The 57671-nt window shown below is 69.9% G+C and carries 51 protein-coding genes (2 of these 51 cut by a window edge); 19 read left to right on the top strand and 32 right to left on the bottom strand.

What is annotated here, in order from left to right:
- The 15 genes from hpf to cofD form a co-directional block, all read right to left on the bottom strand.
- Positions 1–342, bottom strand: partial view of a ribosome hibernation-promoting factor, HPF/YfiA family gene (gene hpf, locus ACWEO7_RS08850; protein ID WP_452422029.1) — the 5' portion only. Its footprint begins 339 nt before the window's first position; the window shows 342 of its 681 coding nt (coding positions 1–342); its start codon is at positions 340–342; the stop codon falls past the left edge of the window.
- Positions 343–570: 228 nt separating this feature from the next.
- Entirely contained in the window at positions 571–1215 is a 645-nt protein-coding gene (locus tag ACWEO7_RS08845; RefSeq protein WP_452422027.1) for a ComF family protein, read from the bottom strand.
- Between the two features lie 219 nt (positions 1216–1434).
- Positions 1435–3258, bottom strand: a complete 1824-nt coding sequence (gene lpqB / locus ACWEO7_RS08840) for an MtrAB system accessory lipoprotein LpqB (RefSeq protein WP_452422025.1) — start codon at positions 3256–3258, stop codon at positions 1435–1437.
- Positions 3255–5255, bottom strand: a complete 2001-nt coding sequence (gene mtrB, locus ACWEO7_RS08835; RefSeq protein WP_452422023.1) for an MtrAB system histidine kinase MtrB — start codon at positions 5253–5255, stop codon at positions 3255–3257. The genes lpqB and mtrB overlap by 4 nt, the downstream gene beginning before the upstream one ends.
- Positions 5252–5929, bottom strand: a complete 678-nt coding sequence (gene mtrA / locus ACWEO7_RS08830; protein WP_039800350.1) for an MtrAB system response regulator MtrA — start codon at positions 5927–5929, stop codon at positions 5252–5254. The genes mtrB and mtrA overlap by 4 nt, the downstream gene beginning before the upstream one ends.
- A gap of 78 nt (positions 5930–6007) precedes the next feature.
- Complete coding sequence (locus ACWEO7_RS08825) at positions 6008–6655, bottom strand: dTMP kinase (RefSeq protein ID WP_452422021.1); 648 nt, start codon at positions 6653–6655, stop codon at positions 6008–6010.
- 134 nt (positions 6656–6789) lie between these two features.
- A complete protein-coding gene (gene ahcY, locus ACWEO7_RS08820) occupies positions 6790–8268 on the bottom strand; it encodes an adenosylhomocysteinase (RefSeq protein WP_452422019.1) in 1479 nt (492 codons plus the stop codon).
- Between the two features lie 105 nt (positions 8269–8373).
- Positions 8374–9429, bottom strand: a complete 1056-nt coding sequence (locus ACWEO7_RS08815) for an alkane 1-monooxygenase (RefSeq protein ID WP_452422017.1) — start codon at positions 9427–9429, stop codon at positions 8374–8376.
- Positions 9430–9700: 271 nt separating this feature from the next.
- Positions 9701–10321, bottom strand: a complete 621-nt coding sequence (locus tag ACWEO7_RS08810; RefSeq protein WP_452422015.1) for a TetR family transcriptional regulator — start codon at positions 10319–10321, stop codon at positions 9701–9703.
- Between the two features lie 40 nt (positions 10322–10361).
- The gene (locus ACWEO7_RS08805; protein WP_355077147.1) at positions 10362–10544 is read right to left on the bottom strand and encodes a rubredoxin; all 183 of its coding nucleotides are present in this window, start codon (positions 10542–10544) and stop codon (positions 10362–10364) included.
- On the bottom strand, positions 10541–10714 hold the full coding sequence (locus ACWEO7_RS08800) for a rubredoxin (protein WP_452422013.1): 174 nt from the start codon (positions 10712–10714) through the stop codon (positions 10541–10543). Before ACWEO7_RS08800 ends, ACWEO7_RS08805 begins: the two co-directional genes overlap by 4 nt.
- Entirely contained in the window at positions 10711–11970 is a 1260-nt protein-coding gene (locus tag ACWEO7_RS08795; RefSeq protein ID WP_452422011.1) for an alkane 1-monooxygenase, read from the bottom strand. The genes ACWEO7_RS08800 and ACWEO7_RS08795 overlap by 4 nt, the downstream gene beginning before the upstream one ends.
- A gap of 187 nt (positions 11971–12157) precedes the next feature.
- Positions 12158–12676 (bottom strand): NUDIX hydrolase, encoded by a 519-nt coding sequence (locus tag ACWEO7_RS08790; protein WP_450020813.1) that lies wholly within the window; start codon positions 12674–12676, stop codon positions 12158–12160.
- 34 nt (positions 12677–12710) lie between these two features.
- On the bottom strand, positions 12711–14057 hold the full coding sequence (locus tag ACWEO7_RS08785) for a coenzyme F420-0:L-glutamate ligase (protein WP_452422009.1): 1347 nt from the start codon (positions 14055–14057) through the stop codon (positions 12711–12713).
- Entirely contained in the window at positions 14054–15052 is a 999-nt protein-coding gene (gene cofD, locus ACWEO7_RS08780) for a 2-phospho-L-lactate transferase (protein WP_452422007.1), read from the bottom strand. Before cofD ends, ACWEO7_RS08785 begins: the two co-directional genes overlap by 4 nt.
- Positions 15053–15544: 492 nt before the next feature.
- On the opposite strand from cofD, the gene ACWEO7_RS08775 reads away from it, so the two are divergent.
- The 7 genes from ACWEO7_RS08775 (at position 15545) to ACWEO7_RS08745 (ending at position 22032) form a co-directional block, all read left to right on the top strand.
- Positions 15545–15778: a WhiB family transcriptional regulator gene (locus ACWEO7_RS08775; RefSeq protein ID WP_029901515.1), complete on the top strand. Its 234-nt coding sequence runs from the start codon at positions 15545–15547 to the stop codon at positions 15776–15778.
- Positions 15779–15901: 123 nt separating this feature from the next.
- Positions 15902–16381: a metallopeptidase family protein gene (locus ACWEO7_RS08770; protein ID WP_168434228.1), complete on the top strand. Its 480-nt coding sequence runs from the start codon at positions 15902–15904 to the stop codon at positions 16379–16381.
- A 299-nt stretch (positions 16382–16680) separates the two neighbouring features.
- Complete coding sequence (locus ACWEO7_RS08765; protein WP_039800382.1) at positions 16681–17061, top strand: DUF3499 domain-containing protein; 381 nt, start codon at positions 16681–16683, stop codon at positions 17059–17061.
- 52 nt (positions 17062–17113) lie between these two features.
- Positions 17114–18490, top strand: coding sequence for a phosphomannomutase/phosphoglucomutase (locus ACWEO7_RS08760; RefSeq protein WP_452422006.1), 1377 nt, complete (start codon positions 17114–17116; stop codon positions 18488–18490).
- Between the two features lie 118 nt (positions 18491–18608).
- Entirely contained in the window at positions 18609–19811 is a 1203-nt protein-coding gene (locus ACWEO7_RS08755) for a tobH protein (RefSeq protein WP_450020821.1), read from the top strand.
- On the top strand, positions 19811–21031 hold the full coding sequence (gene manA, locus ACWEO7_RS08750) for a mannose-6-phosphate isomerase, class I (RefSeq protein WP_452422004.1): 1221 nt from the start codon (positions 19811–19813) through the stop codon (positions 21029–21031). Before ACWEO7_RS08755 ends, manA begins: the two co-directional genes overlap by 1 nt.
- Before the next feature lie 74 nt (positions 21032–21105).
- Entirely contained in the window at positions 21106–22032 is a 927-nt protein-coding gene (locus ACWEO7_RS08745; protein WP_452422002.1) for a cation diffusion facilitator family transporter, read from the top strand.
- A gap of 23 nt (positions 22033–22055) precedes the next feature.
- Here the strand turns inward: ACWEO7_RS08745 and ACWEO7_RS08740 are convergent, their stop codons facing one another.
- On the bottom strand, positions 22056–23525 hold the full coding sequence (locus ACWEO7_RS08740) for a phytoene desaturase family protein (protein WP_452422000.1): 1470 nt from the start codon (positions 23523–23525) through the stop codon (positions 22056–22058).
- Positions 23518–23667 (bottom strand): hypothetical protein, encoded by a 150-nt coding sequence (locus ACWEO7_RS08735; protein WP_452421998.1) that lies wholly within the window; start codon positions 23665–23667, stop codon positions 23518–23520. Before ACWEO7_RS08735 ends, ACWEO7_RS08740 begins: the two co-directional genes overlap by 8 nt.
- Positions 23668–23905: 238 nt before the next feature.
- On the opposite strand from ACWEO7_RS08735, the gene ACWEO7_RS08730 reads away from it, so the two are divergent.
- A complete protein-coding gene (locus ACWEO7_RS08730; RefSeq protein WP_452421996.1) occupies positions 23906–24121 on the top strand; it encodes a DUF4287 domain-containing protein in 216 nt (71 codons plus the stop codon).
- Positions 24122–24176: 55 nt separating this feature from the next.
- Here ACWEO7_RS08730 and ACWEO7_RS08725 read toward each other — a convergent pair whose 3' ends face one another.
- Positions 24177–25535, bottom strand: coding sequence for a cation:dicarboxylate symporter family transporter (locus ACWEO7_RS08725; protein ID WP_452421995.1), 1359 nt, complete (start codon positions 25533–25535; stop codon positions 24177–24179).
- A gap of 122 nt (positions 25536–25657) precedes the next feature.
- Here ACWEO7_RS08725 and ACWEO7_RS08720 point away from each other — a divergent pair, with 122 nt between their 5' ends.
- Both ACWEO7_RS08720 and ACWEO7_RS08715 read left to right on the top strand, forming a co-directional pair.
- Positions 25658–27229: an ATP-binding protein gene (locus ACWEO7_RS08720; RefSeq protein WP_452421993.1), complete on the top strand. Its 1572-nt coding sequence runs from the start codon at positions 25658–25660 to the stop codon at positions 27227–27229.
- Entirely contained in the window at positions 27226–27927 is a 702-nt protein-coding gene (locus tag ACWEO7_RS08715) for a response regulator (RefSeq protein ID WP_452421991.1), read from the top strand. Before ACWEO7_RS08720 ends, ACWEO7_RS08715 begins: the two co-directional genes overlap by 4 nt.
- On the opposite strand, the gene ACWEO7_RS08710 is transcribed toward ACWEO7_RS08715, so the two are convergent.
- From ACWEO7_RS08710 to ACWEO7_RS08700, 3 genes are all read right to left on the bottom strand, one after another.
- Positions 27928–29232 (bottom strand): cytochrome P450, encoded by a 1305-nt coding sequence (locus ACWEO7_RS08710; RefSeq protein WP_452421989.1) that lies wholly within the window; start codon positions 29230–29232, stop codon positions 27928–27930.
- Positions 29233–29337: 105 nt separating this feature from the next.
- Positions 29338–30060, bottom strand: a complete 723-nt coding sequence (locus tag ACWEO7_RS08705; RefSeq protein WP_452421988.1) for a TIGR03089 family protein — start codon at positions 30058–30060, stop codon at positions 29338–29340.
- 3 nt (positions 30061–30063) lie between these two features.
- Positions 30064–31620, bottom strand: a complete 1557-nt coding sequence (locus ACWEO7_RS08700; protein WP_452421987.1) for an LCP family protein — start codon at positions 31618–31620, stop codon at positions 30064–30066.
- A gap of 111 nt (positions 31621–31731) precedes the next feature.
- Here ACWEO7_RS08700 and rfbD point away from each other — a divergent pair, with 111 nt between their 5' ends.
- From rfbD to ACWEO7_RS08685, 3 genes are all read left to right on the top strand, one after another.
- Complete coding sequence (gene rfbD / locus ACWEO7_RS08695) at positions 31732–32601, top strand: dTDP-4-dehydrorhamnose reductase (protein ID WP_452421986.1); 870 nt, start codon at positions 31732–31734, stop codon at positions 32599–32601.
- 387 nt (positions 32602–32988) lie between these two features.
- A complete protein-coding gene (locus ACWEO7_RS08690; RefSeq protein ID WP_452421984.1) occupies positions 32989–33885 on the top strand; it encodes a glycosyltransferase family 2 protein in 897 nt (298 codons plus the stop codon).
- 44 nt (positions 33886–33929) lie between these two features.
- Entirely contained in the window at positions 33930–35009 is a 1080-nt protein-coding gene (locus ACWEO7_RS08685) for a sugar phosphate nucleotidyltransferase (RefSeq protein WP_452421982.1), read from the top strand.
- A 136-nt stretch (positions 35010–35145) separates the two neighbouring features.
- Here the strand turns inward: ACWEO7_RS08685 and ACWEO7_RS08680 are convergent, their stop codons facing one another.
- From ACWEO7_RS08680 to ACWEO7_RS08655, 6 genes are all read right to left on the bottom strand, one after another.
- The gene (locus ACWEO7_RS08680; protein ID WP_452421980.1) at positions 35146–36741 is read right to left on the bottom strand and encodes a carboxylesterase/lipase family protein; all 1596 of its coding nucleotides are present in this window, start codon (positions 36739–36741) and stop codon (positions 35146–35148) included.
- A 211-nt stretch (positions 36742–36952) separates the two neighbouring features.
- Entirely contained in the window at positions 36953–40726 is a 3774-nt protein-coding gene (locus ACWEO7_RS08675) for an ABC transporter ATP-binding protein (protein ID WP_452421978.1), read from the bottom strand.
- Positions 40723–42069, bottom strand: a complete 1347-nt coding sequence (locus tag ACWEO7_RS08670) for an LLM class flavin-dependent oxidoreductase (RefSeq protein WP_452421976.1) — start codon at positions 42067–42069, stop codon at positions 40723–40725. The genes ACWEO7_RS08675 and ACWEO7_RS08670 overlap by 4 nt, the downstream gene beginning before the upstream one ends.
- Before the next feature lie 12 nt (positions 42070–42081).
- The gene (locus ACWEO7_RS08665; RefSeq protein WP_355077187.1) at positions 42082–42804 is read right to left on the bottom strand and encodes an ABC transporter ATP-binding protein; all 723 of its coding nucleotides are present in this window, start codon (positions 42802–42804) and stop codon (positions 42082–42084) included.
- Positions 42780–43628 (bottom strand): ABC transporter permease, encoded by an 849-nt coding sequence (locus tag ACWEO7_RS08660; RefSeq protein ID WP_452421974.1) that lies wholly within the window; start codon positions 43626–43628, stop codon positions 42780–42782. The genes ACWEO7_RS08665 and ACWEO7_RS08660 overlap by 25 nt, the downstream gene beginning before the upstream one ends.
- 34 nt (positions 43629–43662) lie before the next feature.
- Complete coding sequence (locus ACWEO7_RS08655) at positions 43663–44499, bottom strand: ABC transporter substrate-binding protein (RefSeq protein WP_452421972.1); 837 nt, start codon at positions 44497–44499, stop codon at positions 43663–43665.
- A 33-nt stretch (positions 44500–44532) separates the two neighbouring features.
- On the opposite strand from ACWEO7_RS08655, the gene ACWEO7_RS08650 reads away from it, so the two are divergent.
- Positions 44533–44811: a hypothetical protein gene (locus ACWEO7_RS08650; protein ID WP_452421970.1), complete on the top strand. Its 279-nt coding sequence runs from the start codon at positions 44533–44535 to the stop codon at positions 44809–44811.
- 62 nt (positions 44812–44873) lie between these two features.
- On the opposite strand, the gene ACWEO7_RS08645 is transcribed toward ACWEO7_RS08650, so the two are convergent.
- Positions 44874–46010, bottom strand: a complete 1137-nt coding sequence (locus tag ACWEO7_RS08645) for an ROK family protein (RefSeq protein WP_452421968.1) — start codon at positions 46008–46010, stop codon at positions 44874–44876.
- 119 nt (positions 46011–46129) lie between these two features.
- Here ACWEO7_RS08645 and ACWEO7_RS08640 point away from each other — a divergent pair, with 119 nt between their 5' ends.
- Complete coding sequence (locus ACWEO7_RS08640) at positions 46130–46357, top strand: FmdB family zinc ribbon protein (protein ID WP_452421966.1); 228 nt, start codon at positions 46130–46132, stop codon at positions 46355–46357.
- Between the two features lie 13 nt (positions 46358–46370).
- Here the strand turns inward: ACWEO7_RS08640 and ACWEO7_RS08635 are convergent, their stop codons facing one another.
- The 4 genes from ACWEO7_RS08635 to ACWEO7_RS08620 are packed head-to-tail and all read right to left on the bottom strand — an operon-like array spanning position 46371 to position 50019.
- Positions 46371–46646, bottom strand: coding sequence for a SelT/SelW/SelH family protein (locus tag ACWEO7_RS08635; protein ID WP_355077196.1), 276 nt, complete (start codon positions 46644–46646; stop codon positions 46371–46373).
- Positions 46647–46664: 18 nt separating this feature from the next.
- Positions 46665–47054: a YchJ family protein gene (locus ACWEO7_RS08630; protein WP_452421964.1), complete on the bottom strand. Its 390-nt coding sequence runs from the start codon at positions 47052–47054 to the stop codon at positions 46665–46667.
- Positions 47055–47075: 21 nt separating this feature from the next.
- Complete coding sequence (locus tag ACWEO7_RS08625) at positions 47076–47567, bottom strand: hypothetical protein (RefSeq protein ID WP_452421962.1); 492 nt, start codon at positions 47565–47567, stop codon at positions 47076–47078.
- Between the two features lie 7 nt (positions 47568–47574).
- A complete protein-coding gene (locus ACWEO7_RS08620) occupies positions 47575–50019 on the bottom strand; it encodes an AAA family ATPase (protein WP_452421960.1) in 2445 nt (814 codons plus the stop codon).
- Between the two features lie 438 nt (positions 50020–50457).
- Here ACWEO7_RS08620 and ACWEO7_RS08615 point away from each other — a divergent pair, with 438 nt between their 5' ends.
- The 4 genes from ACWEO7_RS08615 to ACWEO7_RS08600 form a co-directional block, all read left to right on the top strand.
- Positions 50458–53316 (top strand): DUF5691 domain-containing protein, encoded by a 2859-nt coding sequence (locus ACWEO7_RS08615; RefSeq protein WP_452421958.1) that lies wholly within the window; start codon positions 50458–50460, stop codon positions 53314–53316.
- On the top strand, positions 53313–54413 hold the full coding sequence (locus ACWEO7_RS08610; protein ID WP_452421956.1) for an ATP-binding protein: 1101 nt from the start codon (positions 53313–53315) through the stop codon (positions 54411–54413). Before ACWEO7_RS08615 ends, ACWEO7_RS08610 begins: the two co-directional genes overlap by 4 nt.
- A complete protein-coding gene (locus ACWEO7_RS08605) occupies positions 54392–56881 on the top strand; it encodes a DUF5682 family protein (RefSeq protein ID WP_452422054.1) in 2490 nt (829 codons plus the stop codon). Before ACWEO7_RS08610 ends, ACWEO7_RS08605 begins: the two co-directional genes overlap by 22 nt.
- A 355-nt stretch (positions 56882–57236) precedes the next feature.
- Positions 57237–57671, top strand: the beginning of a protein-coding gene (locus tag ACWEO7_RS08600; RefSeq protein WP_452421954.1) for a VWA domain-containing protein. It continues 723 nt past the right edge of the window; the window shows 435 of its 1158 coding nt (coding positions 1–435); the start codon lies at positions 57237–57239; the stop codon falls past the right edge of the window.

Below are 57671 nucleotides of genomic sequence, written 5' to 3'. Positions count from 1 at the left end.
GCGCAGCCTGCTCTCCATCTTCGCGGTCACCGACTCGAATGCGGCGTAGAAGCTGTCCGCACAGGCCTCGGCCCGCACGACGGGCCCCTTTCCGCGCGCGGTGATTTCGACGCGCTGACAGTTCTTGCGCTGACGACGATTGCGCTCGTGGAACAGCTCGACGTCGAAGAGGAAGATCGACGGGTCGAAGCGTTCTAATCGGGAGAGTTTTTCCGCGACGTAAATACGAAAATGATCGGGCACCTCGACGTTGCGGCCCTTCACCACGATGTCGCTGCGCGGCCCCCGTGGTGGTTCCGCAGTGGGTTGCTCGAGTGCTTCCTGTGTGCTGGGCTCCAGCATCGAAGCAGCGGGATCTTTCACTGAAGGTCGTGAAGAAGTCGTCACGCGTACCTCCCGGATCTGGCCGCACCGACCGATTCCAGTGCGGCGGGATTGAACCGTGCCGAACGACGATTGCTCGGCACTAGACGTCCGAGGCGCCACCTCCAAACTTGCGGTTCGGGTGTGTGTCCGCGACGCTAGTCCGCCGACGGGCTGATCGCCAGTGTTCACGCAAATTTCCCGGAGTCAAGCAGCACAAGTAACCAGAACGCCACGTGTCGGCAACCCCGCGCGCTGTAGCGCGCGCACCGACTCGAAGGCCGTCGCACCGGTGGTCAGCACGTCGTCGAGCAGCACTACCTCGGCATTCGCCGGTACTCCCCAGTCCGCGGCGGGGCCGGGCGTCGTGGTCACCCGCCCCTTCAGGTTGCGAGCGCGCTCGGCGGGTGTCAAGCCCACCGAATCGCGCACCCCTTGCCCCACTCGCAACACCGGCACCACTCGGCAGTTGGGCAGCCATCGGGTAGCTACCGACGCCGAGCGAAGCACCGGATCGCCGCCCCGGCGCCGGGCCGCCACGCGTCGGCTCGGCGCGGGCACCAGTACCAACGGCACACCCGGCGAACGCAGTTCGGCGAGCGCGCCCGCGAACGCCTTTCCCAGTGGCAGCGCCAGATCCCGCCGCCCCCGTTCCTTGGCGGCGAGCACCGCCCGCCGTGCGGGCCCTGCGTACGGCCCCAGCGCCCAGCACGGAATGCCCGGGTCGTTGCGCGGCCACACCCGCACCGGCGGACCGGCCAACGTGACGGCGCAGTCGGCGCACCAATCGGCTCCGGAACGTCCGCAGCCCGCACAGGAGGCGGGCAACACCAGATCGAGCAGGGTTCGCATCGACCGAGTGTGCGCCCGCCCCCTGACAGAAGCGCGTCGATCATGTCGACAGCGATGCACCTGGCAGAACGTTATGCCCTTGCGGCGAAGACTTTTACGGCTGCGCTCGCCACCCTGCTCGAACCGCCATGCGCGCCCGCGCCGGATTCTTCCGAGTGTGAGCGAGTCTTCCGCAGTGCGACGTGCGGCCAACATCGCGTACTCGTGACAGGTCGCCGCTCAGCCGGGCAGGACGGGCGTGGCGTTCGCGCCCAGACCCGGCACCTCACGCCAGTAGGGCTGTCCTTGGTCCGGGGCGGAGGTCAGCTCCAGCACCGCGCGTGAGTCGGCGACGTACTGGTGGTCGGGGCTCGCGCTCACGGAGCGCACCGGTGCGGTGAGATTTTGCGACGTCAGCGGGGTCGGCTCCGAGCCGTCCACCGACACCGTGCTCACGGGGTCCACATTCCCCTCGCGCGCGATGATGATCGTGTCCGCGTCCAGCCAGTCCACCGACACCGCGGCCGTGCTGAGTCCGACACCGACGGGTACCGCCGAGGTCAGCGCCAGCTTCCCGTCCGGTTGGGGCGCGACGACCGCGACGTACACCCGGCCGTCGGCGATCATCGCCGCCCGCGCCCCGGTCCGGGAGATCCGGAGTTCGGTGATCGGTAGCCGGGGCGCCGTGGCCGAGGATGCCGCCGTCAACCTCGAGATGTCGACGTTCTGAATCGAGACGTTTCCGGTGCCGCGGTCGTTGACCGCGCGGATGACCCGGTCACCGTCGACCACCGCCCATGCCGCGCTGCCGTCCGCCGTCCACGAGGGCCGGGTGATGGTGAAGCCATCGGCCACCGGAAAAGCGTTGCCGCCGTAGGTGCCGACCATCAAGATCCGCGACGGCGCGCCCGGCGGTCGTCCGGCTTCCGCCACCGCGGCGACGAGCTGACCGTCCGCGGACAGCGTCGCCGACTGCAGGTTGTTCACTCCGCCGAAGTAGCCGGGAGCGGGAGTGATACCGCCGTTGTCGGCGATCTGCACCAGCCCGCCGCCGCGCAGCGCGTGCAGCCCGACCTGGTTGCGCGCGGCGGTCGCCGGATTGAACTGCTGCACGTCCGCCACGCTCCAGCCGTTCGCGGCGAAGCGCTCGTCCAGCGGCTTGCCGTCGGCAAACAGCATGTACGGCCCGAGGATGTCGGCGCTGGACAAGGTGAGTACCACCTGCGCGGCCAGCAGTTCGCGCTCGCGCGGATTCAGCGCCGACGCGCCCGCGAAGTCGATCCGGACACCGCCGAGCCCGATGCCGACGCCGTCGGGATCACCGTTGGCCTTGGTGATCGCCCCGCGCAGCGCGATCGGCGGCGTCAGCTCACTGTGCAGCACCGACGCCAGCGCGGGCTGCGGCCCCTCCAGCAGCGAGCTGATCAATCGCTGGGTCAGCTGTGCTTTCGGCACCGCGAGCCAGCGCAGGTCCGGCACGACCATATTGCCGCCCGGATCGATGAAGTACAGCGCGTAGCGGCGGTAGGACTTGAAGAACGCGGTGGAGTCCATGACCACGCCGTCGGGCAACTCGTCGATGCGCCACTCACCGTTGATCTTGGTCAGCTCGATCTTGTTCTCGACGAACGGAATGTCGTCGTTGGGCCGATACCCGCCGTCTGCGGACAGCTCGCCGACCTTGCGCGCGCGGATCAGATAGTTGGCCTTGTCCCCGGAACGCGACTCCCGCAGGGTGTCCGGTTTCTCGACGATGACCGTGCCCGCCGCGTCGTCCCACTGGGTGGAGGCCGCAGGGGTCATGTATTGCCTTGCGGCCAGATGCCGGTTGGCCGGATCGGCGGTGGCCTGAAGGAAATCGCGCAGCAGCAGATCCGGATCGCGGTTGGCCAGCGGGGCCGGCGGGCCCTCGGAGGTGGGCTCACGATTGATGGTGCCCAGTGCCTCCGGCGCGGAGGACTCGGGGAGGCTGGCACAGGCGGTGAGCGGCACCACGACCGCGAGGACCGCCGCTGTCAATACGGTCAGCCGCCGCATCCGCGCAGATCCGACACGCATTCTCATGACTGTACGTCCCCCGGTTCGCGCGCCGCGCCGCCCCCGGTCTGCGCCGACTCCGAGGCGGGCGATCCGTTCAACCCGGACGCGGGCGGCTCTTCGGCCGCGGCGCTGTCGGTGGGCGTCGCCGTACCGTCGGCCGCTCCTGACGACTCGCTCACGCTCGGCTCCGCGGCCGCGCCGCCTTCGACGTCCGCGCCGTCCAGCTCATCGCTATCGGTCTCGGCCGCCTCGCTCGCGCGCTCCGCACGCACGCCGACCGGATCGGAGGTGCCCGCGTGCGCGCCCTGTGGCGCGGCGTCGGTCACCTGCGCGGCGCCCGGCTCGGCGGCGACCGGCCGCGCCGTATCCGTCGTGTCGCGATCGGCGGGCGGTTCCGGCTCCACCACGTGCATCGTCTTGCGCGCGGGCTCCAGCGGAAGCGGGCTCGGACCGAGCTTCTTACCGCGCACCAGCGGCAGCGTCAGGCGGAAGCTGGCGCCGATCCCGACCTCACCCCAGGCTTCGAGTCTGCCTTCGTGCAGGTTCGCGTCCTCCACGCTGATCGACAGACCGAGGCCGGTGCCGCCGGAGCGGCGCATGCGAGACGGGTCCGAACGCCAGAACCGGTTGAAGACCAGCTTCTCCTCGCCGGGGCGCAGGCCGACGCCCTGGTCCCGCACGACGACGGCGACCGCGTTGCTCTCGACGTCGCCCCGCATCCGGATCAGCACCGGCTTGCCCTCGCTGTGGTCGATCGCGTTGGCGAGCAGATTGCGCAGCACCCGCTCCACCCGGCGCGGATCGACCTCGGCGACGAGCGGATCCTCCGGCATGTCGCTGATGATCTCCACCCCGGCGTCCTTGGCGAGGTGGCGCACGGTCGAGATCGCGGCCCGCGCGCACATCCGCACGTCCAGCGATTCGACCTGGAGTTCGGCGACGCCCGCGTCGTGCCTGCTGATCTCCAGCAGGTCGTTGAGCAGGCCCTCGAACCGGTCCAGCTCGTTGACCAGCAACTCGGCGCTGCGGGCCAGGGCGGGGTCGAGGTCGTCGCTGCTGCCGTGGATCAGGTCGGCGGCCATGCGCACGGTGGTGAGCGGTGTGCGCAACTCGTGGCTGACGTCGGAGGTGAACCGGCGCTGCAGATTGCCGAATTCCTCCAGCTGGGTGATCTGGTTGGACAGGCTCTCGGCCATCTCGTTGAACGCCTGGGCCAGCCGAGCCATGTCGTCCTCGCCGCGTACCAGCATGCGTTCCTTGAGCCTGCCGTCGGCGAACCGGCCGGCGATCCTGGCCGCGGAGCGGATCGGAAGCACCACCTGCCTGGTGACCAGCGCGGTGATCGCGGCCAGCAGGACCAGCAGCACGATGCCGCCGACCAGCATGGTGCCGCGCATCAGCGACAGGCTGCGTTCCTCGTTGGCCAGCGGGAAGATCAGGTAGATCTCCAGGGTCGGGACCTCGGCGCTCGGGCTGCCGATGATCAGCGCGCGACCGCTGTAGCCATCCGCGTCCTCGACGGTGGCGAACTGGTAGCTGACCTGGTTGCGCTGCACGAACCGGCGCAGCTCGTCGGGCACCTCCTGGATCGGGCCGCGAGGGATCTGCTGCGGCGGCATCCCGCCGATGACGCTCAGCGCCGAGACGAAGCTGCCCGCGGCGCCGGTGGACTGGCCGCTGCCGCCGCGGTTGGACAGTGCGTTGCGAGCCTCTTCCAGCCGCTGCGGTTGAGCACCGATGTCGTGCACACCGGCCAGCTGGCTCTCCACCGTGTTACGCGCACGGTCCATCTCCTCGACCGCCGCGTTGATCTTGGCGTCCAGCAGCCGGTCGGTGATCTGGCTGGTCAGCACCACACCGAGGATCGTGATGACGATCAGCGAGAGCGTCAGCGTGGACACGATGACGCGCAACTGCAGCGAACGACGCCACAGGTGGCCTAGGGCAATGCCGACCGCTTGGAACCAGGCCACCACCGGAGCCAGCGATCGTTCCAGACGCGCGAAGACGCCATGGATCACGGCGGTCCGGCCTTGTAACCGACACCGCGGACGGTCAGCACGATCTCCGGGTTCTCGGGATCCTTCTCCACCTTCGCCCGCAACCGCTGCACATGGACGTTCACCAGGCGGGTGTCGGCGGCGTGCCGGTAGCCCCAGACCTGCTCGAGCAGGACCTCACGGGTGAACACCTGGCGCGGCTTGCGGGCCAGGGCGACGAGCAGGTCGAACTCGAGCGGCGTCAGGGAGATCTGCGCGCCACCACGGCTGACCTTGTGCGCGGGCACATCGATCACGATATCGGCGATCGACAGCAGCTCGGCGGGCTCCTCCTCGGTGCGGCGCAGACGAGCCCGCACCCGGGCGACCAACTCCTTCGGCTTGAAGGGCTTGACGATGTAATCGTCGGCACCGGACTCCAGACCGAGCACGACGTCGACCGTGTCGGTCTTCGCCGTGAGCATCACGATCGGAACTCCGGAATCGGCCCGCAGCACACGGCACACGTCGATGCCGTTCATGCCGGGCAGCATCAGGTCCAGCAGCACCAAATCGGGGCGGATCTCGCGAACCGCCGCCAGGGCCTGTGTGCCGTCGCCGACCACGTGCGGGTCGAACCCTTCCCCGCGCAAGACGATCGTGAGCATCTCAGCGAGTGCCATATCGTCGTCGACGACCAGAATCTTCGGCTTCATAACTACTATGTTGTCATCTCCCAGGCCAGGATCGGGCCGCCACGCCAACACTGGTGCGAACCCGCGGCACAACCAACCTTATCGACCAACGATTTCGGCGATGCGCGCGGCCAGCGTAGCCGGACCGTCGTCGGATCGGTATGTCCACCAGGGTCCGCGCCAGTCGCGTTCGGCCAGCTCACGGTACACCGCGCCGGTGCGATGCTGCAGACCGCCGTCGCGTTCGTAGGCGTCGGGCGCGCGTTCGGCGTCGAGTTCGCCACGCCTGCGGGCACGCTCGGCGGCGAGCTCGGTGGGCACGTCCAGCAACACTTGCAGCGCGGGCTCGGGCAGAGCGAATCTGCCGAACTCCAATTCGCCCACCCATGACACGATTTCGCCGTCCGCCGACTGCCCCAGCCGGGCGGCCGAATAGGCGGCGTTGGAAGCGACATAGCGATCCAGTAGCACAACATCGTTGTCGGCCAACAGTTTCGACAGCTCGTCCGCGGCGTCCGCGCGGTCCAGCGCGAACAGCAGAGCCATGCCGCTGACCGAGCCCGCGAGGTCGCCGTGCGCGCCGCGCAGCGCCTCGGCGGCCAGATCGGCGTGCACCGAGACGCGGTAGCGCGGGAAGGCCATCGTCGCGACGCGCAGTCCGCGACCACGCAGATCGGCGACCACCCGCTCGATCAGCGTCCGCTTACCGGCGCCGTCGAGTCCTTCGACCGCTATCAGCACTCCCATGACCAGGCACACTACCCCGCCTCACACCGGACGCCCGCAGCGGCTGACCAGCGTGGATGCCGGGCGCTGCGAGCGGGCGCGAGGTGGCGGGCTCCGGTGTCCCGCCGACCGTCGACGGGACACCGGCTGCGCGTTCAGTAGCGGTAGTGATCCGGCTTGTACGGACCCTCGACGTCGACGCCGATGTACTCGGCCTGGTCCTTGGTGAGCTTGGTCAGCTCGCCGCCGAGCGCTTCGACGTGGATGCGCGCGACCTTTTCGTCCAGGTGCTTCGGCAGCCGGTAGACCTCGTTGTCGTACTCCTCCGGCTTGGTCCACAGCTCGATCTGCGCGATCACCTGGTTGGAGAAGCTGTTCGACATCACGAACGAGGGGTGGCCGGTCGCGTTGCCGAGGTTGAGCAGACGCCCCTCCGACAGCACCAGGATCGAGCGGCCGGATTCCTTGAACGTCCACAGGTCGACCTGCGGCTTGATCGTCAATTTCGTTGCGCCGGAACGCTCCAGCGCCGCCATGTCGATCTCGTTGTCGAAGTGACCGATGTTGCCGAGGATGGCCTGGTCCTTCATCGCCTTCATGTGGTCGAGGGTGATGATGTCCTTGTTGCCGGTCGCGGTGATGACGATGTCGGCCTCGCCGATCGCCTTCTCCACGGTCACCACGTCGTAGCCGTCCATCAGCGCCTGCAGCGCGTTGATCGGGTCGATCTCGGTGACCTGCACCCGGGCGCCCTGTCCGGCAAGCGATTCCGCGCAGCCCTTGCCGACATCGCCGTAGCCGCAGATCAATATCTTCTTGCCGCCGATGAGCACGTCGGTGCCGCGGTTGATGCCGTCGATCAGCGAGTGGCGGGTGCCGTACTTGTTGTCGAACTTGCTCTTGGTGACCGAGTCGTTGACGTTGATCGCGGGGAACACCAGTTCGCCCGCCGCCGCGAACTGGTAGAGCCGCAGCACGCCGGTGGTGGTCTCCTCGGTGACGCCGCGCACCGATTCGGCGATCTTGCTCCACTTGCCGCGATCGGACTCGAAGCGCTCGCGCAGCAGGTTCAAGAAGACCTTGTACTCGGCCGAGTGGTCCTCGTCCTCCGGCGGCACCACGCCCGACTTCTCGAACTGCGCGCCGCGCAGCACGAGCATGGTGGCGTCGCCGCCGTCGTCGAGGATCATGTTGGCCGGCTCGCCCGGCCAGGTGAGCATCTGCTCGGCGGCCCACCAGTACTCCTCCAGGGTCTCGCCCTTCCAGGCGAACACCGGGGTGCCCTTCGGCTCCTCGACGGTGCCGTTGGGGCCGACGACCACGGCGGCCGCCGCGTGGTCCTGGGTGGAGAAGATGTTGCAGGAGGCCCAGCGGACCTCGGCGCCGAGGCTGGTCAGGGTCTCGATCAGCACCGCGGTCTGCACGGTCATGTGCAGCGAGCCGGAGATGCGCGCACCCTGCAGCGGCCGCACCTCGGCGTACTCACGGCGCAGCGCCATCAGACCGGGCATCTCGTGTTCGGCCAGACGGATCTCTTTGCGGCCGAAATCGGCCAGCGACAGATCCGCCACCTTGTAGTCGATGCCGTTGCGGACATCGGCGGTCAACGACGTGCGAAGTTCTGAGGTGGTCATCAGCCTCTCCTGGTTCGGCAAGTACCGAGGCAAGGCTAGTCGCTCACGACGGGGTGCGGTTTACGCGGCCGTCCCTCCCACGGGCGGACCGGCCTCGGACTCGGCTCACGCCGTGACGCCGCGGGCCGCCAGGATGCGACGCCGCTTACGCGGCTGAATGTTCGCCAGTGTGATGTCGCCGCCGTAGTGGGCGAGGACGCGGCCGTCCATTATCCGCCGCCACAGCGGCGGGACGGCGGCCAGCACGATCATGGCGGCGTAGCCCGCGGGCAGTTGCGGGGCCTGCTCGGAGGTGCGCAGCGTCTGGTAGCGGCGGCCCGGGTTGGCGTGGTGATCGCTGTGCCGCTGCAGGTGGAACAGGAAGATGTTGGTGACCAGGTGGTCGCTGTTCCAGCTGTCGCGCGGCGAGCAGCGGGCGTACCTGCCGTTCGGGCGGCGCGCCCGCAGCAGGCCGTAGTGCTCGACGTAGTTCACCGTCTCCAGCAGGCCGAAGCCGATCACGGCCTGCAACAGCAGCCAGGGCAGCACCTGGTAGCCGAACGCCGCGACCAAGGCGCCGAACAGCACGAGCGTCATCGACCAGGCCTGCAGGATGTGGTTCTGCACGCTCCACCAACTCTTGCCCTTGCGTGCGAGCCGCTCGCGCTCCAAGGCGATCGCCGAGCGGAAACTTCCGGACACGCTGCGCGGCAAGAACTCCCACAGCGACTCGCCGAGGCGCGCGCTGGCCGGATCCTCCGGAGTAGCCACCCGCACGTGATGGCCGCGATTGTGCTCGACGAAGAAGTGCCCGTATCCGGACTGGGCGAGCGCGATCTTGGCCAGCCAGCGCTCCAGGCGCTCGACCCGGTGCCCGAGCTCGTGGGCGGCGTTGATGCCGATACCGCTGACGAATCCGAGAGTGGCGGCCAGACCCAGCTTGTCGACCACGCTCAGTTCGTCCCCGGCCCACATGTAACTCGCGATCACCAAGCCGATCAGCTGCACGGGGAGCATCAGATAGGTGCACCACCGGTAGTACCGGTCGTTGGAGAGCCGCTCGTAGTCCTCGTCCCTCGGATTGGTGCCGTCCACGCCGATCGACCAGTCCAGCAGCGGGATCACGATCAGCACGATGATCGGGCCGATCCACCAGAAGACATCGAGTCCGGTATGCAGCACCAATTGCGATGGCAGCAACGCGGACGCAGGCGGAAGCAAGCCGAGAACCCACAGATGGCGTTTGGAATCGGGCGATCCCGCCGATTTGCCAACCGTTTGCACTTTTGCCCCACTCAAAGAAGACCCGGACACCGTCGACTGAGAATACTTGTTGGCTTGCCGTCCGTTACACCCGTGCCGTCGGTTGAAACCCGATCGCTATTACAAGCCGCGCAGTCGGTTTTCAATGTGCTGCATATGCGCCAGTCGCGAGCCGGTTGCTTGCCCGGGCTCAGCTCCGCACGCGCGCGGCGAGGATCGCTTCGACGTAGGGACTCAGCAGCGCGCTCAATTCCGCGGGCGCGTCCCGCCCCGGAGCGGGCGGAGTGGGGATGTAACTGAGGGCGACCCGCACCAGCGCGTGCGCGATGACGTCCGATTCGGCCGCCGTCGACGCCACCCAGCTGTGCTGGAAGGCGAGCGACAGCCGCTCGGTCGCGTGCTCGAGCAACGGCCCCGCGTCCAGGGTGATCAGGCGCAGCAGATCCAGCTTCACTTCACCCGCGACCAGCGACTGCACCAGCGGGTCGGAGGCCGCGTCGAAGAAGAAGTTCGCCATGCCGTCGCGGAACGCCGCGCGGACGTCACCGACGTTGCCGTTGATGGCGGCGTCGACATGATCGACCAGGAAGTCGGCCAGGCGCAGGGCGTAGGCCTGGGTGAGGCCGCCGCGTGAACCGAACTCGTTGTACAGGGTCTGCCTGCTCACGCCCGCCCTGGCCGCGACGTCGCCGAGCGTGATCTTGGACCAATCCCGCTCGGTGAGCAGCTCGCGCATCGCGTCCAGGACCGACGTCCGCAGCAGGTCCCGCGCGGCCTCCTGGTAGGGAATCCTGGTTCCGGTGCGCGGCATACCCGCGACACTGTCACGGGCGCCTGCCGCAGTCAAAATCTCACGACCGTTCGATTTCGACCATGAAGAAATCCGCCTTTGCGGCGCCGCAGTCCGGACAGGTCCAGTCGTCGGGAATGTCGTCCCAGCGGGTTCCCGGCGCGATGCCGTCCTCCGGCCAGCCCTCGGCTTCGTCGTATTCGAAGCCGCACTGGATGCATTGATAGAGCTTGTACTCGTTCATTTCGTGGCCCCTATCGGTTCGAAGTCGATTTTCTCCCGCACACCGCAATCCGGGCAGCACCAGTCCTCCGGCACCGTCTCCCACCGGGTGCCCGGCGGGAAACCTTCGTGCGGCTCACCTTTCGCCTCGTCGAAGACGTAGTCACAGACGGGGCAGCGATACGCTTTCACGCCGCGTCCTTTCCGGCAGCGTTTTCCGCCTGACCCGAGCCGTAGCGCGCCAGCACTTTCTCCCGCTTGCCGGGATCTATATTGGCCCGGGTGATGTCACCGTCATAGTGCGCGAGCACACGCTTGTCCATGACGCGACGCCACAGCGGCGGGAAGTAGGCGAGCATGATCATGCTGGCATAGCCGCTCGGCAGGTTGGGCGCGCCGTCCCAGCTGCGCAGCGTCTGGTAGCGGCGGGTCGGATAGGCGTGATGATCGCTGTGCCGCTGCAGGTGATACAGGAAGATATTGGTGACGATGTGGTCGCTGTTCCAGCTGTGCACCGGGGCGGGCCGCTCGTACCGGCCGCTCGACGCGCGCTGCCGCACCAGGCCGTAGTGCTCCAGATAGTTGACCGCCTCCAGCAGGCTGAATCCCACCACGGCTTGCAAGATCAGGTACGGCAGCAGCTCGATGCCGAACACCGCGACCAAGGCCGTGAACAGCGCCGCCGACATCAGCCAGGCGCTGAGTACTTCGTTGCGCAGGCTCCACGGCTTCTTGCCGAGCCGGTCCAGCCGGGCCTTCTCCAGCTGCCAGGACGACTTCAGGCTGCCCCATACCGTGCGCGGCCAGAAGGCCCAGAACGTCTCCCCGACACGGGAACTCGCCGGGTCCTCGGGCGTCGCGACGCGCACGTGGTGGCCGCGGTTGTGCTCGATGTAGAAGTGCCCGTAGAACGACTGGGCCAGTGCGATCCGCGACAGCCAGCGCTCCAGGTCCACCTTCTTGTGGCCGAGTTCGTGTGCGGTGTTGATACCGATGCCGCCGATCATGCCGACCGTGATCGCCAGCCCGATCTTGTCCACCAGGTGCAGCCCGCCGTCGATGCCGAGCCAGCTCACGTTGTCGGCGGTGATCAGATAGGCCGCCATCACCAGCGTGGCGTATTGGAACGGCAGGTACAGGTAGGTGAGGTAGCGGTAGTACTTGTCGTTCTCCAGGTACTCCATCACCTCATCCGGCGGGTTGTCGCCGTCCGGGCCGAAGAAGATGTCCGCGATCGGGATCAACACGTAGACCAGGATGGGTCCGAGCCAGAACGGCACCTGCGCGAGGCGATGCCAGCCCAACTCGTTCAGCCCCCAGATCAGCGGCAGACCGATGATGAACAGGCCGGCTGGAGCGAACAAACCCCACAGCCACATATAGCGCTTGCGATCCCGCCAGGCCGGCACCTCCACCGGCTGAGCGGACATGTCCGCGTGCGTCGACATCGTTGTCTCCATTCCCGAAGGGCACGCCACATGTGACGTGCATTACCTCACTTCTGGACGATAGACGTACATTTGTCACATATCTAGACAAATCACGCAATTTGTAAACGCGCCTCCGGGTCCAACGAACCGAGCCCCGGCCGGAGACAACTCCGCCCAGGGCTCGGCGTGGGATGACGGGACCGACTCAGCGCAGCAGCACGTCGGCGTCGGCGGGTAGTGCGTTCACCGGCCACCAGCGCAGGTCGGTGGATTCGTGGCTGCGTACCGGGATCGCGCCCGCGGGGGCGGTGATGCGGAACAGCAGGTCGAGGTGTCTGGTGGGGACACCGAGCGAGCAGGTGATCGGATGCGCCTGGGCACCGTAGAGCCCTGGTTCCAGCCGTAGGTTCGCGATGCCGGATTCCTCGGTCGCTTCGCGGAGCGCGGCGCCCGCGACCGTCTCGTCCCGCTCTTCGCAGTGGCCGCCGAGCTGGATCCAGCGTCCGACTCGCGGGTGCAGAGTGAGCAGCACCTCGCGGCCGTCGTGGGAGAAGACGACCGCGGAGGCGGTGATGTGGCCCGGCGCGTGTTCACGCAGGCAACCACGCGGGGCCGAACCGAGGAAGGCCAGCATCGCTTCCCGCAACGATCGCTCCGGATCTGTTCCGGGACACCAGGTCTCGAGCAACTCGGTGGCCGAAGCGTGCAGCGACTCCGCGCTCACCGGCGACACTCTCGCACTGCGGAGTCGAGGCGCTTCACAGCTCGACCAGCCCGGACCCCGCGCCCGCCGGCTGCCGCGGGGTCGGCTCTTCGAGCGGATGACCGATGGCGATGGCGCCCAGCGGACTCCAGTCCTCGGCCACGCCCAGCACGTCCCGGGTGACCTCGGGGGCGAAGATCGTCGACCCGATCCAGCAGCTGCCGATGCCCTCGGTGGCCAAGGCGACCAGCAGGCCCTGCACCGCCGCGCCCACCGCGACGGTGAACATGGTGCGTTCGTTCGCTCGCCTGCGCTCGTCCGGGTAGTCGTGCGCGCCGTCCGGCACACAGAACGGAATGATCACCTCGGGTGCGTCGAACAGAATGCGCCCACGCGCGACCCTGCGCTCGATCCGCTCCGGCGGCAGGCCGTCCGCGGTCAGGTCGGTGCGCCATTTCTCCGCCATCGCCTCGAGCAGACGAGCGCGCAGCTCCGGCGTGCGCAGCCAGACGAACCGCACGGGACGGGTGTGGTGCGGAGCGGGGGCGGTCAGCGCGACCGACACGGCCGAGCGGATCAGTTCGGGATCGACCGGCACGTCGGCGAACTGGCGAATCGAGCGACGCAGGAGGATCGCCTCCTTGCGACCGCGTTCGATGGCCTCCGCGGTGCCCAGCCAGAACAGGTCGTCGATGCCGCCGCGCAGGAGATCGGCGGCGCCCGATCCGTCGTCGACGATCGGCAGCCCGCGCACTACGGCGACCGGGACACCCCCGAGCTTGCCCTTGACCAGGTCCGCGGCGGCGGCCAGCTCGTCCGCCACGGCCACCTGGGTGACGAAAAGCTCGTTGCCCTGGCCGTCGACCGCGCCCGCGTAGTCGTGCAGCACCCGTAAGCCCGCGGCGCCGATGGCCGCGTCGGTCTGCCCATTGCGCCAGGCTCGGCCCATCGTGTCGGTGACGACCACCGCGACCGTCACGCCCAGCCGATCGGCGAGCGCGGCGCGCAGCGCCTTGGCGCTGGCGTCCGGGTCGGTGGGCAACAGCACGAGCTCGCCTTTCTCCACGTTCGAGCCGTCGACACCGGAGGCCGCCTGCACGATGCCCAGCTTGTTCTCGGTGATCAGGGTGCGGCCCTTACGGGCGAGCACTCGCACCGCCTCCTGGTCGACGAGCCTGCGCCGGACCGCGTCGCGCTCCTCGGGGTCCAGCGGCGCTTCCACGATGCGTCCCTCGACCTTGGCGACGATCTTGCTGGTGACCACCAGCACGTCACCGTGGGCCAACCAAGGCGCGCAGCGGGCGATGTGCTCGGCGAGGTCGTCGCCGGGCCGGAATTCGGGCAGCCCGGTGACGGGCAGGATGCGCAGCTCTCCGGCCGCGTGGTCGGTCGGTGTGCTCACGGGGCGACTCCAGCGAGATCCAGCGCCTGACGCACCATTTCGGCGGTGGTCGGCGGGTCGGTCATCAACAACGGCACGCTACGCACCTCGACCCCGGGCACCTCGGCGGTGTCGGTGCTGTGGATCAGCCAGCCGTCCAGGATGCCGGTGGCGGAGCGTGCGCCGTAGTACCGGCCGATCGCCTCGGCCGTCGTCTCCACGCCGATGACCGAGAGGCACTCGTCGGCCATACCGCGCAGCGGCTTGCCGTCGATCACCCCGGACACGCCGATCACCTTCGCCGGGGTGGTGCGCAGCGCGCCCCGGATACCGGGCACGGCGAGGATGGCGCCGATGCTCACGACGGGGTTCGACGGCGCGAGGAGAACCACGTCGGCGGATTCTATGATATCGATCACATTTGGGGCAGGTTTGGCCTCATCGGCGCCAATTGTGGCGAATCCATGGGTGTCGATGTTCGCGCGGTAGCGAACCCACCACTCTTGAAAATGGATCGCGCGTCGTTCGCCAGGCTTGTCCGGATCCGACACCACGACATGCGTTTCACAGCGATCGTCGGTTGCCGGGATCAGTTTCACGCCCGGCTGCCACCGGTTGCACAGCGCCTCGGTGACCGTGGAGAGCCGGTATCCGGCGCGTAACATTTCGGTGCGGATGAGATGCGTGGCGATATCGCGGTCCCCCAAGCCGAACCAGTCCGGCTGGGCATGATATTTCGCGAGCTCCTCCTTGGCGTGCCAGGTCTCGCCGACCCGGCCCCAGCCACGCTCCGTATCGATGCCGCCGCCGAGGGTATACATGCAGGTGTCGAGGTCGGGGCAGATCCGGAGCCCATGCATCCAGACGTCGTCGCCGACGTTCACGATCGCGGAGACGTCCGCCTCGGGCAGCAGCTCCCGGACGCCCTGAAGGAAACGCGCGCCACCGACACCGCCGACCAGCACGGCGATCCGGGGTCCGTTCGCGAGCGTGGCGTCCGTTTGTTGTCCAGTCACATCCGCACAGCCTATGCGCTGACGCGAAGGCTCCCGTTCGCGGCAAATTTGCTATACATTTGCTATCACAGATCACAAGAGAGACTCGGAATGCGGCTGCGGATAGTAACGGAATAGCGACGGCGGCTTGACCATCGCAGCGTCCGGCGTGTCTAATCACAGACATGTCATTCCGGGTTCGCGCGAGAGATCAACGCGCGAACGGCATTTCGAACAAGTGTTCGCATCGGTGTGACAAGCTCGGGGACGTCCGCGGGACAACGTCGCGGGGTATGGCCGTCGGTATGCGTGTTGGTCCGACGGAAAGAATCATTCTGCGCTAACACACAGTGAGGAGGCGGAGCGATGGCCAACGAGATGGTCTCGCCGACCGATTCCACAGCAGGCGCAGCACGTGGCGTCTGCGCAGATAACGTCGGCTGGAAGGACCAAGAGGGGGGTGACGGAGTCACGGCGCCCCGGCTCAGCCTGGTCGTGACCGGCTTCGACGAGATGTTCGAATCCATCGAAGAGCAGTGGCAGGAGCGCGCCCTGTGCGCGCAGACCGATCCGGAGGCGTTCTTCCCCGAGAAGGGCGGCTCCACCCGCGAGGCCAAGCGGATCTGCATGGGCTGCGAGGTACGCGACGAGTGCCTGGAATACGCGCTCGCGCACGATGAGCGCTTCGGCATCTGGGGCGGCCTCTCCGAGCGGGAGCGCCGCCGCCTCAAGCGCGGCATCGGCTGACAGACATCCGCGATGCCCGGAGCCGCCGTCCACCGTGGCGCTCCGGGCACGCGCGACACGACCGGACAGTTCCCGACCGCCTCGATGCGGACGACCGGAGCCGACTGGCCTAGATTTTCTCTCATGGCACGTTCCCGTAAGCGTCGACCGCCGACCGCGCGGTCGGTGATCCGCCGCGGCCGCGGAGTGCGCGGGCCGATGCTGCCACCCACCGTGCCCGCTTGGCGGACCCGAGGCCAGAAGTTCGACCGGCTGGTGCTGGAGGCGTTCGCCCCCTTGGACTCCCGCTGGCACGACCGGCTCACCAAGCTCGACATCGCGGTCGACGACGTTCCGAAAATCCGCCCGCTGCATCCCGATTCGGTCACGTGGCCGGACGAGGTCGTGGCCGACGGCCCGGTTCCCCTCTCCCGGCTCATCCCGGCGGGCGTCGACCGGCACGGGGCGGCGACCAGGGCGCGGGTGGTGTTGTTCCGCAAGCCGCTCGAGCTGCGCGCCAGCGACCCCGACGACCTGGTGGATCTGTTGCGCGAAGTCCTGGTCCAGCAGGTCGCGACCTACCTCGGCGTCGATCCGGACGTGATCGACCCGGAAGCGGAGTGAATCGCACCCATCCGAGTGGCGGCGGCTCCCGAATGCCGTTGCGGGGCAGGCGCGGGCGTGTAGGCCGGTCACCGGCTGGGTACTCCGTGAACCCACGCCCACGACGCACCACTGATGTCGCGCACCGGCGACATCGTCGCCCGCGCGTTCGGCGCACGTCGTCCAGATCACCGCGGGGCCCGTCACGGCCCTGTGGGACGTCGTGCCGCCCTCGTTCCGCGACGCACGGACCGAGATTCTTCAAGCGTGTCTGTCCCCATCGACGCGCCAGGGGGGTTACTCTCATCGGCGTGATTCCCATGCGTCGTTGCTGCCGACCAGGCTGCAAGAATCCGGCCGTCGCGACGCTCACCTATGTGTACTCGGACTCGACGGCGGTGGTCGGACCACTCGCGACGGTCGCCGAACCGCACTCCTGGGATCTCTGCGAAACGCACGGCTCACGCATCACCGCTCCGAAGGGTTGGGAACTGGTTCGCCACGAAGGCGGGTTCTCCTCCAGCACACCGGACGACGACGACCTGACCGCGCTGGCCGAGGCGGTGCGGGAGGCGGGGTTGCGCCGCCGCCCACCGGAGCGCGAACAGCGTGGCTATCGCGACTACGCTCCCCCGCCGCCGCGCACCACACGAACGGGTCGCCGCGGCCATCTGCGCGTGCTGCCCGACCCGCCGTCCTGATCGGACGAGGACGGTGTCGGACCGGTCCGGCGCAACCACTAGGGTATTGGGCATGACAGTCGCCCGCTCTGCCGAATTCGTGAACGCGGTGATCAAGGCCTACGACGTTCGCGGTGTGGTCGGTGATCAGATCGACGCGGAATTCGTCAGGGACGTCGGCGCCTCCTTCGCACGGCTGATGCGCGCCGAGGGCGCGAACCGGATCGTCATCGGTCACGACATGCGGGATTCCTCCCCCGAGCTGTCGGCCGCCTTCGCCGACGGCGTGCTCGGCCAGGGCCTCGACGTGGTGCACATCGGCCTCGCCTCGACCGACCAGCTGTACTTCGCCTCCGGCCGCCTGGACTGCCCGGGCGCCATGTTCACCGCCAGCCACAACCCGGCCCGCTACAACGGCATCAAGCTCTGCCGCGCCAAGGCCCTTCCGGTCGGGCAGGACACCGGCCTGGCCGCCATCAAGAACGAGCTCGTCGACGGCGTGCCCGCGTACCCGGGCGAGCGCGGCAGCGCGACCGAATCGAACCTGCTCACCGAGTACGCCGACTTCCTGCGCGGCCTGGTCGATCTCGGCGATATCCGCCCACTCACCATCGCGGTGGACGCGGGCAACGGCATGGGCGGGTACACGGTGCCCGCGGTGCTGGGCACGCTGCCCCAGGTGACGATCGTGCCGCTGTACTTCGAGCTGGACGGCACCTTCCCGAACCACGAGGCCAACCCGCTGGACCCGGCGAACCTGGTGGACCTGCAGAAGCTGGTCCGCGAGTCCGGCGCGGACATCGGCCTCGCCTTCGACGGCGACGCCGACCGCTGCTTCGTGGTGGACGAGAACGGCGACCCGGTGGCGCCGTCGGCGATCACCGCCCTGGTCGCCGAGCGCGAACTGGCCAAGGAGCCCGGCGCGGTGATCATCCACAACCTGATCACCTCCCGCGCGGTACCGGAGCTGGTGCACGAACTGGGCGGGACGCCGGTACGCACCCGGGTCGGCCATTCCTTCATCAAGCAGGAGATGGCAGCCACCGGAGCGGTGTTCGGCGGCGAACACTCCGCGCACTACTACTTCCGCGACTTCTGGGGCGCCGACTCCGGAATGCTCGCGGCGTTGCACGTGCTGGCCGCGCTGGGCGAGAAGGACCGGCCGGTGTCGGAACTGATGGCGTCCTACGCCACCTACGCGGCCTCCGGCGAGATCAACTCCACCGTCGCCGACGCCGGAGAGCGGACGCTGGCCGTGGTGGACGCCTTCGCCGACCGGGCGCACTCGGTGGACCGGCTGGACGGGGTGACCGTGCAATTGGCCGACAACGCCTGGTTCAACCTGCGCGCGTCGAACACCGAGCCGTTGCTCCGGCTGAACGTCGAGGCCCGATCGGCGGAGGAAGTAGACGCACTCGTGACCGAGATCCTGAGCATCGTGCGCTCCTGACTGGAATAGTGGAATCACAGGCCTTGGATTCGCCCGACTCGGTCTCGGTGTGGCAGCTGGACCGGGTGGGCGCGGGGGCGGAAAAGACACAGCGCGATGAGGGGAGGTGGAACGCCCGATGATCGCTGGAACACCGGTGCTCGACCTCGACGATGCCGCTTCACTCGAAGCCGCCGACGCAGGCGGCGCCCTTCGCTCGGCCGCCTCTGGCGGCGCCCAGGTGCGCGCCACCGCGGCGGCCGTCGGTGAGGACGCGCTGGCCCGGCTGGCCGATCTGCGACCGCGCAGCGTGGTGCTGGTCTCCGGTTCCGGACGTGCCGCACGTGCCGCCGGACTGCTCGTGGCCGCGCTCGGCGACCGCGCAGGCCTACCCGTCGTGCCCGCCGCCGCCCTGCCGCCGTGGGTGGGGCCGCTGGATGTCGTCCTGGTCTCCGGTGACGACGCGGGTGATCCCCGCCTGATCGACGCCGTCGACCGGGCGCTGCGTCGCGGCGCCGAGGTGGTCGTCGCCGCGCCGCACGAGGGGCCGCTGCGCGCCGCCGCGGCCGGACGCGCCGCCGTCCTGGAACCGAGGGTCCAAGTTCTCGGGTACAACCGCCTGTTGCGCTTCCTGGCCGCCGGAATCGCGGTTCTGCGCGCGGTCGACCCCCAGCGCACCGGCGCCGCGGTCCCGGAACTGGCCGACCTGGCCGACGTGCTGGACGCGGAGGCGCTACGCGACGGCCCGCACAACGAGGTCTTCCACAACCCCGCCAAGACGCTGGCCGCCCGGATGCAGCAGCGGGGCATCGTGCTCGCGGGCGATTCGCCCGCCGCCGCCGAACTGGCCGAGCACGGCGCCGAGGTGCTGTTGCAGTCCGCGGGCAAGGTCGCCACCGCGGTGGATCTGGCCGAGGCCGTGGCCGCGCGGACGCGGATGGCCGAAGCGGCAGGCGAATCCGCGCCCGACTTCGACCCGATGTTCCACGACGAGGAGTTGGACGGGCCCGCGCCCGTCGAGCGCGTCCGGGTGTTCGTGCTCAGCGCCGATCGCGATCGGGCGGCGGCACGCCGTCGCATCGCGGTGTTCGGCGGCGAGGGCGGGAACCTGGTGGACGCCGATCTGGTGAACGCCGACGTCGACCTGCTGCACACCGAGATGACCGACCCCGCCGCGCCCGCGCAGACCCATGCCGAGGAGTCCGCGCAGGCGAACGGCACCGAACTCGAACAGCTCGCGGTGCTCGCGCTGCGACTGGAGATGGCCGCCGCCTACCTGCGGCTGCTCGGCTCGCGGACCGCCGCGGCCGACAGCCAGGGGCAGTACGGGGGAAGCTACTAGTGCACGAACTCGTTGGTGCGCTCCGCTCGTATGCCTGGGGCTCGCGCACCGCGCTCGCTCAGCTGTGTGGCAGGCCGGTGCCGTCGGCGCATCCGGAGGCCGAACTGTGGTTCGGCGCCCACCCGGCCGATCCGGCGCACGTGAAAACCGGTGACCGCACCACCTCGCTGCTGGAACTGATCGCCGCCGACCCGAGCCGGGAACTGGGCTCGGCCGCAGAACGATTCGACGAGAAGCTGCCGTTCCTGCTCAAGATCCTGGCCGCCGAGGAGCCGCTGTCGCTGCAGGCGCACCCGAGCATGGAGCAGGCGCGGGCCGGCTTCGCGCGGGAGAACCAGGCGAAGGTGCCGCTGGACTCCCCACTGCGCAACTACCGCGACGAGAACCACAAGCCCGAGCTGGTCGTCGCGCTGGACCGGTTCGAGGCGCTGGCCGGTTTCCGCGATCCGCACCGCACCGTCGCACTGCTGCGCGCACTGGCGGTGGATGGATTGCGCCCCTACTGCGAACTGCTTGCCGCGCAACCGGACAAGGCGGGCCTGCGCACGCTGTTCACCACCTGGATCACGCTGCCGCACCACGTGCTGACCACGCTGCTGCCCGAGGTGCTCGACGGCTGCGTGCGGTATCTGTCGGGCAAGGGCGCCCGTGAGTTCACGGCCGAGGCGCGCACGACCCTCGAATTGGCCGAGGCCTATCCGGGCGACGCGGGCGTGCTGGCGGTGCTGCTGCTGAACCGGGTGACCCTGGAGCCGGGCCAAGGATTGTTCCTCGCGGCCGGCAATCTGCACGCCTACCTGCGCGGGGTGGGCGTGGAGATCATGGCCAACTCCGACAACGTGCTGCGCGGCGGGCTCACCCCCAAGCACGTCGACGTGCCGGAACTGTTGCGGGTGCTGGATTTCGAGCCGATCGACTTGCCTGCCGTGTTACCCGAGCCCGCCGGTGACGGGTCGGTGCGCTATCGCACGCCCGCACCGGAGTTCGCGCTGCGCCGCTTCGACCTGGTCGCGGGTTCCGCCCGGGTGCCGCTGACCGCGGCGGGACCGGGCATCGTGCTGTGCACCGCGGGAACGGTGCGCCTGTTCCGGAACGACTCGTCGCTGGAGCTCACCCGGGGCGGCGCGGCGTGGATCTCCGCCGTGGACACCGATATCCGCGCCCAAGCGGTGGACGGCGACGTCCAGCTGTTCTGCGCGTCCGTCGGGGCGACCGGCTGACCGATCCGGAACGCCGGATTCCAGGTGTCCTAGTCTGTTCGCGGGTATCTCGAAAACAGAGAGGACATGCTTCCATGTCGGCTGGCGGTGGCAAGAAGGCGATCATCGCGGCGTTGTCCGCGAACGCGGGGATCGCCGCGGCGAAGTTCGTCGGTGCGGCGATCACGGGCTCGGGATCGATGCTCGCCGAGGCCGTGCACTCCGTGGCCGACACGGGCAACCAGGCACTGCTGCTGCTCGGCCAGCAGCGCGCCGCGAAGGAAGCCGACGAGCTGCACCCCTTCGGCTACGCGCGCAACCGCTACTTCTATTCGTTCATCGTGGCGCTGGTGCTGTTCACCCTCGGCTCCGGCTACGCCATCTACGAGGGCATCCACAAGATCCAGCATCCTGAGGAGCTGAGTTCGCCGATCGTGGCGGTGATCATCCTTGTGATCGCGATCGCGTTGGAGTCATACAGCTTCACCACCGCGGTGCGCGAATCCGCGCCGCTCAAGGGTGACGCGAGCTGGTGGCGGTTCATCCGCAATTCGCGCAGCCCCGAGCTGCCGGTGGTGCTGCTGGAGGACACCGGCGCGCTGATCGGCCTGGTCTTCGCGTTCGCGGGCGTCGGCCTGACCATGCTCACCGACGACCCGGTCTGGGACGGCGTCGGCACGCTGGCCATCGGCGGGCTGCTCGGCGTCATCGCGGTCGTGCTGATCGTGGAGATGCAGAGCCTGCTGATCGGCGAGGGCGCCACGCCGCAGGAGAACCGGCTGATCCGCGCGAACCTGGTCGACCGGACCCGCATCGACCGGGTGATCCACCTCAAGACGCAGTACCTCGGCCCGGAGGAACTGCTCGTGGCGGCGAAGGTCGGCGTCGTTCCCGGACTCGACATCGCGGCGATCGCCGGTGCCATCGACGAGGCCGAGGCCCGCGTCCGCGCGGCGGTACCCGCGGCGCGCGTGATCTACCTCGAACCCGATCTCTACCGCACCGAGCCCGCCACGAGTTAGCAACTCGGCGACCGGGGCCGTCCTCAGCGATGCTGGAAAGCCGGGGTGCGCAAGAGGTCGAGCGGATCGGTGCGGATGTCGAAGCGGTCGCGCAGGGCGTGGCGCGCGGCGTGCAGCCCGCACATACCGTGGACCCCGGGGCCCGGGGGCGTCGCGGACGAGCAGAGATAGACACCGGGAATCGGTGTGGCGTATGGGTTCCAGCGTGGAGCGGGGCGGAAGGCGAACTGGCGCATGGTCATCGCGCCCGCCGAGATGTCGCCGCCGACGTAGTTGGCGTTGTGCGCGGGCATTTCGGCGGCGGTGATCACGTTCTCGGCGACAATCAGATCGCGGAAACCCGGCGCGAACCGCTCGATCTGGCCGATCACTTCCTCGCTGACATCGCGGGTGGAGCCGTTGGGCACGTGTGCGTAGGTGTAGAACGTGTGGCCGCCCTCGGGCGCGCGAGTGGGATCGACCACGCCCGGCTGGATGGACAGCACGTAGGGCCGGTCGGCGTGTCGTCCCATGGCCACGGCGTGCTCGGCGGCCATGGCCTCGGCGCGGGTGCCGATCACGTGCACCGTTCCGGCCAGCGCGCAGCCCTCGGCTCGCCACGGCACCGGGCCGGAAAGGGCGAAGTCGATCTTGCACGCCGCGCCGCCGTACCGGAAACGCCGGAGGCGCTTCGCGTACCGGGCGGGCAACCGATGCCCGGCGATACGCAGCAGTCCGGCCGGGGCGAGGTCGAGCAGAACGGCGCGGGCGCCGGCGAACTCGTCGATCGAGTCGACCCGGTGGCCGGTGTGCACCCGGCCGCCGAGACGTTCGAGTTCGGCGATGAGGGCGTCGGGAATCGCCTGACTGCCGCCGCGCGGAATCACCCAGCCTTCGACGTGGGCCAGCGTGCCGAGCAACAGCGCCGCGCCCGCGGCGGTGGCGGCGCGCGGGGGAATGATCGCGTGGGTGGCGATGCCGGTCAGCAGGGCGGGCGCGACCTGGTCGCGAAACCTGATGTCCCACAGCGGCGAGCCCTGCTCCAGGGTGCGCAGGCCGAAACGGATCGAGGTCGCGAGCCCGGACGGGATACGGCGCAGATCCGACATCGCGATGTCGACCACGTCCGGCCAGTGCCGCACCAGCGGAGCGAACAGTTTGCGCCACGCCGGGCCGTCGACACCGAGGTCGTCGACCGTCCGATCCAGGTCTCGCCAGGCCAGTCCGGCCACACCGCCGTCGAGCGGATGCGCGTAGGAGACCTCCGGTGCGAGCAACTCGACACCGTGCGCGGTCAGGTCGAACGCGCGGAACAGCGGCGCGGCCGCCGCCATCGGATGCGCGCCCGCGCACAGATCGTGCCGGTAGCCGGGCAGAGTGAGTTCCGCCGTACGGGACCCACCTCCGGCCGTCGCCTCTGCCTCGTACACTTCCACGGCGAGCCCCGCCCGAGCCAGGATCACCGCGGCGGCGAGGCCGTTCGGTCCGGAGCCGACCACCACCACATCAGCCATACCCCCACGCTACCGGCGCCGGGCGTGCCGACACGGACGTCAGGCCCGCGCCGCGGCCACGGCGGCGAGCCGCGTCGTAGAGCGCCGGATTCGCCACCGCGAAGTCCGAGTAGGCCCGCGCGACCCGTAGCAGCGAGTCCACGGCGCCCGAGGCTTCCGCGTGTGCCCGCCGCAGAACGGCGGTGAGCTCGGCGAACCCCCTGCTCGGCGACGGCGGAGACGATTGCCGACTTGCCCGCGCTGACCGGTGGACTTCTCGTCGAGGAGCACCGTGTGGCCGACCGCGCGCGGACCGCGGCGGTATGGCGGGCCGGTGCGATGATTTTCCGGCAGCTGCCCCGTCTGCACCATCGAACGCACGACGAGCAAGGAGATCGACCATGGCGACCAAGCCGCACGGCCCCGCGTCCTACTTCCCCACCATCGAGGCCAAGTACGGCCGCACCATCGAAGAGTGGAAGGCCGCCATGCGCGAGACCGGTTTGGCCGCACACAAGGAACTCGTCGAGTGGCTGAAGACCGAGCACGGTTTCGGGCACGGCCACGCCAACGCCCTCACCCAGCACCATCTGCACCCGGAGAAGTGGGAGGCGTGATCCCCGGACGCCACGAAGGGCCCGCAGATCCTGCGGGCCCTTCGTCGTGCGCGCGCTATGCCTGGACCAGATCCTTGGTCTCGGATTCCTGCGCCTGCGCGGGCGTCCCGTGGTCGTCGTCGACCATGGTCCGCTCGTCGAACGGCAACTTGCGATCGAGCACTTCGCGCACCCGATCCACGTCGACGGTCTTGGTCCAGGTGCCGATCAGCACCGTGGCGACCGCGTTGCCGGAGAAGTTGGTCAGCGCCCGCGCCTCGGACATGAAGCGGTCGATCCCGACGATCAAGCCGACACCGTCGAGCAACTCGGGCCGATGACTCTGCAATCCGCCCGCCAGCGTGGCCAGCCCCGCGCCGGTGACGCCCGCAGCGCCCTTGGACGCGATGATCATGAACACCAGCAGCCCGAGTTGCTCGCCGATGGACAGCGGCTTGCCCATCGCCTCCGCGATGAACAGCGATGCCATGGTCAGGTAGATGGCGGTGCCGTCCAGGTTGAACGAATAGCCGGTGGGCACGACGACGCCCACCGTGGTGCGCTCGACGCCCATGTGGTCCATCTTCGCGATCAGCCGTGGCAGCGCCGATTCCGACGACGAGGTCGCGACGATCAGCAGGTACTCCCGCGCGAGGTAGCGGACCAGCTTGAAGATCGACACCCGCGACACGCTCCACAGCAGCAGACCGAGCACGCCGAACACGAACACAACGCAGGTGAGGTAGAACGCGAGCATCAGCGTGCCCAGCTTCGCCACGGCGTCCAGGCCGGTCTTGCCGACCACGTTGGCGATCGCGCCGAACGCGCCGATCGGCGCCAGCCACAGAATCATCACCAGGATGCGGAACACGAGTTTCTGCAGCAACGCCACGCCGCGCAGGATCGGCTCGCCCGTCGTGCCCATGGCCTGTACCGCGAATCCGACCAGCAGCGCGACGAACAGCGCCTGCAGCACGTTGCCGGTGGTGAGCGAGGACAACAGCGTGGACGGCACGATGTTCTGGACGAACTCCCAGGTACCGCCCGCGCTGTGCGCGGTATCAGCGAGGTTGTGACCGGCTTTGGCCGAATTGGCGATGTTCAGTCCCGCGCCGGGTTGCAGCAGGTTGCCGACGACCAGACCGATGCCGAGCGCGATGGTCGACATGACCAGGAAGTAGCCGATGGCCAGTCCGCCGACCTTGCCGACGGTGGCCGCCGCGCGCACCGAGCCGATCCCGAGCACGATGGTGCAGAAGATGACGGGAGCGATCATCATCTTGATGAGATTGACGAAAATGGTTCCCAGCGGGGCGAACGACTGCGCGGCGCCGGGCGCCAGCCAGCCGACGAGGACGCCCGCGACCACCGCCACGATGACGGAAAGATAGAGCCAGTGGGTGCGGTCGCGCCGCGTTCGAGTCGTTTCGCTCATAGCGAGGATTTCCCTTCGAAAGGTACCGACGCGAAGTGGCTCACGCCTTCCAGGCAGAATGATGGTCGGCCGGGTGATCCCGGTCACTGTTTGGTGCATTACGTTCAGCGGAGGCAGAGCTTGTGAGACGCGGTCGGCTCTCCCTCGCCGGGCAGGCGTTCGTCTTCCAGTTGGTCGTGTTGGCGGTGATGATCGGGATCGGCGTGGTGCTCGCGGTCCTGGACGCCAGGCACGACAGCGATGTCACCACCACCAGGGAGGTCACCGACGTCGCGGTGAGCGTGGCCGACGCGCCCTCGACCATCGACGCGCTGCACAGCGCGGATCCGACGGCGCTGTTGCAGCCGGTGACCGAGGAGATCCGGCGCGAGACCGGCATGGATTTCATCGTAGTCATGGCGCCGGACCGGACCCGCTACACGCACACCAACCCGGCGATGATCGGACTGCCGTTCAGCGGCACCATCGATCGCGCGCTGACGGGCGAGACGTTCACCGAGACCTTCACCGGCACGCTCGGCCCCTCTATCCGGGCGGTGACTCCGGTCCACGAGAACGGGCGGATCATCGCTCTGGTCTCCGCGGGCGTGACCCGCGCGAAGATCGGCGACCAGGTCGCCACTCAGTTCCCGCTGATCCTCGGCGTCGCGGCGGCCGGGCTGGCGCTGGCCGCGGGCGGATCGTTCCTGCTGAGCCGCAGGCTGCGCAGGCAGACCCACGGCCTGGCGCCGGACGAGTTGCGCGCGATGTACGAGCACCATGACGCCGTCCTGCATTCGGTGCACGAGGGCCTGGTGGTGTTCGGCGCGTCCGGCGAGGATGCCGAGGTGGTCAACGACGAGGCGCGTCGTCTGCTCGACCTGCCCGCGGGCGACGTGCGGCGCAGCGACCTCCCGCTGTCGCTGCAACGGATGAGCTGGGGCTCCGTCCGCGACGAGATGCACGTGACCACCGACCGGATCCTGCTGGTCAACCAGGACACCGTGGAGTGGGGGGGCCGGGCGATCGGCACGGTGATGACCATCCGCGACCACACCGAGTTGCAGGCGGTAATGGGCGAACTCGATTCCGTGCGCAGCTTCGCGGCGTCGTTGCAGGCGCAGGCGCACGAGTCGGCCAACCGGTTGCACACCGTGGTCACCATGGTCGAGCTGGGCCGCCACCGCGAGGCAGTCGAGTTCGCCACGGCGGAACTCGAGCTGTCCCAGTCGCTGATCGATCGGCTGTTCGCCGCGGTGGGCGCGCCCGCCCTGGCCGCTCTGCTGCTCGGCAAGGTGAACCAGGCCGCCGAACGCGGCATCGAGCTGACGATCACCGACGACACCGCGCTCGACTCGGTGGACCCGCTGTCCCCGCACGAAACGGTCACGCTGGTGGGCAATCTCGTCGACAACGCGATCGATGCGGCGGCGGACAGCACCTCCGGCTGGGTGGAGGTCACGCTGCGCCACCAATGGGCGGACGCCCCGGACGAGTCCACGCTCTACATCCGGGTCGCCGACAGCGGCCCCGGCATGTCGGCGGAGACGTTCGCCCGCGCGTCCCAGCGCGGTTATTCGACCAAAGCCGACCACCACGGGCTCGGTCTCGCGCTGGTCCACCGGTTGGTGGCCCGTCACGGGGGAAGCATCCACACCGAACGGGATCCCGAAAGCGCGGTCACCGTGACGATCCCACGAAAGGAGGCACGATGATCCGCGTGCTGATCGTCGAGGACGAGCCGCTGATCGCCGAGGCACACCGCGCCTACGTGGAACGTATCGCCGGATTCACACCCGTCGGCATCGCCCACACCGGACGCGAGGCGATGCGCGCGGCGGCCGACGCCGCGGCCGAGGGAACGCCGATCGATTTGGTGCTGATGGACATCGGTCTGCCCGACGCCAGCGGCCTCGACGTCGCCGCCGCGCTGACCGGCCTGGCGCCGCGCCCGGACGTCATCGCCATCACGTCCGCGCGGGACCTGGCCATGGTGCGGACCGCGGTGTCGCACGGCGTCGTGCTGTATCTGCTGAAGCCGTTCACCTTTGCCGCGTTTCGCGACAAACTGGACCGCTACCGCGAGTTCCGCACCGCGCTCCCGGCCGGGGAGAGCGCCATCTCCCAGCACGACATCGACCGGGCGTTGAGCGCCCTGCGCACCCCCGACCAGCGTGCGACGACTCCCAAGGGCGTCGCGCCGCAGACCCTCGACGAAATCTCCCGCACCGTGCGCGCGGCCGAGGCCGAGGGCGTGACGGCCGCGGACACCGCGACCTCGATCGGCGTCTCGCGCATCACCGCATGGCGTTATCTGGAGAAGCTGGCCGACGACGGATTGGTCGTCCGCCGCTCCGACTACGGCCGGGCCGGGCGCCCGAAGACCCGCTACGTCTGGAAGAACACGGGCTGATCAGACGACCGGCTCCGGTGCCTGCGCGCGCTGGCCGAGGTGCACCGGCATGCGCTCGTACCCGTGCAGGGTGAACAACGCGCGCCGCAGCAGGGGACCGTCCAGCCGCAGGTCGGGGAACCGCTCGAACAGGGCTTGCAGGGCGTAGACGCCTTCCATCCTGGCCAAGCTCGCCCCCAGGCAGACGTGCACGCCGCTGCTGAACGACAGGTGGTCCTTGGCGTTGTCGCGCCCGACGTCGAAACGCCCGGGATCGGCGAAGACCGCGGGATCACGGTTGGCGCCCGCCAGCGACAGCACCACCGTGTTGCCCTCGCGCACCCGGATGCCGTCGATCTCGACGTCGGTCAGCGCGGTCCGCGCGGTGGTCTGCACCGGGGAGTCGAAACGCAGGATCTCCTCGACGGCGTTCGGCCACAACTCCGGCTCCTCGCGCAGCCGCTCCAGCTGATCCGGATGGGCCAGCAACTGCGCGACACCGTTGCCGATCAGGTTGACCGTCGTCTCGAAGCCCGCGCCCATGAGCAGGCTCGCGGTGGCCTTGAGCGCGTAGGAGTCCAGTTCGCCCGCGGCGACCAGGCTGCTGAGGATGTCATCGCCCGGCGCGCGACGCAACCGTTCGATGTGCTGGTCGAAGTAGTCGTTCATCACCTCCATGGCCCGCATCGCTTTCCGGTGCGCGTGCCAGGGGATGCCGACGTCCAGCAGGGGCGTCATCTGATCGCCCCAATCCAGGAACAGCGCCTTGTCCTCGTCCGGGAAGCCGAGCATCTCCGAGATGATCGCGATCGGCACTTGGGCGGCGAACGAGCGGATCAGGTCCGCCGAACCGTGCGCGGGCAGCTCGTCCAGCAGTTCCTCGGTGACCGTCTCGACGCGGTCGCGCAGCCTGCGGATCGCGCGCGGGGTGAAGGCCGAGGCCACCGGTTTGCGCATGGCTGTGTGCTCCGGCGGATCGATGACCAGCATCGACGGCGGCTCGACCGGATTCGGCGGCAAGGGGAAGCGTTCGGCGAGCTTCTGCAGCGGCTTGGGAATGTTGAAGCTCTCCGTGGTGCGCACGCCGAAGCGGCTGTCGCGCAGGATGGAGCGGCACAGCTCGTGGTCGAAGGTCGCCCACGCGATCGAGGTGCGCAACAGCCTCGTCTCGCCGCGCAGACGTTCGATCAGCGGATAGGGGTCGTCGAAGCCGGCCGGTCCGCCCATCAGTTCGGCGAACGGGTCACCGCGACGCGCCTGCAGGCGCAGGACGAGACGAGGCGCGCCCTGCACGGACAACCAGCGGAACCAATAATGTGGCTTCATAGTCCAACCCCGTCGTCGTCGCCGATGAGTCCACCGTACGGAACCCGGCCCGCTTGTGGAACGTCCTCAGGTCGGATTCGGCGCTTATACCGTGGTAGGAGCCGCTCAGCCGCGCTGCGCGGTCACCCGCTCCGAGGCGGTGCGCCGCTCGAGCAGCGCCGGATCGGGGTTGACCACCTGCACCAGCGAAGCGCCCGCGGCCAGCACCGCGAGATATCCGTCGATCAGTTCGGCCGGGGTGTCCCACGGTGTGCTCGACAGCACGCGGTCGCCTTCGGCGAAGCCCTGGCGCATCGCCGATTTCCGTGCCTCGGCGAGCACCTCGGCGACCGGCATGCCGTCGAGCGCGACGCCGGCGCCGCGGGGCAGGAACTGGTCGCCGTGCACGCGCACCGAGGTGGCGAAGTCGGTGACGCCCACCGGCAGGTCGCGCACCGGCGAGCCCATGGCGTCCAGCGACAGGACCGCGACCTCGCCCGCTCCGTCGGCGTCGTCCAGGCGGTCCGGGGTGACCAGGGCCAGATCGGCGTCCCGGTCCGGATGCAGCACCACCTCGGTGCCCGCCCACCAGCAGCCCAGCAGCACCGCGGCGGTCTGCCAGTGCGCCGGGAGCAGGACGGCGACCCGCGCGCCCGGGCTCAGGCCGAACTCGTCGCGAATCAGGTTGGCGGTCTTGGCCGCCCAATTCGCCAGCGTCGCGCCGGACAGCTCGATGCGCGCGCCGGTGGCGTCGTCGTAGTAGGTGACGCGCGGGCCCGCGGGTTCGCGAGCGAGGATGGGATCGAGCACCGCTTCGGTGAGAGTGTGTGCCTGGTCGATATCACGCATGGTTCAGTTCACGCATTTCGGTCCGTTCTGGCCTGCGTCGATCGGTGGAGCGGGCGGGACTGGTGTGGCCGCGGTCGACGTTCCGGACAGGTCGAACATCCGGCTCGCCGACGAGCCCGGACCAGAATAGTCGCTCGCCAGCACGACACTCACCGAATCCGGGGACAGAGCCGGATCGGCGAGCACCGTCAGCCCGCCGAGCGCCTTGGCGACCGCCTGCGCCTTCGGGCTGGAGGTGTCCGCCGCGAGCACGCGGCTGCCGGTGACGTGGCCGCCGCTGTAGTTGGACACCGTGCCTTGACGGAAGCCCTTGGCGCTCAACGTCTGCGCGACCTCGGCCGCGAGTCCGCCGATGCCGCCCGCGTTGTAGACGCTGACCGTCACGGTCGCGGGATCGAACCCCGGCTCGGCGTTGCGCGGGGCCGGGTCGCCGCCGACCAGCGAGGCGACGTAGGACTTGACCGCCTTGGGCTCGACCTTGACCACGGATTCACCGTTGCCGGTCTCGCCGTTGAGGTCGGCGACCGGAATGGTCTCGAATTTCACCTGCCCGCCGGACAGATCCTTCAGCCGCTGCAGGAACGCCAGCACGTCCCAGTCCTCGTCCAGCACGATCGTCCGGCCCACCGCGTCGCTGAGTTGCTGGAGCTTGGCCGGGTTGCCGAGCATCTTCGCGCTGAGCAATTGCTGCACCAACTGGGCCATGAACACCTGCTGGCGCACGATGCGGTCGATGTCGCCGCGCGGCAGATCGTGGCGCTGGCGCACGAAACTCAACGCCCGCGGCCCGTCCAGGCGCTGGCGTCCGGCGGGGAACTTGGCGCCGGACATCCACTCGTCGACCGGGTTGCGCAGGCATACCTCGACGCCGCCGACGGCGTCGGTGAGCAGCGCGAAGCCGAGCAGGCTCACCTCGGCGTAGTGGTCGACGGTGATACCGGTGAGCCCGGCCACCGTCTTGATCAGCGCCTGCCTGCCCGCCTGGGTGGACTGCCGCTCCGCGTCGGCGTTCGAGACCCCCTGGTCGACGAGCTTCTGGAACTGGCTCGCCTTGGTCGCGCCGTAGGCGGAATTGATCTTGCCCATGCCGAGGCCGGGAATGCTGACGTAGGAATCGCGCGGGATCGAGATCGCGGTGGCCGAGCGTCCGTCGTTCGGCACGCGCAGCAGCACGATGGTGTCGGTGTTGGTGCCGACCTCGTCGCCCGCGTGCAGCATCGCGCGTTCGGCGTCCGACAGCGGGTTGCCGTGCGCGTCGGTACGACTGTCCACACCGACCAGCAGGATGTCCACCGCGCCGTCGCGACCGCCGCCGAGGCCGAGATCGCCGAGACGCTCGATGTCGGCCACCAGCCCGTCGACGCTGCGCCAGGCGAAACCGGTGAGCACCAGCACGATCACGGCGGCGGTCACGGCGAGCGAGCGCAGCGGCCCGAAGGCCCGGTCGCCGGGCCCGGTCGCCCGCGACGCCGCCGATGTGCCCCTCCGCTGCGACAAGTCCGCATCCTCTCGCCGAAACTCGGTGTCCTGGCGACGCGTGCGCAACCGATCCGCCACCATGGTTACCGCTCGCCCCGCCCGGTTTCGGGATCCCCCGATAGCACAAGGCTATCGAACGGCTGGCGCGAACGGCCGTAACCGAGGACGTGGCGGCGTGCCAGACTTGCGGCCGTGACCGACCCCACCGCGCCCGACTCCACCGCGTCCGCTCGCCTCGTCGTCACGGGCGCGCACGGACAGGTGGGCCGGGAACTGCGTCGTCTCGCCCCGGCCGCCAGCGGCTACGGGCGCGCCGAACTCGACATCACCGACCACGCCGCCGTGCGCGCGGTGCTCACGCCCGGCGACGTGGTGCTGAACTGCGCCGCCTATACCGCCGTCGACCTGGCCGAAACCGAAACCGAGGCGGCGTACGCGGGCAACGCCACCGGACCGGCCGTGCTCGCCGACGTCTGCGCCGACCTCGGTGCCCGGCTGATCCATCTGTCCACCGATTACGTCTTCCCAGGTACCCAGGATCGGCCGTACGACACAGCCGATGTGACCGGACCGACGTCGGTCTACGGGGAGTCCAAGCTCGCCGGGGAACAGGCGGTGCTGAGCCGCTGCCCGGACGCGCACGTGGTGCGCACCGCGTGGGTATACACCGGGCGCGGCGGCGATTTCGTCGCCACGATGCTGCGGCTGGAGCGCGAACGCGACACGGTCGACGTCGTCGACGACGAGGTCGGCTCCCCCACCTACGCCGCCGATCTGGCCGCCGCGCTGCTGGAATTGGCGGGCAGGCCCGACGCGCCGCGGGTGCTGCACGCCACCAACGCCGGGCGGGCCAGCCGATTCGAGCTCGCCCGAGCGGTGTTCGCCGGTGTCGGCGCCGATCCGGGACGCGTCCGTCCGTGCGACTCCTCCGCGTTCCCCAGACCCGCACGCCGCCCGGCGTTTTCGGTGCTCTCGCCGCGGGCCTGGAACGACGCCGGGCTCACGCCGCTGCGGGATTGGCGGACCGCACTGGGAGACGCGCTGGCGCGGCAATCCGATTGAGGCGTACCTCCGCATTCATTCCGGTCATGCGGGCCGATGGACCACACCCGGCTCCGCCCACCAGGCGTAACCCGCCTTCGCCGCGGCATGCCGAACCATCGACGGACGGGTTGATCTGCGCGCGTTGGGCCTACCTCCGCTGTCGCTCCGACCACGCGCAGGCTGTCGACCGATGGCGTCCGGCTGCACCCGCCGGGCGTACTCCGCCTGCGATCTGGCCATCGAGGCACAGCGCCCCGCCGCGCAGGCCGGGCGGGCCTGCGGCCGAGCGCGGACCATCTACGCACGACGCCCGCTCGCGCCCGTCCGGCATCCTCCACCTCGGCTGAGACCGAGCGCGAGCCATCGACGAACGGGTTGCGGCTGCGCCCGTTAAGGTTGGCTGTCGTGAGTGAATCCGAATCCGCCGCGCCCGCGGGCCTGGCCGTCGTCACGGTGACCTACTCGCCGGGTGAGCACCTCGAGCACTTCATCAGCACTCTAGCCGGGGCCACCGCCGAGAAACCTCAGGTGATCCTCGCCGACAACGGGTCGGCCGACGGTGTGCCGGAGCTGGTCGCCGAGGCCAATTCGCACGTGCGGCTGCTGCGCACCGGCGGCAACATCGGTTACGGCGGCGCGATCAACCGGGCGGTCGCGGAGATCGATCCGGCCATCGAGTTCGTCGTGATCGCCAACCCGGATATCCGCTGGGGCACCGATTCCATCGACAAACTGCTCGCCGCCGCCAAGCGCTGGCCGCGCGCGGGCGCGCTCGGTCCGCTGGTGCTGGAGCCGGACGGCAGCGTGTACCCGTCGGCCCGCCGGGTGCCCGGCCTGCTCGACGGCGCCGGACACGCGATCCTGGGCACGGTATGGAAGTCCAACCCGTGGACCCGCCGGTACCGGCAGGAGAACGAGGAGATCTCCGAGCGAGCCGTCGGCTGGCTGTCGGGGTCGTGTCTGCTGGTGCGGCGCGCGGCGTTCGACTCGATCGACGGTTTCGACTCGCGCTACTTCATGTACATGGAGGACGTCGACTTCGGCGACCGGATGGGCAAGGCGGGTTGGCACAACGTTTTCGTGCCGGACGCCGAGGTAACCCATGCCAAAGGTCACGCAGCGGGCCGCCATCCCGAAGTGATGCTGCCCGCCCACCATGCCAGCGCCTACCGGTTCCAGGCCGACCGGCATCCGCACTGGTGGCAGGCTCCGCTGCGGTTGGCGCTGCGGGCCGGACTTGCGGTCCGCTCGCGGATTGCGGTTCGATCTGCCCTGCGCCAGCAGGCGCGCGACGCCGGGTAACCGGCGACGGCGGCGAGAAACGACCTTGTGAACAGGGGAGCTTGATGGCAGGAAATACAGGCACCGACGCGGTGATCCTGGTCGGCGGGCAGGGCACGCGGCTGCGGCCGCTGACCCTTTCGGCGCCCAAGCCGATGCTGCCGACGGCCGGGCTCCCGTTCCTGACCCATCTGCTCGCCCGTATCGCCGAGGCCGGGATCACGCACGTGGTGCTGGGCACGTCGTTCAAGGCTGAAGTGTTCGAGGAGCACTTCGGCGACGGCTCCGAGCTGGGCTTGGAGATCGAGTACGTCACCGAGACCGAGCCGCTCGGCACCGGCGGCGCGATCCGCAACGTGCTGCCCAGGCTGCGCGCGGACAACGTGATGGTGTTCAACGGCGACGTGCTCGGCGGCACCGACCTCGGCGCGGTGCTCGACACCCACGAGTCGACCCGCGCCGACGTCACGCTGCACCTGGTCCGGGTCAGCGACCCGCGCGCGTTCGGTTGCGTGCCCACCGACGAGGACGGCCGGGTCACCGCGTTCCTGGAGAAGACCCAGGATCCGCCGACCGATCAGATCAACGCCGGGTGCTACGTCTTCCGCCGGGAGTACATCGAGAAGATCCCGGCGGGGCGTCCGGTGTCGGTGGAGCGCGAGGTGTTCCCTGCGCTGTTGACCGAGGGCGCCCGCGTCCAGGGGTACGTCGACGCTTCCTACTGGCGCGACATGGGCACGCCCGAGGACTTCGTGCGTGGCTCCGCCGATCTGGTGCGCGGGATCGCGCCCTCCCCCGCCCTGCCGGGACAGCGCGGTGAATCGCTGGTGCATCCCGGCGCGGGTGTCGCTCCGGGTGCGGTGCTGATCGGCGGCACGGTCGTCGGCCGCGGCGCTGAGATCGGTGCGGGCGCGCGCCTGGACGGCGCGGTGGTCTTCGACGGCGCGGTGATCGAGGCGGGCGCGACGGTGGAGCGCACCATCATCGGCTTCGGGGCGCGCATCGGCCCCCGCGCGCTGGTCCGCGACGGCGTCATCGGAGACGGCGCGAACATCGGCGCCCGCTGCGAACTGCTGCGCGGAGCTCGCGTCTGGCCCGGGGTGGAGATTCCCGACGGCGGCATCCGCTTCTCCACCGACGTCTGAGGCGCTCACGCTCGCCGGGTGCCGCGATCGACCAGGCACCCGGCGGCGGCGCGATCGGGCTGGTGTCGCCGCCACTTCCGGTGCCTGCCGACGGCGCGGACGACCGGAATTCGCGTGCTGCGCGAAAGAACGTCTGCTATGAGAACCCGACGGCCTGCTGTCCCCAGGCGGTGTGCAGGTCGCGGTCCGGGTCCTCGACCACGCGGTCGACGCCGTCGATGAGCAGTGTGGCGCGGGCGCCCAGGCGATACGGCCGCCAGTGTTTGGAGCCGTCGAGCGCGGCGGGAACGCCGTGCGCGGCGAAGGCCAGCCAGCGGCGCATCACGCGCCCGGAGACTTCCATGGCCGCTTTGCGGCCGCCGAGCCAGAAGGTCGGATCGAGGTTCAGCGTCCCGAAATTGCCGAAGACGTAAGGCAATTCGGTGGCGTGACCGGCGCCGACGCGAGCGGCCCTCAGCATCGGGGTCGCGTAGTCGAAGCGGTACATCCACGTGGGCGAGTGCTCGGCGTGACCGTCGGCTACCCAGTGCGCCGGCATCCGGAACGCCGCGTCGGTGGACATCGCCAGCGCCCCGCGCGCCTTTTTCAGGTCCGGGTAGGCCGAGGTGATCTCGGCGATGCGCTCCGCGGACATCTCCGGGTGGCTCGCCGCGACGTCGCGCAGCATCGCGTTCACCGCGTCCGGCGTCACCGGCATGATCGGCGAGCGCAGCAGCCGGAACAGCGACGCCTCGTCCTTGTTGGTGCCGATGATCAACGGCACCCGGTGCGACTGTCCGCGCTGGAACCGGTCGATCGGGTAGCTCGGCAGCAGATCGCCGTCCACCACGGGCGCGGCCGCAAGTCGCCCCGGCTCCTTCAGCGGTATCTCGTCGAGCAGGACGCCCGCCGCCGCCACGATCCGCTCGATCGGGCAGTCCAGCAGCTCCTCGGCCCTGGTCGCGGGCAGCTCGATCAGCTCGAGGAACCGCTGTGCCACCGTCGCGGCCCGTTCCTGCCCGAACACCGTCGTGGCGGGCGGGCTCTGCGCGATCGCCCGGTGGAACAGCCCGGCGGCGCGGGGGGCGGTGAGCAGCGCGGTGACGCAACCCGCGCCGGAGGACTCGCCGAAGAGCGTGACGTTGCCGGGATCGCCGCCGAACGCGGCGATGTTGTCGCGCACCCACTCCAGTGCGGCGATCTGGTCGTGCAGGCCGAGGTTCGGCGCGAAGTCGCCGCCGAGCGAGGACAGGTCGAGGAAGCCGAGCGCACCGAGCCGATAGTTGACCCCGACGACCACGACGTCACCGGCCGCGGCCAGCTTGCGCCCGTCGTAGATCTGCTGCGCGGCGGTGCCAAGGCAGTACGCGCCACCGTGCAGCCAGACCAGCACCGGCCGCAGTTCGGCGTCGGGGCCACGGGTGGGATCGCCCGTCTCCGGCCGCGGTGACCAGACGTTGAGCCAGAGACAGTCCTCGCCCATGGTCAGGCCCGAGTCGACGGGGACCATGGTGCCCATCGTCTGCGGCGCGATCTGCCCGAAAGCGGTGCAGTCGCGCACCCCCTCCCAAGGCTGCGGGGGCCGTGGCGGAGCGAATCTGGCCGGACCGGTGGGAGCCGCCGCGTAGGGGATGCTGCGCCAGACCGAAACCGGCCCTTCGCGCACACCACGCACGTCGCCGTAGGCCGTTCGCGCAATGGGCTCGGCCGAACCGTCGGGACCGGGCACCGCCTCGGAGAACTGAGCGCGCATCGCAGACCTCCTCATACTTCTTTTTCGAGAGTACGTCGAAGATCGGTACGAGAGCGTCGCGATGCCGTGACATTGCCGCGTCGACTCTCATTCATCCGCTGTTCAGGCCCCTGACCGAGGCGGCGGTGTCGAATCGGTCACGGCGAGCGCCGGCACCCCCCGCCACCTGGGATAGCCAGGAGAATGCTCCTGCTGTCACGGTGGCGCGGGATCAGGTCGCGGCCTCCGATTCCCGGTCACCGACCGACGCCGTGTCGTCGCCGACATACGCGGCCCACAAGCGGCTATACGGCCCGTCCTCGCCGAGCAGTTGCGCGTGCGTGCCGGTCTGTAACAGCCGTCCCTCGCCCACCACCGCGATGAGATCCGCGTCCGCGGCGGTGGCGAGCCGGTGCGCGACCACGATGGTCGTGCGCCCGGCGGTGAGCACGTCCACCGCGGCCCGCACCCTGGCCTCGGTCGCCAGATCCAGCGAGGCGGTGGCCTCGTCCAGGATCAGGATGTCCGGCTCGACGAGCTGGGCTCGCGCGAGCGCGAGCAGCTGGCGCTGGCCCGCCGACATGCTGCGTCCGTGGTCGCCGGTCGGCTGGTAGTACCCGTGTTCCAGCGCGGCGATCATCTCGTGCGCGCCGACCGCACGCGCCGCCCACTCGATGTCGGCGGGCGTGGCCTCCGGCTTGCCGTAGGCGATCGCCGCGCGCACGGTGTCGCCGAACAGAAACGGTTCCTGCGGGACCACGCCGAGCCGCTTGCGATATTCGCGCAAGCGATAGTCGCGCACATCGACGCCGTCGACCAGCACCGCGCCCTCGGTCGGGTCGTAAAACCTGGCCAGCAGCTTCACCAGCGTCGACTTGCCCGCGCCCGTCTCGCCGACCAGCGCCACCTTCTGCCCCGGCTCGATGCGCAGATCGATGCCGGAGAGCACGGGCTCGGCGCGGGTCTCGTAGGTGAATCCGACTCCGCGCAACTCGATCGCACCGTTCAGGCGGGTCACCGGACGCGCGTCGGCGGCGTCCGGGGTGGCGACCGGCGTACGCAGCAGTTCGCTGAGCCGATCGACGCCGACCACGGCCTGCTGGTAGCTGTCGAAGACCTGGGACAGCTGCTGGATCGGCGCGAACAGCAGATCCACGTAGAGCAGGAAGGCGATGAGCGTGCCCGCGGTGAGCACGGCCTCGCGCACCTGGTGCACGCCCACCGCGAGCACCGCCGCCGTGGCCACCACGGACATGAACTCGATGAACGGGAAGAACACGGCCATGAGGATCTGGCTGCGCAGGCGCGCGTCGCGATAGTCCCAGGACCGCCGCTCGAACTCGGCGCGGTTGCGCTCCTCCCGCCGGTAGGCCTGGGTGACCTTGATGTTGTCGACGTTCTCCTGCAGGTAGGCGTTGACGATGCTGACCCGCTCGCGTGCGAGGTTGTAGGCGGGCACCGACGCGCGCCGGAACGCCGCCGTCGAGATCACCAGCAGCGGGAGCAGCGCGAGTACCACCAGCGCCAGCCGCGCGTCGATGACCAGCAGTGCGATCACCACGCCCGCGATGGTCACCGTGCTGGTGAGCGCGGTGGCCAGGCCGGTTTGCAGGAACGCCGAGAGCCCGTCGACGTCGGTGGTCATCCTGGTCATGATCCGGCCGCCGAGTTCGCGCTCGTAGTACTGCAAGCCGAGCCGTTGCAACTGCGCGAAGGTCTTCACTCGCAGGCCGTACAGCAGCCGTTCGCCCGCGCGACCGGTGACCCGCACCTGCGCGACGCTGATCGCCCAGTCCACCGCGACCACGAGCAGCGCGAGCGCCGCCGCGACCAGCAGCACGTCGCGCGCGCCGGCCAGGACGCCGTGGTCGATGCCGTAGCGCACCAGGAAGGGAATCAGCACCTGCGCCAGTGCGTCGAGCCCCACCAGACCGAGCCCGGCCAGCAACGGCGCCGCGAATGGCCGCAGCAGCCGCGGCAGCGAGAACTCCGGATCCGGTGTGTGCGAGAAGGATTCGGAGACCTCCGGTTCGCCGGTCAGCGCGGGCAGGCGGTCGATCAGCTCCTGCACGTCACCGCTGGGCGGCGCGGCGGCGAGCATCCCCGGCCCCGCCGCCCGGCCCGCTCCGGTCGGAGCACCGGCGGCACGCTGGGAGAATGCCTTCGCCACCTGCTCCAGGGTGCGTGCGCCGTCATCATCGTCCTCGGCGGGCTCGAACCACAGCGGGGAGGTCGGCGCCTCGGGCCGAGCGAGCCCGGCGTCCACGCCGATTCCCGTCACCTCCGGCGGGGTGAACAGCGCGCGGAACAACTCGCCGGAGTGTTGCAGATCGCGCAGCGTGCCCAGTTCCGCCACCCGTCCGTCGTCGAGCACGGCCACCCGGTCGGCGAGCGCCAGGGTGGACAGGCGATGCGCGACGACGATGGTGGTACGCCCGCGCACCTCGGCCGCGATCCTGGCGTAGATCTGTTCCTCGACCTGCGCGTCGATGGCCGAGGTGGCGTCGTCGAGAACCAGGATGGGCGCGTCGGTGAGCAGCGCGCGGGCCAGCGCGATGCGCTGCCGCTGCCCGCCGGACAGCCGCTGCCCGCGCTCGCCGATCCTGGTATCCAGTCCCTCGGGCAGCGTCTGCACGAACCCGTCGGCCGCGGCGAGATACAAGGCGTGCCAGACTTCTTCGTCCGTGGCCGCCGGGCGTCCATAGGCCACGTTGGCCCGGATGCTGTCCGCCATCAGGTGGGTGTCCTCGAACACCATCGCCACCTGGTCGCGGGCGTCGGACAGGTAGCGGATGTCGACGCCGTCGAACAGGACGGCCCCGGCGTCCGGGTCGACCAGCCGCGGAAGCAATTGCACCAGTGTCGATTTGCCGCTGCCCGCACCGCCCGCGATCGCCATGGTCTCGCCCGGCTCGACGGTCAGTTCCAGCCCGTCGAGCACGCGTGTGCGGTCGAAACCGAAACCGACGCCACGGAACTCGACGCGCGGCGGCGCACTGCCGCGTACCGTCTCGACTCGGGGACGTTCCACCGGCGCCGGCGCCTCGATCACTTCGCGCACCCGGTCCAGCGACGCCTTGCCCTGCTGGCTGACCGTCAGCAGCATGGCGAACTGCCGGATCGGGCTGACGAACGAGCCGAGATAGGTCATGAACGCCAAGAAGGTGCCCAGCGTGATGGACTGCGACAACGCCAGCAGCCCGCCCGCGATCAGGATCAGCGCCTGTCCCGCCGCGGGCACGGCCTGCATCGCCGGGGTGAAACGGCTGGTGATGCGCGCGACGCGCAGCCGGGAGCGGTACAGCTCCCGCGCCTTCGCGGCCAATCCGTCGAGTTCGTGCCGTTCCTGGCCGAACCCCTTCACCACTCGCACCCCGGCGACCGCGGCCTCCACCTGCATCGCCACCTCGGCGGCGCGGGCCTGCGCGTCCCAGTTGGCCGGGAAGAGTTTGCGCTGGCTGCGCCGGGTGATGATCCACAGGGCGGGAACCACCAGCAGCGCGATCACGGTCAGGGCGGGCGACATCAGGGTCATCAGGGTCAGCGCACCGGCCAGCAGCACCACATTGCCCACGACCATGGGAATGAGCTGCAGGAACATCTGGATCAGCGTGACGTCGGTGATCGCCCGGCTGACCACCTGACCGGTCCGCAGGTCCGCCTGCTCGCGGCCGTCCAGCCGCAGCAGCGCGGCGAACAGGTCCCGGCGCAGATCGTGCTGCACGCCCAGCGACAGCTGGGACGACGCCACCCGGCGCGTGAACGACGACCCGAACCGCGCCGCGCCGACGACCAGCAGCAGCGCCGCCCACGGCGCCACCGACGCCGCGGTGGCGGTGAGCGTGTCCACCACGTGCCGCACGATGAGGGGCAGCACCGCCGTCAGCAGCGCCGCCGCGAGCGCACCTGCGCCCGCGGCCACGACCAGGCGGCGGTGCTCGAGACAGCGGCGCGTCAGGTACCGGATCCATCCCGGCTGGGACGGATCCGGTGGCACCGAGCTCATCGGGCGACCACGAGCGCGTCCGCGGTGTCGTACTGGTTGGCCGGCCGGGCGAGTCCGTAGTGCCCACGCAGGGTGGTCTCGGTGTACTCGGTGCGGAACAGCCCGCGCTGCTGCAGGATCGGCACCACTTGGTCGACGAAGCGCTCCAAGCCCGAGGGCAGCACGGCGGGCATGATGTTGAACCCGTCCGCGGCGCCCTCCCGGAACCAGTGCTCGATGGTGTCGGCCACCTGCTCGGGTGTGCCCGCGAAGGTGCGGTGCCCGCGCCCGCCGCCGAGCCGCCCGATCAGCTGGCGCAGGGTGAGGCGTTCGCGCCGGGCGAGATTCACGATGAGCGTGAACCGGCTCTTGGCGCCCTGGATCTCGTCCTCGGTTGGCAGATCCTCGGGCAGTTCGCTGTCCAGGTCGAGTTGTTCGATGGGCAGTTTGAAGTGCGCGGCCAGCTGGCGGCGCGCGTACTCCGGCGAGATCAGGCGCTCGAGTTCGGCGTCGAGTTCGCGGGCCTGTTCCTCGGTGTCGCCGATGACGGGGACGATGCCGGGCAGGATCTTGATCGTCTCCGGGTCACGGCCCAGCGCGACCGCGCGCTGCTTGAGATCGGTGTAGAACGCCTTGCCGTCCTCGAGCGTCTGCTGCGCGGTGAACACCGCTTCCGCGTAGCGGGCGGCGAAGTTCTTGCCGTCCTCCGAGGAACCCGCCTGCACCAGCACCGGGTAGCCCTGCGGCGAGCGCGGCACGTTCAACGGACCGTCGACCTTGAAGAACTCGCCGTGGTGGCCGATCTTGCGAACCTTGCTCGCGTCGGCGTGGATGCCGAGGCTCTTGTCCGCGACGATCGCGTCGTCGTCCCAGCTGTCCCACAGCTTGGTGGCCACGTCGACGAACTCGGCGGCCTTCTCGTAACGCAGCTGGTGGTCCGGGGTGTCGTCAAGGCCGAAGTTGCGCGCGGCGTCGGCGCCCGCGGTGGTGACGATGTTCCAGCCGACCCGGCCGTTGCTCACCCAGTCCACCGAGGAGAACCGGCGCGCCAGGTTGTAGGGGTCGTTGTAGCTGGTGGACGCGGTGGCGATCAGGCCGATCCGGCTGGTCTGCACGGCCACCGCGGTGAGGATCACGGTCGGCTCCAGCTTGCCGCTCGGCCTGCGGCCGGGATCGCCCATCAGCACCGGGCTGTCGGCGAAGAAGATCGAGTCCAGCTTGCCGCGCTCGGCGGTGCGGGCCAGCTCGACGTAGTAGTTGATGTCGGTGTGCGCGTACGGATCGCTTTCCGGCAGCCGCCAGGCCGCCTCGTGGTGTCCCACCGACATCAGGAAGGCGTTGAGGTGCAGTTGTTTACCGGACATGGTCGGGTCCTTTCAGACAGCGGCCGGGGCGACGCCCAGCGAAGAGAGCAATGCGCGACGGACGCGCTGGAATTCGGGCAGACTCGGGTCGCGCTCGGCGGGCAGGTCCACCGGCACGTCGACCGTGATGCGCCCCTCGTCGAGCACGAGCACCCGGTCGGCGAGCGCGATGGCCTCGTCCACGTCGTGGGTGACCAGCAGCACGGTCGGGCGGCGGCGCCGGATCAGTTGCCGCAGCAGCTCGTGCATCTTGATCCTGGTCAGCGCGTCCAGCGCGCCGAAGGGTTCGTCGGCCAGCAGCAGGTCCGGCTCGCCAACCAGGGAGCGGGCCAGCGAAACCCGTTGCTGCTCACCGCCGGAGAGCTGGTTGGGCCACGCCCGTTCGCGTCCGGCGAGACCGACCTCGGTGAGTACCCGCACCGCCGCGGCCTTGCGCGAGCGCGGCTGGCCGTAGAGCACGTTGGCCAGCACCCGTTGCCAGGGCAGCAGGCGGGAGTCCTGGAACACCACCGACGTCTTGGCGGGCACCCGCAGCGTGCCCGAACCGGCCACGTCGTAGTCGAGTCCGGCCAGCGCGCGCAGCAGCGTGCTCTTGCCCGACCCGCTGCGGCCGAGCAGGGCGACGAACTGCCCGGCCGGGATCGTCAGCGTGATGCCGTCCAGCACCGTGCGTTCACCGAAACCGCGGGTCAGGCCGCGGACCTGTACGCCTACCCCGCGATCGTCCGTCGCCACGACAGCACCTTCCGCTCGACCAGCCGGATAACGCCGTCGGACAACAGTCCGAACGTGCCGTAGACCGCGAGGCCCACCAGGATCACATCGGCCTGGCCGTAGTTCTGGGCGTTCTGCATCATCTTGCCCAACCCGTCGATGGCGTTGACGGATTCGACCACGATCAGCGCCAGCCACGCGCCGGTCACCGAGAGCCGCAGGCCGAGGAAGAAACCGGGCAGCGAACCGGGTACCACGACCTTCCTGATGAAAGTGGCCCGCGAAACTCGCTGCACCTCCGACAGTTCCACCAACCGCTGATCGATGGTGGTGAGCGAGGCGTGCGTCTGGATATACATCGTGATCACCACGCCGAGGGTGATCAGCACGATCTTGAACGATTCGCCGATGCCGAGCCAGAGAATCATCAGCGGAATCAAACCGAGGCTGGGGATCGCCCGCTTCACTTGGATCGGGCCGTCCACCAGCGACTCGCCGAATCGGGACAGGCCCGAGATCAGGGCGAGCGTCGTGCCGACCAGCACGCCGCTGCCGAGGCCGATGCCCGCGCGCTGCAGCGAGGCGGACACGTTCGCCGCCAGCGAACCGTTGACGAGCAGGTCCCAGCCCGTTTCCAGCACGGTCCACGGCGCCGACAACTTGCGTTCGTCGAGCCAGCCGAAGTGCGCGCCTGCCGCCCAGAGGCCGAGAACGACCACCACGCCGAGCATCCGGGCGAACGGAACGGACTTGCGTAGCCCGAGCCTGCGCAATTGCCTGCGTTCGACGAATCCGTCGGTCCGCGACGGCGGCGCCGCTACGGTGCGAGTCAGTGCGATGGTCATGGCGACTCCTGTGTTGTGCGGGCGCTCGAGCGGTTCACCGGGTGTCCTGGGTGCGGTAGTTCGCGGTCACCGCCTCCGCGGCGACTCGTTCGAAGCGGCGGTCGAAAAGTTCGTTCGCGTCGAATCGCTTGCCGAAATAGCCCGAGCCGGTGAGCAAGTCGACGGTGTCCTGCTCCCATGCGATCGCTTTGTCCCAATTGTCCGGGAAATAGGGGCGCGGTGTCGTATCCAGAATTCGCCGGCCGTCCGCCGCGGAGACTTCCTGGTCTTTCACGTAGTAGGAGGAGATCCATTGTTCCTGGTGCTCCCAGGCCCAGACATCGCCGCGCGCCCAGAACTCGACGAATTGCCGGACGGCCGCGAGTTTGGCCGAGTCGCGCAGGACCGCGGTCGGCGCCCACAGCACGGTCAGCGCGTCCACCGCGGGCGTGGCCACCGCCGTGGCGCCTTGCCCGCGGTACTTGTCCAGGTATTTGGTCAGCGTCGGCTCCCCCAGCGGGGCGACGTCGATCTGCTTGCCCTGCAACGCGGTAAGAAACTGCGGGCTGTTGAGTTCCACCAGCTGCACTTCGTTCAGGCCGATGCCCGCGGCGCGCAGGGTGCGCAGCACCACCACGCCCTGGGCCTGACCAGGCGAGAAGCCGATCTTCTTGCCGCGCAATTCCTGGATCGAGTTGACGGTCACGCCGGGTGCGGTGGCCAGCTGATAGTTCGGGATGTCACGAACTTTGACGCCGACGATCTTGGCGTCGAGACCGGTCGCGTGGGCGTGGATGGGCGGGATTCCCGCGTTCGTCGCGATATCCACCGAACCGCCACGGAAGGCTTGGATGACGTCGGGGCCCGCTGAGACGGCGGGCCAGGCCGACACGGTGAACGGCAGCTTGCCGATCTCACCGGAGGTTTGCAGCGCGACGCGGTGGTGTTGACCGCCACCGACAACGAGGTGCCGGCCGGAACGGTGGTCGGCAGAGCGGATTTCAGATCGGTGTCGCCGCCCTCATCGGTGGCGCACGAGACGGCGAGCAGAGCGGTGGCGGAGGTGACGAGTGCTAATCGCCGGAGAGAATTGCGCACGGTGATTTCCTGGGTCGAATCCGGTGTTCTCGGGAATATTTCGCTCCCGGACAACACCGCAGTTGCGATCCGGTCCCGGCAATGGCTCGGTGCATTTCTTTCATGAAAGAACTCTCCCGAATACCCGTGCCGCACGTCAATATTCGTTCTACTTAAAATAAGTCGGAGTCAAACGGCAGCCTCCAGCGCGCGCAGCGGAGTGTGGAACAGGCTGTGCAGCACCACCGCGCCCGCGGACATCTCCAGGACTCGTCCCTCGAACGACGAACCGACCACCAGTTCGGCCGGGTCGGTACACAACAGCGAATGTTCGCGTACGGCCGCGAGATACGCCTCCCACACGCCGCCGACGCGGCGGCCGCGGTCGACCACCACCACCGATTCGGGATCGAGCAGATCGATCAGCGCCGCGACGACCCGGCCGAGTACGCGGGCGCGCTCCAGGAACAGCCCGCGCACGGGCGCGCCTTCGGCCGCCGCCGCCACCAACTCGGGTATGGTCGAAGCCACGCCGCAGCGCTCGAGCAGCGCATGATCGGAGTAGTAGTCGTCGAGCGAGGATCCCCCCTGCGGGCCCGCGCTCTTTCCCGCGCCCAGGCCGAGCAGCGACTCGATCGATCCGGCTCCAGACCTCGGCCCATAGTGCACCTGCCCGTGCACCGCGATGGCCACATCGATCACGTTGCCGACGAACAGCACCACCGAGCTCGCCGTCGCGCCCATGCGGCCGAACAGCTGCTCGGCGTGCATCAGCGCTCTGGTGTGACTGTCGAGCTGGGTCGGCAATCCGGTGCGCGCGGCGAGATACTCCCGCACCGGGACGTCACGCCAGCGTAGGAAGGAATGGTCCACCACCGACCCCGCCGTTCGGTCGACCCGGCCGCCGGTAGCGACGCCCAGACCCACGATCCGCAGGCCGTCGGACTCGTCGCGGACCCGGCACACCTCGGCGGCGGCGGTGGCCAGGATGTCGTACGGGGCGTGCGTGCGGTGCGGCACCTTCGTGGTGCGCCGCAGCGTGCCGCCGATGTCCACCACCGCGACGGTGGTGTGGGTGGCCGCGATGTGCACCGCTATGGCCACGTTGTCGGCGGTGTCGAGCGCCAGCGGGCTATGCGGTCGGCCGATCCCGGACGCGCCCGCGGTCTCGGGCAGCTCGACGATCAACCCCGCCTCCAGCAGCGCGCGAGTCTGCCAGGTCACCGTGGCGGGTGAGATTCCCGCGTGTCTGGCGATGGAACTGCGCGGAGCCGGACCCAGCTCGAGCAACGCTCGAAGTACCGCTCCCGCGCTGCCGTCCGCCATTGCCGTCACCTCTTCATCGCCGCGCTGCCCAGCCACGCTACGGACGCGGTCCGCGGCTGCGAAGCATTTGGCGCAGGCCGATCCGAACACAGCGGCGGCACAGGCCCTAAACTGAGCGGATGCCGAGTTACAGCTATCGGTGCCGCAGCTGCGGTGACACGTTCGAGGTGACCCGTCCGATGGCGGAGTCGGCCGCGCCGGCGACCTGCCCGATCGGCCACGACGACACGGTCAAGTTGCTGACCACCTTCGCCACCGTCTCCCGTGGCGGCGCGAACGCGCCCGCGCCCACCCCGGCGGCGCCCCCGGCGGGCGGCGGCTGCTGCGGTGGCGGCTGCTGCGGCTGAGTTCCCGGCGCGTTCACTCGCGCCGGTCGGCATGACCGAGGTCGCGTTCGGGTGCGACCCGGTCGCGCACCCGCTGCTTCAGCACCGTGATGTCGGGAAATCCGCCGTCGGCCTTGCGCTCCCAGATCTGTTCGCCGTCCACGGTGATCCGGAAGACCCCGCCCGAACCCGGCAGCAGCGCGACTTCGTCCAAGTCGGTGGCGAAGGTGCTGAGCAATTCCTGCGCCATCCAGCTCGCCCGCAGCAGCCAGCGGCATTGGGTGCAGTACTCGATCGCGACGCGTGCCATGCCCGCTGACGCTACCGCTCAGTCGTCGTGCGTGCCGTCCAGGTAGACCCAGGCGCCGTCGGATCGGGCGAACCGGCTGGTCTCGTGCAGTGCGCCGCGACCGCCCGCGTCGCGGTAGTGCGCGACGAACTCCACCGTGCCGGTGTCGTCGAACAGTCCACCGCGGTCGGTTCGGGTGATTTCCAAAAACAACCAGCGCTGGGCGGGATCGAGGGTCACGGCGGCCGGGCGAGTGCGCGGATGCCACGAACGCAGCAGATAGTCGACATCGCCCACCGCGAACGCGGTGTAGCGCGAGCGCATCAGGGCTTCGGCGGTGGGAGCGGGACGCTCGCCGCTCAACACCGGACCGCAGCAGTCCTCGAATGCCTCGCCACGCCCACACGGGCAGCGCCGTGCCTTGTTCATTCCGCGCCCTTCCGACCTGTGTCAGGAATCCCGGCGCGCCCGCACCGCCGCCAGGTCCTCGGCCAAGGCTACGGTCTGCTCCCGCCAGCGCCGCAGATCGGTGACGCTCGGCGCGAGTTCGTAGTCGTGATGGTGCGCGGCGCGCGACAGCGCCGCCCAGAGCACGGCCACGCGCGCCGCCACGTCCGGTCCCGCGAAGGCGCGCAGCGCGATGAGCTGTGCCCGCATCGGACAGCGGACCAGCGGGGGCGCCAGCCGCAGCCACAGTTCGTCGACGGCCTGCTCCAGAGCGATCCGCAGAATCCAGGCCGTCGCCCGGGACCACAGCCCGCCCGCGGCGGTCACCGATCCGGCGAGCAACAGATCCACGGTTTCCAGCCGCTCGGCGACCGACGGCCGATTCGCGCGCGAGCGGTGCGCGCCGTTGTTCGGCCCACGCTGCCCGTGCCGGGCCGCGCGCCCGCCGCCCGCGGGTCCACGACGTGCGCCGACCGGCCGACGCCGCCCGCTCATCGGCGCCTCACCGGGCCAGCCACGCGACGAACTTCTCGGTCTCACCGATCAGCTCGCGCATATCGCGCCCGATCGGCACGTGCGCGCCCGCCGTGGCGTCGCGCAATGCGTCCACCACCCACCGTCCTTCGCGCGCGATGAGGTTCTTGTTCAAGTCGTCGACCTTGCTGCCGACCCCGAAGACCGCGAGCGCCACCTTCGCCCGGGTCGAATGCGCGGCATCGATGTGGCGTTCCACTTCCGCGTGATCCATGCCCGCGGCGAGCAGGGTGCGCCGCGCCCTGGCCAGACTGGCCGCCTCCACCGCGGAACGGCAGCACGTGGCCACCAGTTCGTCGGCGATCGCCGCGGGCAACTGCGGGGTGCGCACCAATGCGCGGGCATCGTCGAGATAGCGGCGGATCGGGTCGCTGGACACCCGCACCTCGACCACCGAGCGGTCGCGGCGCTGCACTTCCAGCACGGTCGCGTCGAGCTGCATCCGCCGCACCGCCTCGGCGAGGCGCTCGTCATGGGTGAAGACCACCACCTGCCTGGTCCAGGCGACCGTGGCCAGCACTTGCGCCAGGCCGTCCACCTTGGCCGGGTCCATCGCCTGCACCGGGTCGTCGATCATGACGAAACGGAACGGGCTCTGCTCCACCGTGGCGCGCGGCAGGAACAGCGAGAGACCGAGAGCGTGCAGCTCACCCTGGCTCATCACGCCCAGCGCGGCGCCATCCACCTCGTCGACGGTCACGTCGAGCAGCACGCGGCGCGCGGTGCCCGCGTTGCCCTGCAAACGGATCGCGCCCAGCTCGACGTTGCTCTGCTGCCGCAGCGTGCGCCACACCCACCGGGCCGTCGTCTCCAGCGGCGTCATGCGCTCGCCGCGCAGACCCGCGGTGGCCGACTTCAGCCAGTCCTCGGCCTTCTTCACGGTGCGCAGCTCCGCGGCGTGCGCGCCCACCTCGCGCGCGCCCTCCAGCCAGGCCACGATCCGTGGCACCAGCGGCGTCCACACCTCGTCCAAGCGGTCGAGTTCCTTGCGGGTGCCCTTCTGCAACAGGTCGAGCTCGTCGACCAATCGCGCGTGGGCGGCGCGCAGCCGGGCGGGCAGGTCCGGGGCGTATTCGGTGGTGGTCAGCGCGGCCCATTCGGCCCAGGCCTCGCGCACCGCCGTGGTGTCGACAGACGGCGGGTTGCGCGGATCGAAATCCAATTCGGCGGGAACGAGGTCGGGAAGCGCCCGCGCGGCCCGCACCGCGTTGCCGAGCTCGATCCGGGCGGTGGTGAGCGCGTCGACTCGGGCGGTGAGCCGCTCGATGGCCGCATCGGTCTCGCGCGCCCACGCGTCGTCGAGTGCGCCGCGGCCGCACACAGGGCACGGACACGGCCCGCTCGCGGCATGGTGTTCCCGCGCCTTGCGCAGCAGTTCCAGCAGGCGCAGATCGGCTTCGGCGTCGGCGGTGGCTCCCGCGGCCAGCGCCGCGCCCCATTCCTCGAGCCGGGTGGCCACCGCCTCCACTTCGGCGTCCTCGGGCAGTGCCAGCCGCACGATGGCGCGCAGGCCGTCCGGTCCGGTCGGGTCGTCCACCGCGCCGAGCACTTCCCGTCCCACCGCGGCGAGATCCGGTTGGGCGGGCCGCAGCAGCCCGGCGACCCGGACCGCGCGGTCGTCGGCCACCGACGCGAGCAGCTCCAGCAGTTCCAGGCGTTCCTGACGCGAATCCCGCACGGCGCGTTCCAGCTCCAGGCGGCGCATCCGAATCCGTTCCTGCGCCAGGGTGAGTTCGTCGAGACCGAGCAGCTGGTGCAGCGCGTCGAACAGGTCGCTCGGTTTCCCGTCCACCAGCGCGCCGAGTTCGCTGTAGGACAGGAAGGGGCGGTAGAGCTCGAGTTGGGCCGCCCACCGATCGGTGTCGAATCCCGTCGGCGGCGCGGGCGGATACCGCTGGGTCCAGTGCGCGTCCGGCAGGTCCGCGCCGGCCGCCCATTCCTTGGCGATGGTGAGGCGCGGCGCGGCGCCGGCGGTGAGCAACTCGAGCTCGATGCGGGCGGCCGTGCCGTCGTGCAGGTTGCGCCAGCCCTCCCGCCACGCCGCCGAACGGCCGTCCCACCGGCGGTTCCCTCCGGTCATCGCCAACTCCGCGGCCTCGGCGAAACTGGATTTGCCGCTGCCGTTGCGGCCGACCACGAGCGTGAGGCCGGGGCCGGGCGGCAGTTGCAGCGTCGTCTCAGGGCCGATACCCCGGAAACCGCACACCCGGATGGCGCTGAGGAAAATCCCGGAGTGATCGAATGCCGTTGACGCGTCCCCTGTTTCGGCGGCGCCGATGGCGCGCAAGACGGTCCGCGTCACCGACGGCGTGACCGCGGGATCCTCGGCCAGGCGCCTGGTCACCACCTCCGAGAGCCGGGGCGGCGCGTCCGTGGAACCGGCGGCCTCGACAGCGTCGGGATCCAGGCGCATGCGAAAAACCCCTCCACCATCGAGCCGCAACACGTCCTCCGACCCCGTGCACGGCGCCTTGTCGAAGCTGTGCGGAACGCTACCCGATCGCGCCGGAATCGCCCACCGCGCCCAAGCGAATCTGCCCGCGGGGATGGATATATGGTCATCGAGACGCCTGCGCCATGTCTCGATGTCCACCCCTCGCGCCAACCCCGGCGGGCAGCCTCGATGGTGTCTACACCCGGTCCGGGTGGCTCGGTCGAGCCGAACAGGACAGAATGCCAGAGCGCACCGATCGGCGCAAGATTCGTTCGAAAGACGAATGCGGCACCGGGACAAGCGGTTCCGAGGGCGGCGCGGCGCCGGCGGCGGTACTTGTCGGTGCGCTGGGGTAGAAATCCGGTCAACCGAGCAATGAAGGAAGGCGATGAGGCAGCAGCGAGCCGGAGCGAGCCGATGACGACGCCGTGGACCGAAGCCCAGGTCACGGCGTTGGCGCCGGATGCGAATTCGCTCTCGGCGGCTCGCAAGCTGGTGGGTCGCTGGCGCGAGTGCGGGCAGCACGGCACGGCGCTGTGGGGCCGGTGCCAGGGCAGCGGCGCCACGCCCTATCAGACGATCGTCGACCTGTCCGGTCCGGCGTACCGGTGCTCCTGCCCGAGCCGCAAGTTCCCGTGTAAACACGCGCTGTCGCTGTTGCTGCGCTGGTCCGCGGGCGATGTCGCCGTCGCGCCGGAGACCGCGGACTACGCGGCGGCGTGGATCGGCGGCCGTACGGCGCGGGCCGCCGCGACCGCCGAGCGGCCCCGCACCCCGAATCCGGCCACCGCCGAACAGCGCCGGGTGCGGGTCACGGCGGGGCTGGAGGAACTCGACGTCTGGCTCGGTGATCAGGTACGCACCGGGCTCGCGCAGGCCGATCGCTCGTATCGGGCCTTCGAGGCCGTGGCCGCCAGGATGGTCGACGCGCAGGCCCCCGGCCTCGCCTCCGCTCTGCGCAGGCTCCCGGCCGTCGTGGCCACCAGAACCGACTGGCCCGACATGGTGCTGCGCGAGTACGCGCGCATGCACCTGTTGATCGCCGCGCACCGGCAGCTCGACGCGGTGTCGCCCGCGCTGCGCGCCAGCATCCGCACCCACATCGGCTATCCCAATCCGGCCGAGGCGGTGCGCGCCGAAGCTCAGGTGCGTGATCGGTGGATGGTGTTCGGCTCGCGGATCACCGAGGACGAGCGCCTCTACACCCGGCGCACCTGGCTGTACGGGCGGGAGAGCAGGCGCTGGGCGCTGGTGGTCGACCATTCCTTCGGCTCCCCCGGCTTCCCCGCCGACGTTCCCGCGCTCGGTCAACTGGCCGACGCGGAGTTGCATTTCTACCCGGGCGCCGCGCCGCTGCGTGCGCTGTGGGGCGAGCGGCACAGCACGGTCGAACCGTTCACTTCGTTGCCCGCCGACGCGAACCACCCCGCCACCATCGCCGCCGCGCTCGCCGCGCACGCGTCCGCGCTCGGCGCCGATCCGTGGCTGCGCTCGTGGCCGATGCTGCTGGCCGATGTGATACCCACCCGCACCGAAGAGGGCTGGTACCTCACCGAATCCGGCGGCAGCGCGCTGCCGATCCGGCCGGGCGAACAACCGTGGACGCTGCTGGCCGTCTCGGGCGGTCATCCGGTGACGGTGGTCGGCGAGTGGAGCGCCGACGGATGGGAGCCGATTTCGGTGTTCACCGCGGGGGAGGTGATCGATCTGGCGCACACGGAGACCTTCGTGCCCGACGCGACCCCGCCCGCGGGGCCGACCGGGAGTGCCGACCTCACCTCCGTCGCGCTGCTCGGCACCGCGCGCCGCGCCCCGGATCTCGCCGCACTGGCGCCCGCGATCGCACGCGCTGCCGACCGGTTACCGCATGATCCCGCGTTCCGCCTGCTCGAAACAGCCGCGCTACAAGACCTTTTCATCCGGGGCGGGGTCGCTCCCGCCAGCGCCGCGGCACCGGAACCCGCGGCGGACGATCCCCGTCCGTCGCTGCCGCGCCCTGCTGCCGTGCGCCTGGCACGCATGCTGCGGGAACGCTCGGCGTTCCTGCCCGAATGGTTCGACGCGGCGCGGCCGCACGATTACCGGGCGCCGGGCGCGCTGTGCGAGCAACTGCTCGAGCACGCGAAGATCAATGCCGGCCTGCGCGAGCCGCTGCTACGCCTCGCGGGCACTCGCGGCAGCTGGCTGGCGGCCCGGCATCCGGATCGGCGCGACTTGGTGCGGCTGCCCGTCGAACGCTCCACGGATACTTGGCTGTTCGGTCGGCCACCCGAGCGGCGCGACTGGCTCGCCGACCTCCGGCGCGGCGACGCGGGCGCGGCCAGGGCGGAGCTCACCGCGGCGTGGCCGAAGGAATCCGGGCCGTTGAAGGCCGAACTGCTGGCCGTGCTCGCCGACGGGCTCGGCCCGGACGACGAGCCCCTGCTGGAAACGGCGCTGGACGACCGGCGCGCGGACGTGCGCCGCACCGCCGCCGGACTGCTCGCACTACTGCCGGAATCGGCGTTCTCGCAGCGGATGCGCGCCCGAGCGAGCGCGTGGATCCGCGCCGAGCACCGAATGCTGCACACGAACGTGGTTCTCACGCTGCCCGACCGGCCCGACGCCGCCGCGCAGCGCGACGGGATCACCGATCGCACCGTCGAATTCGCCTACCGCTGGAACGGCGCGCCCGACGTGTCCGCGGCGCGGCTGCGGCAGGTGGTCGCCGCGACGCCGCTGGTGCACTGGACCGGTGTGCTCGGCACACCGCAACAGGCGGTGCGCGCCACGATCGAAGACCGGTTCCGGCAGCCCATCTTCGACGGCTGGGTGGACGCCGCACTGGCTCAACACGATTCGACGTGGGCGCGGGCCTTGTTCGAAGCGGGCGTGCCCACCGATCTGGCGATGCTGCGCAGACGGGAGCTGTTCGCGCTGCTACCGCTGCCGGATCGGACCGCGCACCTGGTGCGGCTGGACGGCTCCTGGCTGTCGGAGATCGAGGCGCTGCTGCCCGCGATGGGCCACCCGTGGCCGGAAGCGCTGGCCCAGCATGTGGTGCTGCTGCTGTTCGAGCGGGCGCGGGCGGCGGCGCGGCGCCCCGAGACGCACGGCGCGTCACCGAACGCGCACCGCTCGCTGCTCGCCGCGGCCTCGGTCCACCTCCCCGTCGCCGCCGCGGGCACGCTGTCCGCGGTGGCCCGCAAATGCGACGATCCCGCCTGGCAGCGGGCCTTCGACCAGCTCGCCCATGACCTCAACAACCGCTCGATGATGCTCGAGGAGTTGCGATGACCACCACCGACCCGACGCCGGATCTGCTGCGCCCCCATGCGGAACAGGCGTACGCCGACGAGCTGCGCGCCCTCGCCGCCGCCGACGACCGGCCCCGCCCGCCGTCGTGGCGGCTGTCGCCCTGGGCGGTGGTCACCTACCTGCTCGGCGGCACCCTGCCCGACGGCACCGTGGTCACCCCGAAGTACGTCGGCCCGCGCAGGCTCATGGAGGTCGCGGTCGCGACGCTGGCCACCGACCGCGCACTGCTGCTGCTCGGGGTGCCTGGCACCGCCAAGACCTGGGTGTCCGAGCATCTCTCCGCCGCCATCAGCGGTGCGTCGACGCTGTTGGTGCAGGGCACCTCGGGCACCGCCGAGGAGGCGATCCGCTACGGCTGGAACTACGCGCGGTTGCTCGCCGAGGGACCGAGCGATGCGGCGCTGGTGCCGTCGCCGGTGCTCACGGCCATGCGGACGGGCTCCATCGCCCGCATAGAAGAGCTCACCCGCATCCCGTCGGACGTGCAGGACGCGCTGATCACCATCTTGTCCGAGAAGACGCTGCCGGTGCCCGAACTGCGCACGGAGGTGCAGGCCGCGAAGGGCTTCAACGTCATCGCCACCGCCAACGATCGCGATCGCGGGGTGAACGAGTTGTCCTCCGCGTTGCGCCGCCGGTTCAACACGGTCGTGCTGCCGCTGCCCGCGAGCGAGGACGAGGAGGTCGCCATCGTCAGCAGGCGGGTCGAGCAGCTCGGCTCCGCGCTGGAACTGCCGACCGTGCCCGCGGCGGCCGAAGAGGTGCGGCGGGTGGTGCGGGTCTTCCGCGAGCTGCGCTCCGGCAGTACGGCCGACGGCCGGACCAAGCTCAAGTCGCCGTCCGGAACACTGTCCACGGCCGAGGCGATCTCGGTGATCACCAACGGAATCGCGCTCTCGGCGCACTTCGGCGACGGCGTGCTGCGCGCCTCCGACATCGCGGGCGCGGTGCTCGGCTCGGTGATCAAGGACCCGGTGGCCGACGCGGTGGTGTGGACGGAGTACCTGGAGGCCGTGGTCCGCGAGCGACCGGATTGGGCGGATTTCTACCGCGCCTGCCGCGAGGTCACCGGGTGACCTCCGGTGTCGAAACCGTCCCTGTGACCAGGGTATTCGGCATCCGCCACCATGGTCCCGGCTCGGCGCGCTCGCTGCGGACGGCCCTGGCGGACTTTCGGCCCGACATGATCCTCATCGAGGGGCCCGCGGACGCCGATCCGCTGGTGGGCTTCGTCGCCGCCGAAGGGATGGCCCCTCCGGTCGCGCTGCTGGCGTACGTTCCCGACGCCCCCGCCACGGCCGCGTTCTGGCCGTACGCGGTGTTCTCCCCCGAGTGGCAGGCGCTGCGGTACGCCGCGGACAACGCGGTGCCCGTACGGTTCTGCGATCTGCCCGCGAGCGTCACGCTCGCGACCGAGGACGAGCCCGGCGACCGGTTCGATCCGCTCGCCGCGCTCGCCGAAGCGGGCGGCTACGACGACGCCGAACGCTGGTGGGACGCCGTCGTCGAAACCGTGCCGGACGCCGACGCGTTCGACGCGATCACCGAGGCGATGGGCGCGCTGCGGGAAGGCGCCGAGCGCGATGCCACGCATGGCGACCCGACGTCGGCCGCGCAAGACGGCCCGGCGCGCCAGGGGCATGCGGGCACCGAACCGGCTGATGACCGACCGACCGCCGAATCGGGACGCGATCGCCCTGAAGGCGGGCAACTCTCGACCGTGCAACCGGCGCAGGAGCGATCCACCGAGGACCAGGATCGATCCACCATGGACTCCACGTCGGAGTTGGATTCGGTCGCGGAGGCAGTAGCCGAATCGGCCCTCGTGCCGGAACCACCGCCCGAACCACTCGTGATCGACGCCCACACCCTCCGGCGCGAGGCTCATATGCGCCAGACGATGCGCAAGGCCCTCAAAGACGGTGCGATGCGGCTGGCGGTGGTGTGCGGGGCGTGGCACGCGCCCGCGCTCGTCGGCGCACTCGGTCCCGCCGCGCGGGACGCACGGATGCTCAAGGGCCTTCCGAAGATCAAAACCAGGCTCACCTGGGTGCCGTGGACGCATTCGCGGCTGTCCACGACCTCCGGCTACGGCGCGGGCGTCACCTCACCGGGCTGGTACCACCACCTGTTCACCGCCACCGAGCGGCCGATCGCCCGCTGGCTGACCAAGGTCGCCGGTGTGCTGCGCGCCCACGATCTGCCCGTCTCCAGCGCCCACGTCATCGAGGCCGTCCGGCTCGCCGACACCCTCGCCGCGCTGCGCGGTCGCCCGCTCCCCGGTCTGTCGGAGGTGACCGAGGCCACCCGGTCGGTGCTGTGCGGCGGCGACGAGACGATGCTGCGGTTGGTGATCGGCGAACTCGTCGTCGGAGAGGCGCTCGGGGCCGTTCCGGAGCAGACGCCGACCGTGCCGCTGGACGCGGACCTGCGCGCCACCATCCGGTCGCTGCGGATGAAGCAGGAGCCATCGATCCGCACCGTCGATCTGGATCTGCGCAAGGATCGCGAGGTGCGGCGATCGCGCCTGCTGCACCGGCTGCGGGTGCTCGACATCGAGTGGGGCACGCTCACCACCAGCGACGTGCGCGGCACGGGCACCTTCCGGGAAACCTGGACGCTGCGATGGCAGCCCGAGTACGCGATCTCCATCATCGAGGCCTCCCGCTGGGGCACCACGATCCGCACCGCGGCGGAGGCGAAGATTCTCGACACCGCGAGCCGCGCCGACCGCTCGGTCGGCGAATTGACCGCCGCGCTGGAAGTCGCGCTGCTGGCCGACCTGGGCGGCGCCACCGACGGATTGATCGCCCGGCTGGAATCCACCGCGGCGCTCGACCACGACGTCACCCACCTGCTGGCCGCCCTGCCCGGCCTGATCCGCACACTGCGTTACGGCGACGTGCGCGGCACCGACACCAAAGCGCTGGCCCACGTGGCCGACGGGTTGCTGGTGCGTATCTGCGCGGGCCTGCCCGCGGCGGTCACCGGATTGGACACCGACGCCGCCACCGATCTGCGCGGTCTGCTGGACGCGGCGCACACCGCCATCCACACCAGGGACGACGGCTGGGCCACCGGTGAGTGGCTCGCCGCATTGCGCCGGGTCGCCGACCGCGACGACGTACACGGCGCGCTGGTCGGTCGTGCGGTCCGTTTGCTCGCCGACGCGGGTCGCATCGATGACGCCGAATCCGCGCGCCGATTGTCCGCCGCCCTATCGGTGGGCGCCACCGCCGCGGCCAAGGCGGCGTGGATAGACGGATTCCTCGGCGGTCGCGGCCTGCTGCTGGTGCACGATCGGGAGTTGTTGCGGCTCATCGACGACTGGTTGCGCGGACTCGGCGACGACACGTTCGTCGAGACGCTGCCACTGCTGCGCCGTACCTTCGGCGCGTTCGAATCGGGTGAACGCCGCGCGATCGGGCAGGCGGTCCGCGACGGCGGAGCGGTATCACCGGCGGCGGCCGTCGCGGGCATCGACTCGGAGCGAGCCACCACCGCGGTGCGCACGGCGGCCGAGATTCTGGGGATCACAGTATGAGTGGTCGGAAAGAGCAGCGGTGCATGACGAGACGAGGTCCCGCTGATGCCGGAATCGAACGCTGCGTGAGCGGTCAGGTGCAAACGCCGCGGGGCGGCGTAACCGCGCAGGGCCGCGCTGATGCCGAAGTCGGATACGGCATGAGCCGCCAGGAGCTGAGGCGGAAGCGCAACGTAGCCGCACAGTGCCCCGCCCATGCCGAAAGGCGGCGCTGCGGAAGCGGTCGGGCCCGAAAGCGGCAGCGCACCATGACCACGCAGGGCCCTGCTGATGCCGGAACGGGACACAGCATGATCGATCAGGCAGCGGGGCGACGCCACACCGACGCCAGCGCTCGCGCCCGGAAGGACACGCCGTGACCGACGAAGCACAGTCTCGGCGTTGGCGATTGGTGCTCGGCGCGGCCGCCGAGGAAGGGCTGGGCGGGCTGGGCTCCGGCGACGACGCGGCGATGGACCGGGCGCTGTCGGCGCTGTACAACACCGATGAGGAGACCTCGCCCGGCAAACGCACCGGTGGTTTGCAGGGCTCGGCGCCGCGCGTGGCCCGCTGGCTCGGCGATATCCGCAGCTACTTCCCCGCCTCCGTCGTCGAGGTCATGCAACGCGACGCCGTGGAGCGGCTCGATCTCACCCAATTGCTGCTGGAGCCGGAACTGCTCGAGGCGGTGGAACCGGACGTGCACCTGGTCGGCACCCTGCTGAGCTTGAACCGGGTGATGCCAGAGACCACCAAGGCCACCGCGCGCATGGTGGTGGAGAAGGTGGTGCGGGAGATCGAGCAGCGCATC

Source organism: Nocardia sp. NPDC004260 (assembly GCF_053603155.1).
The sequence above is the reverse complement of the archived record's forward strand: the minus strand, read 5'-3'. Positions and strand labels throughout refer to the sequence as shown.

Bases quoted from the DNA above. Each gene is read 5' to 3' on its own strand.
- ACWEO7_RS08845 (WP_452422027.1), bottom strand. From the start codon at position 1,215: ATGCGAACCCTGCTCGATCTGGTGTTGCCCGCCTCCTGTGCGGGCTGC.
- lpqB (WP_452422025.1), bottom strand. From the start codon at position 3,258: ATGAGAATGCGTGTCGGATCTGCGCGGATGCGGCGGCTGACCGTATTG.
- mtrA (WP_039800350.1), bottom strand. From the start codon at position 5,929: ATGAAGCCGAAGATTCTGGTCGTCGACGACGATATGGCACTCGCTGAG.
- ACWEO7_RS08825 (WP_452422021.1), bottom strand. From the start codon at position 6,655: ATGGGAGTGCTGATAGCGGTCGAAGGACTCGACGGCGCCGGTAAGCGG.
- ahcY (WP_452422019.1), bottom strand. From the start codon at position 8,268: ATGACCACCTCAGAACTTCGCACGTCGTTGACCGCCGATGTCCGCAAC.
- ACWEO7_RS08810 (WP_452422015.1), bottom strand. From the start codon at position 10,321: ATGCCGCGCACCGGAACCAGGATTCCCTACCAGGAGGCCGCGCGGGAC.
- ACWEO7_RS08805 (WP_355077147.1), bottom strand. From the start codon at position 10,544: ATGAACGAGTACAAGCTCTATCAATGCATCCAGTGCGGCTTCGAATAC.
- ACWEO7_RS08795 (WP_452422011.1), bottom strand. From the start codon at position 11,970: ATGTCGACGCACGCGGACATGTCCGCTCAGCCGGTGGAGGTGCCGGCC.
- ACWEO7_RS08775 (WP_029901515.1), top strand. From the start codon at position 15,545: ATGTTCGAATCCATCGAAGAGCAGTGGCAGGAGCGCGCCCTGTGCGCG.
- ACWEO7_RS08770 (WP_168434228.1), top strand. From the start codon at position 15,902: ATGGCACGTTCCCGTAAGCGTCGACCGCCGACCGCGCGGTCGGTGATC.
- ACWEO7_RS08765 (WP_039800382.1), top strand. From the start codon at position 16,681: ATGCGTCGTTGCTGCCGACCAGGCTGCAAGAATCCGGCCGTCGCGACG.
- ACWEO7_RS08760 (WP_452422006.1), top strand. From the start codon at position 17,114: ATGACAGTCGCCCGCTCTGCCGAATTCGTGAACGCGGTGATCAAGGCC.
- ACWEO7_RS08755 (WP_450020821.1), top strand. From the start codon at position 18,609: ATGATCGCTGGAACACCGGTGCTCGACCTCGACGATGCCGCTTCACTC.
- ACWEO7_RS08745 (WP_452422002.1), top strand. From the start codon at position 21,106: ATGTCGGCTGGCGGTGGCAAGAAGGCGATCATCGCGGCGTTGTCCGCG.
- ACWEO7_RS08740 (WP_452422000.1), bottom strand. From the start codon at position 23,525: ATGGCTGATGTGGTGGTGGTCGGCTCCGGACCGAACGGCCTCGCCGCC.
- ACWEO7_RS08730 (WP_452421996.1), top strand. From the start codon at position 23,906: ATGGCGACCAAGCCGCACGGCCCCGCGTCCTACTTCCCCACCATCGAG.
- ACWEO7_RS08725 (WP_452421995.1), bottom strand. From the start codon at position 25,535: ATGAGCGAAACGACTCGAACGCGGCGCGACCGCACCCACTGGCTCTAT.
- ACWEO7_RS08715 (WP_452421991.1), top strand. From the start codon at position 27,226: ATGATCCGCGTGCTGATCGTCGAGGACGAGCCGCTGATCGCCGAGGCA.
- ACWEO7_RS08710 (WP_452421989.1), bottom strand. From the start codon at position 29,232: ATGAAGCCACATTATTGGTTCCGCTGGTTGTCCGTGCAGGGCGCGCCT.
- ACWEO7_RS08705 (WP_452421988.1), bottom strand. From the start codon at position 30,060: ATGCGTGATATCGACCAGGCACACACTCTCACCGAAGCGGTGCTCGAT.
- ACWEO7_RS08700 (WP_452421987.1), bottom strand. From the start codon at position 31,620: ATGGTGGCGGATCGGTTGCGCACGCGTCGCCAGGACACCGAGTTTCGG.
- ACWEO7_RS08685 (WP_452421982.1), top strand. From the start codon at position 33,930: ATGGCAGGAAATACAGGCACCGACGCGGTGATCCTGGTCGGCGGGCAG.
- ACWEO7_RS08680 (WP_452421980.1), bottom strand. From the start codon at position 36,741: ATGCGCGCTCAGTTCTCCGAGGCGGTGCCCGGTCCCGACGGTTCGGCC.
- ACWEO7_RS08675 (WP_452421978.1), bottom strand. From the start codon at position 40,726: ATGAGCTCGGTGCCACCGGATCCGTCCCAGCCGGGATGGATCCGGTAC.
- ACWEO7_RS08670 (WP_452421976.1), bottom strand. From the start codon at position 42,069: ATGTCCGGTAAACAACTGCACCTCAACGCCTTCCTGATGTCGGTGGGA.
- ACWEO7_RS08660 (WP_452421974.1), bottom strand. From the start codon at position 43,628: ATGACCATCGCACTGACTCGCACCGTAGCGGCGCCGCCGTCGCGGACC.
- ACWEO7_RS08645 (WP_452421968.1), bottom strand. From the start codon at position 46,010: ATGGCGGACGGCAGCGCGGGAGCGGTACTTCGAGCGTTGCTCGAGCTG.
- ACWEO7_RS08640 (WP_452421966.1), top strand. From the start codon at position 46,130: ATGCCGAGTTACAGCTATCGGTGCCGCAGCTGCGGTGACACGTTCGAG.
- ACWEO7_RS08635 (WP_355077196.1), bottom strand. From the start codon at position 46,646: ATGGCACGCGTCGCGATCGAGTACTGCACCCAATGCCGCTGGCTGCTG.
- ACWEO7_RS08630 (WP_452421964.1), bottom strand. From the start codon at position 47,054: ATGAACAAGGCACGGCGCTGCCCGTGTGGGCGTGGCGAGGCATTCGAG.
- ACWEO7_RS08625 (WP_452421962.1), bottom strand. From the start codon at position 47,567: ATGAGCGGGCGGCGTCGGCCGGTCGGCGCACGTCGTGGACCCGCGGGC.
- ACWEO7_RS08620 (WP_452421960.1), bottom strand. From the start codon at position 50,019: ATGCGCCTGGATCCCGACGCTGTCGAGGCCGCCGGTTCCACGGACGCG.
- ACWEO7_RS08615 (WP_452421958.1), top strand. From the start codon at position 50,458: ATGACGACGCCGTGGACCGAAGCCCAGGTCACGGCGTTGGCGCCGGAT.
- ACWEO7_RS08610 (WP_452421956.1), top strand. From the start codon at position 53,313: ATGACCACCACCGACCCGACGCCGGATCTGCTGCGCCCCCATGCGGAA.